This window comes from Acinetobacter sp. 797_lipA, from assembly GCF_058243025.1.
The window spans coordinates 230,685-288,355 of record NZ_JBZAYQ010000001.1 but is presented as its reverse complement, the minus strand read 5'-3'; the positions used below and the strand labels follow the sequence as shown (position 1 = coordinate 288,355).

Genomic DNA, 57,671 nt, shown 5'->3' with positions numbered 1-57,671 from the left:
CATCTTTATTTGGATCAAGTGGCGGCTCTTGTTCTAGGTAACCGATTTTGATACCCGGTTGCGCACGTGCTTCACCAGAGAAATCTTTGTCTACGCCCGCCATAATACGAAGCAAGGTCGATTTACCTGCACCGTTTAAACCAAGTACACCAATTTTTGCACCCGGGAAAAATGACAAAGAGATGTCTTTTAAGATTTCGCGCTTAGGCGGAACCATTTTAGACACTCGGTTCATCGTATAAATATATTGGGCCACGTAGGACTCCTCAATAGAAAAACCAAAAAATCGCAAGAAGCGAAAAAATATTTGCGGGCATTATACGATGAATACGTTGAAAAAATAAGGCATGAAACCGATCTTCAATGCAATGTTACAACTTTCAGTGCGGTTGTTTTTTAAACACCCTCTTTATCTCACTTTTCCGCAGCCAAGTAGCTGATCGCAGCTCATCTTTATGAATTTTTTAGATAAATATTCATTATTTTCACACTTTCACTCATATTCATTGATGGTAGACTGTGCAATATTTAACTCACGCAGATGAAGTCCCATGACCTATAAAGATGAAACTTTGGCTATCCATGCTGGTTATAGCCCCGAAGCCACCACCAAAGCAGTGGCCGTACCGATTTATCAAACCACGTCTTATGCCTTTGATAATACGCAACATGGTGCGGATTTATTTGACCTTAAAGTCCAAGGCAATATTTATACCCGAATTATGAACCCGACCACTGCGGTGCTAGAACAACGTTTGGCTGCACTCGAAGGAGGCATTGGTGCGTTAGCCTTAGCCTCTGGCATGGCAGCCATTACTTATGCCATTCAAACCATTACCGAAGCAGGCGACAACATTGCTTCTGTTTCGACCTTGTACGGTGGCACCTATAACCTGTTTGCCCATACTCTACCGAAACAAGGCATTGAAGTCCGTTTCTTTGATTATCAAGATCCAGAAGCTCTCCGTGGTTTAATTGATGAAAAAACCAAGTTGGTTTTTGTTGAATCGATTGGCAATCCACTTGGCAATATTATCGACCTAGAAGCGATCGCCAAAATCGCACATGAATATGGTGTGCCTGTGGTGGTCGATAATACCGTTGCAACTCCTGTACTGCTGAAACCCTTTGAATATGGGGCGGATATTGTGGTGCATTCCCTGACCAAATATATTGGCGGGCATGGTAACTCAATTGGCGGTGCCATTGTCGATAGCGGTAAATTCCCTTGGGGCAAATATCCTGAACGTTTTAAAGTGCTGAATACGCCAGACCCAAGCTATCACGGCGTGAACTATGTCGACGCTCTAGGCGAAGCAGCTTATATCGCGCGTGCCCGCGTGGTACCACTACGTAATACCGGCGCTGCGATTAGCCCTTTAAGCGTGTTCTTGATTCTACAAGGCTTAGAAACGCTAAACCTACGTATGGAACGTCATACTGAAAATGCGCAGAAAGTCGCAGAATATTTACAAGCCCACCCCAAAGTGAAATGGGTCAACTATGCCAGCCTGAAAGATCACCCTCAGCATGGCTTGGCACAAAAATATGTCAAAGGAAAACCTTCGGCAATTTTATCCTTTGGGGTACAAGATGGCCGTGAAGGTGGCACCCGCTTTATTGATGCTTTGCAACTCTTCACTCGCTTGGTCAATATTGGCGATGCCAAAAGTCTGGCGTGCCACCCCGCCACCACCACACATCGCCAACTGAATGAAGCGGAATTAAAGTCTGCTGGAGTGAGTATTGATATGGTACGTTTATCTGTAGGCATTGAACATATTGATGATTTGATTGCAGATTTAGAGCAGGCCTTGGCTCAAGTCTAAAATACAGAGTGCTAAACTTAAAACCTCAATCACATGATTGAGGTTTTTTATACGCTTGTCTTTTATATTTATAGCCCTTTCACTTTGATTGAATTCATGTTAAAAACAATTAATTAGAACCAATAAAATAGAGCTTTTACTCTAATTTTATTTATTATTTCAATAACTTATGCAGTGATATTTTTAAGCAGTTTAGGTATTATACCGTGAAGGAAAGCCGCTACATTTCTCAGAAAATGTAGCCTTAATAATCGAATATAAAAATAGCCATAACCCTCAAATATTTGACTTAGATCAGGAATGATAACGTGAATTCAAGAATGGATAGACTTTTTAAAGAACGTGTAAATGGAAAAACCGTCTTAATTACAGGCGCTTCAAGTGGTATTGGTTTAACCGTTGCACACAAACTGGCTGATGCAGGAGCACACGTCCTTTTAGTTTCGCGCACCAAAGAAACACTAGAAGAAGTTAAAGCAGAAATCGAAGCCAAAGGTGGTTCAGCCTCTGTTTTTCCATGTGACCTAAATGATTTAGACTCGATTGATGAAGTCTCTAAGCAAATTTTAGCTTCAGTCGATCATATTGATATTTTAATTAATAACGCAGGTCGTTCGATCCGCCGTGCTGTACATGAGTCAGCCGAACGCTTCCACGACTTTGAACGCACCATGCAGCTCAACTACTTTGGTGCGGTACGTTTAGTCATGAACATCCTGCCACAAATGATGATTCGTCGTGATGGGCATATTATTAACATTAGCTCGATTGGTGTATTGGCAAATGCCACTCGTTTCTCGGCTTATGTGGCGTCTAAAGCCGCATTAGATGCATTCAGTCGCTGTCTTTCTGCTGAAGTGCATTCACATAAAATTGCGATTACTTCGGTGTATATGCCTTTGGTACGTACGCCAATGATTGCGCCGACGAAAATTTATAAATACGTTCCGACTCTTTCGCCTGAACAAGCAGCAGATCTGGTTGCTTATGCGATTGTGAAACGCCCGAAGAAAGTGGCAACTAACTTAGGTCGTTTGGCATCAATCACTTATTCAATTGCACCAGACATCAACAATAAGCTCATGTCGATTGGTTATAACTTATTCCCAAGTTCTACCGCGTCTGTAGGCGAACAGCAAAAACTCAACTGGGTACAAAAAGCGTATGCTCGCTTATTCCCAGGTGAACACTGGTAAGTTTTCTTACAATTCACCCAACCTTTGATCAAAGGTTGGGTAGCTAAATTTTTCGAAACTCTTTTATAGTTCTTAATATTCGCTTAAGAAAAAAAGCTCATCATAAAAGCAATTATAAAAGGGGAAAAGAAATGCAGGCACTTTATTTATTCAAGCTTTTTTGCTTCATCTTTGCTGCAATCACCGCTTTTAATCTATATACAGAACTCACCCTCTCTCATATTTCAATTTGGCAAGTGCTGATTCATGGCGGTTTGCTGATGATCTTGCTCGAATTTGGCTTTAAGAGCCAACGCGCACCACAACAGACTACCCCACTAACGAGTGAAATACGCTCACTAGAAACAGAAACTGGGCCAACTTCACAACCCCCAAGCATGTATAGCAATATTTTTTCAAAAATAGGTTTAGTCTCCATTTTTTCCAGCCTGATTGGACAAAGCCTAATCAGTTAAGGCACATAGCTTTTTTTGTGGACAAAAGATAAAGACGACGCGACCCTTTTGCTTTTTGTGTTATAAACAGCCGTCTTTTTTTATTTTGTGAATTTATGCGCGCTTTTACTTTCGTACTGCAATATGTGTGTATCGCTTTTGCGATTTATCTCTGCTACCGAGTAGGCAGTAGCCTGTATTTACAAGATTATGTGATGATGGATATCGTGGCCAATGTCGGGACGATTCTAATCTGTATCGACCTTGCTGTTTTCCTGTGGCATAGCCGCAGCACCCAAGCCATAAGCCTCAAAGATTATGCCACTCGACTGGAACAACCCGCTCCAACTTTTGTCAAAGTTTGCCGAAAGCTTGGGCACTTTGGCATTATGCTGATTATCACCAGTTGGATCGTGCCCATCATCAACGGATAAAAGTAACCATAAAAAAAACCTCCCACTTGGGAGGTTTTTTTATTCAAATCTTAAAGATTATTTCGAACCTTTAATCCCTGCTTGAAGTAACAATGCACCTAAACCACCAATTTTATTTTCTTGAGGTTTAGCCGTTTGCGGCTTCTTATTTGTTTGAGCACGCTCGCCTTGAGGACGTGTTTGTTGTGGACGTTTACCTTGTGGTTTACGTTCACTACGCTCTGTATTTTCACGACGTGGTTGACGCGGAGCTTTAGCCGCTTCAGCACCTTCCGGACGCATCGACAAATTCACACGATTACGCTCAGCATCTACAGTGAGTACACGTACTTGCACAATTTGCCCCGGCTTCACCACTTTATGCGGATCTGCAACGAATTCATTGGCCAACTCTGAAATATGAACTAAACCATCTTGGTGTACACCCACATCCACAAAAGCACCGAAGTTCGTCACATTGGTCACGACACCTTCAAGCTGCATGCCTTCAGTCAGTTGCGCAACTTCCGTAATGTCTTCACGGAATTTTGCTGTACGGAACTCTGGACGCGGATCACGACCTGGTTTTTCCAGTTCAGACAGTACATCTTGAATAGTTGGTAAACCAAATTTCTCATCTGCAAATTCTTCAGCATTCACTTGGCGAATGATTTCAGAGTTACCAATGATATCTTTCACCGTCGTCGCTTTCGCTTCAACAATTTTACCGACCAGCGCATAAGACTCTGGGTGAACAGCAGAAGCATCCAGTGGCTCTGAACCATCTTGAATACGTAAGAAACCTGCCGCTTGTTCAAAAGTACGCTCGCCTAACCGCGGTACTTTTTTCAAATCTTGGCGGTTGTCGAAACGGCCATTTTCTTTACGAAAATCGACAATTTGCTGCGCAATCGACTTATTCAAACCTGCGATATAGCCCAAGATAGCAGATGATGCAGTATTAACATCCACACCCACCGAGTTCACACAGTCTTCAACGACCGCTTCAAGGGTTTTCGCTAAGCCCGTTTGGTTGACATCATGCTGGTACTGACCTACACCAATCGATTTTGGATCGATTTTCACCAGTTCAGCCAATGGGTCTTGTAAACGACGTGCAATCGACACTGCACCACGAATCGACACATCTAACTCTGGTAACTCCGCAGATGCCAATTCAGACGCTGAATAAACCGATGCCCCCGCTTCTGATACAGAAACACGTGTCAGTTTTAAATCACTGTTTGCCGCCATCATTTCAGCCACAACGCTTTCTGTTTCACGGCTTGCTGTACCATTGCCAATGGCAATCAGGTCAACATTGAACTCGCGGCATAAACGGGCAAGTTCTGCAATTGAACCCGCTTTATCATCTTTGGGTGCAAATGGATAAATCGTGCTATGTGCAAGTACATCACCTGATGCATTCACCACAGCCAATTTCACCCCTGTGCGGATGCCAGGGTCCACACCTAAGGTTGTACGTGCGCCCGCAGGTGCAGACAACAACAAATGACGTAAGTTTTCAGCGAAAACATCCATTGCTTCAGATTCGGCTGCAAGACGTTTTTCGGTGAGCAACGAATGTTCGATACTTAGACGAACCTTGCCTAACCAGAACAATTTAGCCGTTTGTTTTAAATAGTCTTGACGTGCTTGTGGCTGTGCAGTTTCAAGGCTGTATTCTGTTTCAATACGCGCCAACGGTGCATCATCTTCGCCATCAACTTTTAAACCTAAAACGTTTTCTTGACGACCACGTAACATAGCCAATAAACGGTGTGATGGGACTTTATTTAAATTTTCAGAAAAGTCGAAGTAATCGCGGAATTTTTTGCCAACTTCTTTTTTCTCATCACTTGCCACTAAACTTTTTAAAGTGGCTGTTTTTGCAAACGTGGCCTTAAGTTCAGTTGTCAGTGCAATGTTCTGCGCCCAGTCATCAATTAAAATATGTTGAATCGCATCCAACTGACTTTCTAGATCTGGATAATCTTCATGGCTAAAGCCTGCCAATGCTTCAGCTGGATCAACCGCTTCTGCAAAGATTTTCTCTGCAATCGGGCCCAAGCCTGCTTCTTTGGCTTTAAATGATTTACTGGTCCGTTTTGGACGGTACGGTGCGTAAATTTCTTCTAAGGCATTTTTAGTTTCAGCAGCATTTACACGTGCCAATAAATCATCAGACAATTTGTCTTGTTCTTTTAATGATTCAATTACCTTGTCGCGACGTTCAAATAAGTCACGTAAATAAGCCAAACGTGTATCGAGCTGACGTAACTGCGCATCATCTAAGCCTTGCGTGACTTCTTTACGGTAACGCGCAATAAATGGAACGCTAGCACCCTCATCAATCAACTTGATGGCAGCCTCGATTTGATTTGGACGTACGGCAATTTCTTTTGCCAACTGCTGAACTAAGTCAGTCATCGTATGTGATCCCACAAGGATATGTACTAAAAGCCATGATTATAAAGACCAAGACTATAAAATCCACAACTGTTTTTATTAATTTAATGGCTTAAATGTGACATATTTCAGGCAAATTTCATAAATCCATCTCATTTTCAGTGTTAAATCTTATTTTTAGGTATTCTTTGCCATTTTTTTCTATGGGCTAAGATGTATACATTTGGTATCTATGTCTTGATTTTACCTGCAATATTTGTTGCTTTAGAGCATAGTAAAGACATACAAATGAGTCGTATACTCAAGACTATCCCGACTTTTGTTTACGATGACAATAAAGAATAAAGGAGCACTTCAATGAGTTTAGTTGTACCTGCTGAAAAAACAGATGCTGTACATAGCGATGCAGATCGCGTTGAACGCATTTTAGTGGTAGATGACGATGTGCGTTTGCGTACGCTACTTCAACGCTTTTTAGAAGATAAAGGCTTTGTGGTGAAAACAGCGCATGACGCAACTCAAATGGATCGTCTCTTACAGCGCGAACTGTTTTCACTGATTGTGCTCGACTTCATGCTCCCTGTTGAAGATGGTTTAAGTATCTGCCGTCGTCTACGCCAATCCAATATTGATACGCCTATTATTATGCTCACCGCACGTGGTAGTGATTCAGACCGTATTGCAGGTCTAGAAGCGGGTGCAGATGACTATTTACCGAAACCATTTAATCCAAATGAGTTGTTAGCACGTATTCGCGCCGTACTGCGCCGCCAAGTCCGTGAAGTTCCAGGTGCACCAAGCCAACAAATGGAAGTGGTCAGCTTTGGGCCATGGTCACTTGATTTATCAACACGCACTCTAACGCGTGAAGGTCAAGTTGTAACCCTAACTACAGGTGAGTTTGCGGTACTGAAAGCCTTGGTACAACACCCACGTGAGCCTTTAACTCGTGACAAATTGATGAACCTTGCGCGTGGCCGTGAATGGGGCGCAATGGAACGTTCGATTGATGTTCAAGTATCGCGCCTCCGTCGCCTTGTGGAAGAAAACCCTGCGCGTGCACGCTATATTCAAACGGTTTGGGGTGTAGGTTATGTGTTCGTTCCAGATGGCGCGGAATAATAAGCTCCAATAATGTAAACGTTCACCGAACTTATTGTCCCTAAAAGCCATTCGCTGCTGTTTGAGCCAATTTTACTTTCAAGGCTCGCCAACTTTATTGCGAGTTCAGCGAATGGCAAAAGTTTTGGTTACTTTTTAAAAAGTAACAGAATGAGCTCCTTCTATTACTGATAAAAACGGTAAGACTCTGCTGTATCTTTCAGTAATATTGATAAAAAATAGTCCACAGGAAGCTGGCGTGAAACTCGAACCCATCGACCCTCAAAAATTTACAGATTACGAAGCGTATTCAGAACGGAAACGCACGCGTTGGGAACGCTTTTTAGATAAAATCAAGCCGCGTTCTGCTGCCATGCGTACCACCGTACTGGTACTCTTCATTGTATTTTTTAGTTTATTTATGTCCTTGTGGTTCTTTTGGCGAACCTTATATCTTCCAGAAATCCAACAACATGCTCGTTATCTTGCTGTTGAAATAGAAATTCTCAACAACCCCGATTTACGGATTTATCATCAAAATACTGAAGTCGATGTCGATGACTGGCTAAGAAGCCGCGTCGGGATTGAATACGTCACCGATCCCAAAGAATATCCCAATGTTAAAGATAAGGTGATTGCCGAGTTCTTTACCAACCAAATTGAAGCTAAGCTGGCCAAAGAATTAAAAGTCGAACATGCCACAGTATATTTCCAGTTTAAACCCAGCCCACGTATTTGGATTCAAACTCCTGAAATGAACGGCAACTGGGTACGGGAACCACTGAAAACTTATGCCAACTACAGCCCTGAGCTAATTTTCGGCTGGCTACTTGGCGTCCCCTTGATTGCAGCAGCCATTATTTTAACCTTGGTTCGTCAGCTCAATCGCCCACTGCGTCGTCTGCAAAATGCTGCCAACAGTTATAGTAAAACAGGCACAGCGCCTTATTTAGAGACTAATCACGGCCCTCAAGAAATTCGCGAGGTCAACCAAGCGTTTAATCACATGATCTATACCCTAGATCAGACTGAACGTGACCGTCGGATTATGTTGGCAGGGATTTCACATGACTTACGCACCCCTCTGACCCGTATTCGACTCAGTGCGGAAATGATGCCCGATGATGATTTTTTAAAAGAGGGACTGATTTATGACGTTGAAGATATGGACGCGATCTTAAATCAGTTCATTTCCTATATGCGTGACGGCTCGGATGAGGAAATCCAAGACACCGATTTAAATATGTTGTTACAAGAATTGGTGGTGCAATTCAAACCGCTAGATATTCGTTTTGAACCCGCTGAATTACCGATTATTCAGGCACGTAGTCTGTCTCTTAAACGCCTGATTGGTAACTTGATTAATAATTCAAAACGCTACGGTGCTGAGCCGATTGAACTTTCCGCAACAGTGGAAAATGAACATATTTTAATTAGCGTAGCAGACCATGGTGAAGGTATTCCTGACGATCAAATTGAAGAACTCATGCAACCTTTTGTTCGTGGGAATGAAGCCAGAACAGTTCAAGGCAGTGGTTTAGGACTCGCCATTGTGAAACGCATTGTCGACATCCACCAAGGTCAACTCAGCATTCATAATCGGGAACAAGGGGGACTTGAAGCAATTATTTCACTGCCTCTTCATCACAATCAAGATGTTGAAATTTCCAGCAACAACCCACTCGAAAAATTAAAGCAAACCTTGGTTGAGCATTTTTAAATTTTGTACAATAGTTGATCAAACGATTTTATTCAACTATTCAACAATTTAATTTTACCAAATATATTTCAAACACTTGCAAATCATCAGAATCCCTTATACCCACATTTTTTCAAAAAATTAGACCTTAGCCTAACAGGTATGCACAATGTCGTTCTTGATCGGTACAATCGGTGCCAGATTCAGAATATTAACGAGAGTAAACCATGTCTTTAGATCGTATCCGTTTAGCTTCACTTCACGATAAAGTCATCAGTGCAGAAGAAGCATCTGCTTTTATTGAAGATGGCATGACTGTAGGTATGAGTGGCTTCACTCGTGCTGGCGAAGCGAAAGCTGTACCTTTGGCATTGGTTAAACGTGCACACACAAATCCTTTAAAAATCACATTAATTACTGGTGCTTCTTTAGGTAATGACCTAGACAAGCAATTGACTGAAGCAGGTGTATTGGCACGTCGTTTACCGTTCCAAGTGGACAACACTTTACGTAAAGCCATCAACAATGGCGAAGTGATGTTCATTGACCAACACTTGTCTGAAACTGTTGAGCAAATGCGTAACCTTCAGTTGAAAAAACCTGATGTAGCAATCATTGAAGCGGTTGCGATCACTGAAGATGGCGGCATTATTCCAACAACATCTGTGGGCAACTCTGCAAGTTTTGCAATTTTCGCAGAAAAAGTGATTGTTGAAATCAATACTAACTTAAGCCCTGCATTTGAAGGCTTACACGATATTTACATCCCAACTTACCGTCCAACACGTCAACCGATTCCATTGACTCAAGTGGATGAGCGTATTGGTACGCACGCGATCAATATCGATCCTGCAAAAATCGTAGGTATCGTCATCAACAATGACTTGCACGACTCTCCATCAACAGTAACTGCACCAGATGATGAAACTCAAGGCATTGCAGACCACTTAATCGCATTCTTTGAAAAAGAAGTGGCTGAAGAGCGTCTACCTAAAAACTTAGGCCCATTACAAGCAGGGATTGGCTCAATTGCCAATGCTGTACTTACAGGCCTTAAAGATTCAAACTTCGAAGACCTCGTGATGTATTCAGAAGTACTTCAAGATTGTACGTTTGAATTGATTGATGCAGGTAAAATGAAGTTTGCTTCAGGTTCATCAATTACCCTTTCAGCTAAATACGGCGAAAAAGTATTTAATAACCTTGAAGCGTACAAAGATAAATTGGTTTTACGTCCGCAAGAAATTTCGAACCACCCTGAACTGGTTCGTCGTTTAGGTATTATCGGCATCAACACTGCACTTGAATTTGACATTTACGGTAACGTGAACTCAACTCACGTTTGCGGTACGAAAATGATGAATGGTATCGGTGGTTCAGGTGACTTCGCACGTAATGCACACTTGGCAATCTTCGTGACCAAATCAATTGCAAAAGGTGGCGACATTTCTTCAATCGTACCGTTTGCGTCGCACATCGACCATGCTGAACATGATGTTGACATCCTGGTAACAGAACAAGGTTTGGCAGATCTTCGCGGTCTAGCACCGCGTGAACGTGCTCGTGCGATTATCGACAACTGTGCACACCCACTTTACCGTGATGCATTAAATGACTACTTCGATCGCTCATGTGCAAAAGGTGGTCATACGCCTCACCTTCTTCGTGAAGCGTTGTCTTGGCATTCTAACTTTGAAGAAACAGGTCACATGCTTCCTGTTCAAGCAGAAGCGAAATCTGCTTAATTTAAAGTTTAAAAAAAAGCGCCCTCTTGGGCGTTTTTTTATGTCTGATGAAAAGTGTAATAAAACACTTATCAAAATAAAAAAACTCAATTAATCTAAAGGCATCCAAAAAATAAAAATGCCAAGCTCATGTTCATTATTCGCCCCTATCTCGAAACAGATTTAGAAGACGTCATTGCACTTTGGGAGTTATGCGACCTCACTCGCCCTTGGAATAACCCTGAAATTGATATTTTTAGAAAAACTGCGCAAAAAGATGGTTTATTTTTACTGGCTGTTAAAGATGAACAACTCATCGCCACATTGATGGGTGGTTATGATGGCCATCGCGGCTGGATTAATTATTTGGCAGTACATCCACACTTTCAACGCAATGGAGTCGCAACTGCACTCATACAGCAGCTCGAGAAGCGCCTGATTGCCTTAGGTTGCCCCAAACTACAACTGCTTGTACGTAAAGAAAACATCGACGTGCAAAGCTTCTATGAGCAGCTAGGCTATGAGGAAATCGAAGTCGTGTGCTTTGGTAAACGTCTTATTGCCGATTAAGCTCAGACACTCAATGCGCCGATACAGGTAGACGACCCAATCTTAAAAAAATCGGAAATTTAAGCTCAAAGAGTTGGTTCGCGTGATCACCCAACGTAAAGAATGCTTTGAACTCATATAAGGGGTCATCTGAATTTTTCGCTCGATAATGTTTCAGTGCAGACCATGTATTTAAATAATCCAACAATTGAGCAGCAGACCATTGGAACGACATCGACAATTCAGATGTCGTTATTTTCTCAAAGGGAAAAGGAATGGTTTGATAGGCCTCGTCGATATAACGTCGTTCGGCATCCCAATAACCTTTCAAAGTCTTAAAATAAAGTCTTTCAATACAGCCCTGTAACTCAGGTTGCTGTAGCTGAATTAAACCATAGCCAATGACCGCCAAAATGCCTTCAGGTCGTAAAGTCCGCCGCACTTCTGCATAAAAACCATCAAAATCAAACCAATGAATGGCTTGAGCCACCGTGATTAAATCAAAACTCTGCTCAGCAAAACTGGTGTGCTCTGCAGACTGAACTTGATAACTGACATTTTCAAAATAAGGTGCATGTTGTAACTGATGAGCACTGATATCTGTCGCCACCACGGCATCAAAATGCGGCGCCAACAATTGAGTCAATTGCCCCGATCCTGCACCACAGTCCCACGCAAATTGAGGAGTTACTACATGCTTGAGTATTTCTTGAATCAAACTCACTGGATAACTCGGACGTGCGAGTTGATAAAGCTGACTTCCCGATGAAAAGCGGTCTTTCATAAGCCATTCTCAGTCTTATTTTTGACTCAAAATTAGCACATTTTCCATTAACTAAAGCATGATGTTGTCCAACACCTTATACAATCCAACTTTTCATAAGACAAAAAAAAGCCCCAAACAGTGTTTGAGGCTTTTTTGAATATGGTGGCGAGACCCAGGATCGAACTGGGGACACACGGATTTTCAATCCGTTGCTCTACCTACTGAGCTATCACGCCGATGCCGTGTATTAAGCCGTATCTCGGATGAATAGTCAATAAAAATCATCACTTTTTTATTTGATCGGATAAATTTCAGGCAAAAAAAATCCCTGATGGGATCAGGGATTGAAATCTTTAAATAAGATTTTGAATATGGTGGCGAGACCCAGGATCGAACTGGGGACACACGGATTTTCAATCCGTTGCTCTACCTACTGAGCTATCACGCCGATGTCGCGTATTAAACAGTTTAAGCGAAGCAGCGTCAAGTGCGTTTTCAAAAAAATCAGTTGAGTGTTTACTTTTACAGCAACCCCAGCACCCTTCGTACATTTTTTGAGTCATTATTTGCACTTAAAGCGCGTCACCATCACTATTCATGAAAAAAGCAGCCCAAAGACTGCTTTAAAAAAGCTTAAATTTTACCAATGTGCTCTAAGCAACGGTGAATCGCACCACAGCCCGGCTCAAACACTTTGACACCTTTGGCTTCTTCCATACGACAAACTTCTTCAACCAGCCGCTCCGCAACCCCTCGTCCACGGTTTGCAGGATGTACTACGATGTATTCTAAGGTTTTATTTTCACCCTGCCCACTACACCAAATGGCGCCAATGACTTTAGTATTAAATTCTGCAGTGTAAAGTAAGGTATACTGAGCTAGATTTTGCTCAAGTTGTTCTACGGCATCATGCCCATCGCCAAATTCAGGACTGGTGTCGTACAGTCGCTCTAGCTGGCTGCGCAACTCTTCTTTTTCCAGTGAAGTATAAGCGTGTACGGTAATAGGCATTGATAAACCCTCCTGAGCAATCTAATATGCGGTGACTTCGTTACGGCGAAACATTTTACATCAATTATTTGACGTCTTTGAGGAACGTGTCTATGACAGAACGTATCAGTGAAGTGGTAAGAAATACCAACGAAACCAAAATTCGAGTTCGTGTAAACCTCGATGGTACGGGTCAAGGCACGCTCAACACAGGTATTCCCTTTTTAGATCATATGATTGATCAAATCAAGCGACACGGCTTATTTGATATTGATATTGAATGTGATGGCGACTTAGATATTGATGATCACCACACGGTTGAAGACTGTGGTATCACGCTTGGACAGGCTTTTGCCAAAGCTTTAGGTGACAAAAAAGGTTTACGTCGTTATGGTCATTTTTATGCACCGTTAGATGAATCTTTAAGCCGTGCTGTGGTGGACTTATCAGGCCGTCCGGGTTTGTTTATGGATATTCCATTTACCCGCGCCATGATTGGTCGTTTTGATGTGGATCTCTTCTCGGAGTTTTTCCAAGGCTTTGTGAACCATGCGCTCATGACGGTACACATTGATAACCTCAAAGGTAAAAATAGCCACCACCAAATTGAAAGTGTGTTCAAAGCGTTTGCGCGTGCACTTCGTATGGCCTGTGAAATTGACCCACGTGCAACCAACACCATTGCTTCAACCAAAGGTAGTTTGTAATGACCCGTATTGCCCTTCTTGACTATGGTATGGGTAACCTACACTCAGCCGCAAAAGCGCTTGAGCATGTTGGTGCAACAGTCGATGTAACCAATGATCCCAAGTTAGTGGCTCAAGCTGATAAAATTGTGTTCCCCGGCGTAGGCGCTATGCGTGACTGTATGCAAGGCATGCATGAAGCAGGGATTGATGAAGTCGTTCGTCATGCGGCATTTAATAAGCCCGTATTAGCGATTTGTGTGGGTATGCAAGCGCTGATGCAACGCTCTGAAGAAAATGGCGGAGTCGATGCTCTCGGTATTTTTGAAGGCAGTGTGAAACGCTTTCCTGATGTAGACGGCTTGAAAGTACCCCATATGGGTTGGAACCAAGTTCATCAAGCCGATCCGAGTCATCCAATGTGGAAAGACATTGAGCAAGATGCACGTTTTTACTTCGTGCACAGCTTTTATGTTGAACCGAAGAACTCTGGCATTGTGGCGGCGACCTGTGACTACGGTTTAGAGTTCTGCACAGCCATTCATCAAGAAAATTTGTTTGCGACCCAGTTCCACCCTGAAAAAAGTCATACCGCAGGTTTACAACTGCTGAAAAACTTTGTGGAATGGAAAATTTAATTTATTCCAGCCTCTGTTTGATTGAAAAAGCTCAACTTCGGTTGAGCTTTTGTTTATCCAAAATTGATGCACCTAGACTCAAAATAAATCATAAACAGCTTAAATAAATGAGGCGTGTGCCTCACTCCTATACATCTGAAGATATAAAATCTTTGCTTTACAGCAAACTAGTGTACTCAAGATGACTACGATGCCTTTTCATTGGCACCAAATTTGATTATGATTTGCCTGCTTTTTAGACATTTTTATTTATAAAAAACTTAATTTACAACGATAAGGTAAGTCACTATGACTCAATATGCACAAGAATCTGCGCTGAATGCCGCAGGTCGTTTCGGACGTTTTTCATACCTAGCATGGAACTGTCTACTTGCCATTGTAGCGTCAATTATTCTTGGTATTTTCATCGCCATCTTTCCTAATACATTTGTGAACTTGGAAACAGGCAACTTCGGTGGCGGCATGATTTTTATCGTCCTGATCTATGTTGCGCTGATGTACTTCACGTTTGTATTTACTATTCGTCGCCTACATGACCGCAACCATACGGGATGGTTATCACTGTTGATGCTGGTGCCTCTTGCCAACGTGATCCTAATGCTTTACCTGATTTTCGCACCAGGCGATGATCGTAGCAACAGCTATGGCTCACCACGCCCAACGGCAGGCTGGGAAGCCGTTTTGGCATGGATTTACATCGTGATTTTCGTTTTAGCGATTATCGGCGGCATTGCGGCTGGTTTTATGTCCTAAAATCACCTGTGCAAAACAGCCTACCTAGGTCGGCTGTTTTGCTAAATCAACACAAAAGCTTTAGGCTTAGGCAACAATGGCATAGTCAAAGCATGATGGATTCTTCTTTTCAACACATCCTTCCCAGTAAAGTCGAAATTCAAAAATTTCCTCGTTTTCAAAATTTACCAAAACAAGCAATTCATATCATTCAAAACTTAGAACAGTGTGAAGCAATCCGTGCTGAACTGGAACAGATTGCCATCTTCGGTTTTGACAGCGAGTCCAAACCGACCTTTCAAGTAGGAGAAGTTTCCACGGGCCCGCATTTAATTCAACTGGCCAGCGTCGAGCATGCTTATTTGTTTCAAATGAATCCACCCATTTGGAACTTCCTTACGCCATTTTTAGCGAATCCAGACCAGCTCAAAGTGGGTTTTGGTTTAAAAAATGATGCCCATCTGTTCCGCAAAAAAGGTTTTGAGCTCAAGGGCGTGGTTGAGCTGTCAAAATGCTTTGCCAGCTTTGGTTTAACTAACCCTGTTGGCATTAAAAATGCCATCGCCCTGCTGTTTCAACTCAACTTCCCCAAAAGCAAAAAAGTCAGCACTTCAAATTGGGCGAGGAAAATACTCACGCCTGAACAAGTTGACTATGCCGCTGCCGATGCCTATGCCGCGCTGTTGGTTTTTGAAGAATTGCGGCGTTTAGAGCGACTCCCAAAAGATATTTCCAAAGAATTAGAGAAAACAACAAAACCTTGTCGTCATGAAAAGCTGTAACAGATGCTTAGAAAATTGCCAATACTTTGCTAAGATGACGGACATTGATTTTATTTAAGATTTGGCTAGGAGCGAAAGCATGCTGATCATCCCTGCAATTGACCTGAAAGATGGCAAATGTGTTCGTTTAAAACAAGGTCGTATGGAAGACGATACGGTTTTTTCTGATGATCCTGTTGCAACTGCACAGCACTGGGTAAATGAAGGCGCGCGTCGCTTACATTTGGTCGATTTAAATGGTGCTTTCGCTGGTACGCCAATTCATAAACCTGTGGTTGAAGCCATTGCTCGCGCACAACCTGAACTGCCAATTCAAATTGGCGGCGGTATTCGTTCACTAGAAACCATTGAACACTACTTAGAAGCGGGTGTGTCTTTTGTCATTATTGGCACCAAAGCTGTTCAAGATCCTGAGTTTGTAGAAGAAGCATGTAAGAAATTTGCAGGTCATATCATTGTCGGCATTGATGCCATGAATGGCATGGTGGCCACCGATGGCTGGGCCAATGTGACCGATGTGAAAGCAACCGATTTGGCCAAACGTTTTGCCGATGCGGGCGTATCGAGCATTGTCTATACTGACATTGCACGTGACGGGATGATGCAGGGTGTGAACGTTGAGCAAACTGTTCAACTGGCACAATACTCTGGCTTACCTGTAATTGCATCAGGTGGTGTGACCAACCTTGATGACGTGCGTAACCTCAAAGGCCAACCTGGTATTTTGGGCGCAATTACTGGTCGTGCGATTTACGAAGGCAGTTTAAACCTACGTGAAGCACAATTGCTGTTAGATGAACAATCGCTCTAATTGTAGAATTTAAAAAAGAGGTCTATTGACCTCTTTTTTATTCATTAAATGTTGGCGTATAAAATCTGCTGCTTAATAAATCACATTACGAATAAATTTTAACGGTACAGTTCCACGGTTGATGTATTGGTATTCGATGACACTGGAAAAAACAATCGACTCTCCTACCCCCAAGACTTTTATGTCACCTGCCAAATCCAAAGTTAACTCCCCCTCCATCACATAGAGCATCTCACGCCAACCGACTGGGTCAGGTTCTGCACTATAGTGCTCATTTGGGGCAAGCACCCATGTCCACAATTCAACTTTTTGTGTTGCTGCCGCCGAGGCCAATAATTTTGCTTCACTGTGTGCTTGTGTACCCTGCCAAGCCAGAACGTTGACGACCGCTTGACCTTGCTGTTCAGGTGCAGCAATCATCTGTACAAAATCGACCTCAAGCACATCGGCAATCAAGCTGAGTTTTGCCAAACTAATATTGTCCTGCCCTGATTCAACCCCAGCCACCATACGTCGGCTTAAACCAGCCAAATCCGCTAGTTGTTGCTGGCTCAGGCCTTTTAAGCTTCGATAATGACGCACATTTTGACTGACGTGTTGTAGTACCGCAGGAGACTTCATAAAGTTCAATCAAAAAAATATTGAGCAATATATTGCACACAAAAACAAAGCAGGACAAGCTATGTGCAATATATTGCACACCAGTTCTTTTATGTTGAATACTCAGCTCGGTTCTAAAGCGCCTGTCATTGCACTGATTCTAATTACCTTTATTTGGGGTGGTACCTTCTTGGCCGTGAAATATGCCTTAAATTTCAGCTCCCCCATGTTCTTTGTGGGCTGTCGTTTCGCCTGCGCCGCGACAATTATTGGCTTATTTTCCTATCAACATTTAAAACACATTACCCGACAAGACCTGTGGGCAGGTGCATTGATTGGCTGTATGGTCACTATTGGCTATGGCACACAAACAGTCGGACTACAAACGGTCAGTAGCAGTGAATCTGCCTTTTTAACTGCACTATATGTGCCTTTGGTACCTGTATTGTTGTGGCTGATCTTTCGTAAAGTGCCCCATTTTATGATTTGGATCGGTGCGCTCTGTGCGTTTATGGGCTTAGTCTTACTCACAGGCAATAGTCTGAATTCAATTTCACTGAATTTTGGCCAGACCTTAACCCTACTCGGTGCAATCGCTATAGCGATGGAAATTATCCTGATTGGCTATTTTGCTCCAACAGTCGATATTGGTCGAGTGACGGTGATTCAACTGGCAGTTGCCTCTGTGCTCGCCTTTGCAGCCATGCCATTGGCAGGTGAACACCACATTCCAGACTTTTCATGGCCTTTACTGAGTATCGCACTCGGCTTGGGTCTTGCCAGTGCCGTGATTCAATATGTAATGAATTGGGCACAGCGCTCAGTCAATCCATCTCAAGCAGCGATTATTTACGCAGGAGAGCCAGTATGGGCAGCACTATTTGGGCGCCTTGCAGGAGAACGTTTGGCACCACTAGCTTTGTTGGGCGGACTTTTGGTGGTGTTTGGCATTATGATCAGTGAATGGAAACCGAAACTGCTGAAGTCGAAAAAGAACCTCGAACAACTTTAGCCTATCTCCGAAACGAAAAAACTGCTGAATCGAGTGATCAATGGGGCTTTGCTAGACAAACACCTAAAACTATGATTTTATTATATTTATTTTTATTAAAATTTCTAGAACGTCTTAAAAATCAGTATCTTGAAAAATATTTATGCAGCGAAGCCATATAAAAAAGTAAAGATTGAAATTCAATTTTGTAAGGTGCTTTTTAAAAGCCTACACAAAAACAGAGACACTGCTGCATCAGCTTGGTTCATCTCGGTGCATAAACCTTGTTATAAAAAAATCATAAAAAAAAGGGCACACTGCCCTTTTTAAATCTCACCACTTGTTATTGATACATCGGTTGATTGTCATTTAAACGAATAATGCCTTTAATGGCACGATATACAATCCACACCCATGACAACCCAATCACAGATACGCAGAATGTTGAAGCACCGAGTGCGACACCTGCGAAAGCGGTGACATTTTCACCCGTAAAGAATAAGAAAATAAATGGCACAAAGGCTATCACGTTCCAAATCAAATACCACCAAAAGGTGCGAATCTGCCAAGTAAAATGGCTCTCAAAAATGGAACCACGCACAGAGCCACGCTTCACATAATTAATCACTAAAGCAATGATGGCTAAAATCCCTGCGGAAAAAATCGCAACGATATACAAAATATAAAGAATAAAAGTCAGACTACGATTCGGATCTTGATCGACTGAATAATTCATATTGTCCCTCATGAAGTGGGCTTGAACTTTAAATAGGCAAACTATTGAAAGGAGAAATAAGCCATAAAATTAAAAGAATATTGAATAGAATTGTACAAAAGTAAATCTTTCTAAACGGTTGTTTTTGTGTTTTATGTCGTAGCTTTTGCTGCGCTAACCATGCTGCAGGCCAACCACCCAAAAATGAAAGGAGATGCAGTGTATTTTCAGGTACACGGCGCTGTCCATTTTTCGCAGCTTCTTTATCTTGCGCATAGAACCAATAACTGGCCGCATTCATCACACTAATCAACAGCAGCACCAATCCACTCAAACGCCCCAGCAATACCAATAGTGCCAAAAACACGATGTATGCCACCGACGCAATTTGCATTGGACTCCAGCGTTGACCCTGTTCGGTCTTTTTCGGGGAGACTTTTTGGGTACGGATCTTTTGGGTTTGGGATGCCTTTAAATAACTAACTTGCTGTGCACGATAACGTCCTTGCGCATCCACAATCACGTTGTATTCCAACGCACAGCCTAAAATAGGACGAGGACCTTGCCGAGCAAAGTCCTTGATATGTAAAAACACGCGATCTTTGCTGTCATCGTTGGGCTGAATAAAGCCATAGCCTTTTTCATCAAACCATTCAACGAGTCGTCCTTGGTCACGCATTTTTCTTTCCTATTTAAGCAGTTACAAATTTTAGGCGGTCAATCACCATATTACGCATTTCGGCAGGATTTTTCTGCAAAATGTCATCCCCCGTACGGCCTTGTTCAGCATTTTTTTGTGCCACTTGTAAACGCATCATCCAAAAACGTGCAGCAGCCATTGCCAGATACAGCCCTAGGCAAGATTTTTCATCAGTCGTCAAAGGACGAATACTTTCATAGGCGCTTAAGAATGCGATGGCCTTGTCTTCATTTAAGTGCACACTTGGATATTCGGTACAGAAGTCATTCAGCGTAATCGCAATATCAAACAAGAACTCATCTTTATTCAATTCATAAAAATCTAAAATGCCTTTGAGCTGATTGCCCTCAAACAAAGTGTTGTCACGGAATAAATCTGAGTGGATAAAGCCCTTTGGACGATTCGGATAAACCGCCGATAATGCGTCATATAACCCCAACAACTTATTGAGTAGTGCTTGATCCGCCTCACTTAATGTCGGTTTCATCTGTAATGCTACAGCGAGCCAGTAGTCATGGTCACGGTATTCTGCACGCTCCAGTGGAAAATCTTGCAGTGCGACATGCATTTGCGCTTGTGCAACCGCAATCGCTTCGGCTTGCTCAAGGGTCGCAGGCATGGGATGTCTGCCCATCATCCGTGGGGCAATTTGCGCAGGTTTATCTTTTAAACTATGAATGGCTTTGCCTGAGTGACTTAAAGGTACAGGAACCGCTAAACCAGCCTGACCTAAATGCTCAAGTACAGGAACTAACTCGCCTGCGCCCTGTTCATCCATTTCTTCAAATACAGTCAATACATACTGAACAGCATTTTCACACACAATAAAATAGTTCGTATTTTGAATACCGCCTTGAATTGGGATCAGATCGATTACCTCAAGTCCATAAGGTGCTGCAAACGCCTGAACTTCCTGTAAAGTCAAAGTGGTATAAACCGACATATAAAACCTGCAAAAAAACTTACATAAGTTTGATAGAATACCCGCTCCGACTATTAAGGTGTAGCATCTAAGTCGCGAAGTTTCATAATCGGCTGTTATTTTTGGAAAAAATTATGCTAGCTAAACGTATTATTCCTTGCCTCGACGTAGACAACGGTCGTGTAGTGAAAGGTGTTCAATTCCTTGATATTCGTGATGCAGGTGACCCAGTAGAAGTAGCACGTCGATATAACGAACAAGGTGCTGATGAAATTACCTTCTTAGACATTACTGCAACTTCGAATGGTCGCGACACGACTTATCGTACTGTTGAACGTATGGCTGAAACGGTTTTTGTTCCCTTAACCGTCGGTGGTGGCGTTCGCAAAGTTGAAGACATTCGCCTCTTACTCAATGCTGGCGCGGACAAAGTCAGCATTAACTCAGCAGCGGTGTTTAACCCAGAATTTGTACAAGAAGCATCGCAACGCTTTGGCGCACAGTGTATTGTGGTTGCCATTGACGCGAAAAAAACGGGCGAGAACAAATGGGAAATTTTTACCCATGGTGGCCGTAAACCAACCGGTATTGATGCGATTGAATGGTCCGTGAAAATGGCCGACTTTGGTGCAGGTGAACTGCTGATTACTTCGATGGATGCCGATGGTACCAAAGCAGGTTATGACCTTGAACTGATGCGTCAAATTAATGACCGCGTGACTATTCCAACCATTGCTTCGGGCGGTGTCGGAAACTTACAACACTTGGCCGATGGTATTTTAAAAGGTGGCGCAGACGCTGTACTGGCTGCTTCGATTTTCCACTTTGGACAACACACAATTCCTGAAGCGAAAAAATACCTTGCAGAGCAAGGCATCGAAATGCGTCTATAAACACACCATAGCCGTAAAACCTATGAAAAGAGTGCTTTCGAGTACTCTTTTTATCATTTTAAAGATGAGAAAAAATGTATCACTTAGAACTAATCTTATTTATTTGTGGTCTATTGATCTGTTTTGTTTTCATCCTTTTGATGAAGAAATATGCTGACCGCCCTTTCGGTATGCTGGCTGTATTGCTACTCCTCGGTTTATGCCTGTGTAGCTATATCAGCTTCTGCAAATATCAGTTTAAACAGTATTATGAAAAAGCGCTGATTGCACCTGATCAAATTCGGGCTTGTGGTATTTTTACACAATGGTCAGAGGTCACCCATTACCGACGGCACAATATCAGCACTGAAAAAGTGTTTTACTTTCAGAGTGATCAAGAAGCTTTTTTATTTAGCAATAGTCCGCGTGCCAGACAAAGCTTCCCTGATCTCAAAAGCTTAAACATCAACGAGCATGTTTGCTTTCAGTTTTCCCCGGACTATACCGATGAAATGGATCGCTATATTTTAACCGACTTTAAAAAGCAGGCGAATTAAAAGGCTCAGTTACGCTGTACTTCGGCACAGCTGAGCTAATGCTAAGTCGGACAGTACTATCGCCACTATTATGCAGCAGATGTTAAAGCTTAGAATGCTCGCTGGCTCTTGACCGCAATTATGCTCTCAATTTTTGAGATAAAAAAAGGGAGTCTTGCGACTCCCTATAAACCTAGAATAACTACAACATTGTCTTGTTAAACTGGAAAATGAAAAATGACGTACTAGTGCTCATGAGATGATTTCACCTCATCAACAGCTTTACTATAGAATGTTCAAATGACGAAATATTGACAATACATACCAATATTATTGACATATCACGACAAAAATACCTATTCAGTTATCCTGCAACCGTTTCCGTCGTCTGCGCTGAGTTCAGTGGAATCGCTTCAGGTGCCTTAACCCATTTTGCAGGGAAAACCTGATTGACCCACTGGGTGAGCTTATCCGACACCACTTGAGGTAAAGCAATACCCAACGGATTTTGCTCTTGCAAATCCAACGAGGAAATGACCCGCGTTCCTAAAATATAATCAAACCATGGCTTGGTCACACACCAGTTGGCATCCTGATTGGAGTTCATATGATGGTCATAATGCCAAGGAATCTTACGCATTGCCCAGTCTGGCTCTAAGTGCGCACGGCGGTGGATGTAGTAATAATTTCCTGCACTGTACAACACAGACAACGTCATGCCTTTGGAGACAGGATAAAATAAGGTCCCAAACACACCCGCCACGACTGCGAGTGATACGATTTCATTTTTGGTACGCCAGTTGCTCCAACCTTCAACATAACCATGATCGTGAAACGTGGTTTTCCGCACTTCTCGGTGATGCTCCCAATGCGATTTCATGCTGTCAGGCACAGGGCTATAACGTGGCTTTCCAGCACGGTGTGTTCCATGCAAAATATATTTATGTGCAACCCACTCAAACGCATTGGCAACCACTAGTCCTGCGACAAAACCCTTCCACATGGCAAATTCCTCCTATATTCAGATTGAATATAATGGGGAAACTATGCTAAATATTGACCCTAGCATTCAAATTCATTGACAAATTACGACAAGAACAATAGAGCCAATAAATGCAACATTTCAAAGATTACACAGGTTCTGTCTACGGTGGACTGGGACATTTACTCTATGCCTATTGCCAAGCCGTGGGCTATCCAATTTCTGAACAGCTTGAAAAAGCACAGAACTTAGAACGTTTTGATTATGCCCTGTGGTTAGAGTTACTGAATGATCTTGACAGCCATCTGCACATCCCTGCGCTCGGACTCGAGATTGCAAAGTATGTACAGCCCAAGCATTTAGGCATTTTAGGCTATATTGCGCTGTCCTGCGAAAATTTAGGCGAGGCGCTCACCCGTTATCATGACTTTCACCGCCTCATTTATGATGGCAGTTCACTATATGTTGCAATTGAAGGTGAAAATCTATGCTTTGGTTGGGTGGAGATGCCGATTGAACTCACTACACAACTCAGCAATGAAGTGGCAATGGCGCTGATCATTCAGTTTATGAAACACTTTGTCGCCCATGATGACATCCAGCTCAGCGAGGTTCATTTTACTCATCCTGCACCGAAAAATACGGCACTGTATGAGCAGTACTTTAATTGTAAAGTCCGCTTTTCCCAAAGCCGCCCGATGATGATGATTCCTCTCAGCGAATTATCCATGCCCTTTCAGCAAGGTGATCAAACCCTGCAAAAATTGCTCTTACAGCAAGCTGAAGCCTTACTGGAAAAACTTCCCAACTCTACTCACATCGACCAGCGCTTACAGCATGCGATTTTAACGGGGCTACAAAAAAACCAATATCAAATTGAACATATTGCTCGGCAGCTGAACTTTTCAGTCCGACAGCTGCAACGTTACTTACAACAACAAGGCACGACCTACCAACAGCGGATGCAAGAAGTTCGACGTATTTTGGCGGAGCAATACTTAAAAGATCCACACCTCAGCTTACAGGAAATTGCACTGTTGCTGAGTTACTCTGAACAAAGTGCTTTTCAACGTGCCTTTAAACACTGGACACAAGTCACACCTCAACAGTGGCGTATTCAGCATTTTCACTAAAATCTGACCTGTTTAATCCACGTCATCAGGATGTCATGCTTTTTTTGTTAAATTGATTGAAAAACGAGTATTTTCTCGTTAGATATAAAGTTCTATGCGAATAAAACATCAATAACTACAAAAAGCGCATTATGAATAAATATCTTGCTGAATTCATCGGAACGTTTTGGTTGGTCTTCGGAGGCTGTGGCAGTGCCATTTTTGCAGCAGCTTTTCCCGAGTTGCGCATCGGCTTTCTTGGCGTTGCACTTGCCTTTGATTTAACCGTTTTAACGGGTGCCTTTGCACTTAGACATATCTCTGGCGAGGATTAATTTTTTCTCTCCCCATTAATAACAAAGCCCATAATCTATGGGCTTTTCTTATTGTTCCACATGGAACATAGATAGGCTTATGTTATAAAAATGGATTGTCAATTTCACCCGACTGCGGATGTTCAATTTTCTCAGGAAGCTGAGCTTCACTTTCAAGCTGTTGCACAATGGCATTCAGATACGCCTGCAATGCTTTGGCCGCAGCTAGGCCAGCTTGGTCTTTGGTGAGTTGTAAATTGCCATAAATACTGACGCAGTCCGTGTCATTTTCAAGGGTCAAATCATGGATGGCATGGGACTCGTTACCTTGTACAAAAGGTTTAAACATTTTATTTTTACTCTTGTTTGTTTTTCAGGCATTGTACACTGCAGTCGAATGTCTATACATCCAACTGCATAGAACTTTAACGTAACAGCTGCAAAATATATTGCAATAAGGCGTCGACCAATTGTTTAACAATCGCATCTTGATCCGCCGCATCAATACCCGTGCCCTTTGTTACGGTGCTACCACTACTCGACTGAGTAGAGCCCGATTTAAAGTTTTTTTGTAAGGCTTTGAGCTGCTCGGATGAAACCTCTTCTGCACACTGACTTTCCGCATCCCAATGTGAGTATTGAATTGCACTATTGGCTTTTACCGCCGTTGCTGTCAACGGTAGTTTATAAGTATTACGTTTTTGCTCTTCTGTCAGTTGCGGAAATAAATTCACACCCAGCTGCTCTTCCAAATAGCAGACACTGACAATTCTTACCTGCTGTGAATTATCATTCGGTGCGTAATAAGCGCCGATTGCACCTGTTTTTGGCATATAGACCGCTTTATAAACCGCACTCGGAACAATCACTCCCTGACCAATGGTCTTGAGCTTTTTGCCCTGAAATATAGGCCCAGTTACCACAAAAACATCCAGCTTTTGCTTGGTCACAAGCGCCCGTGTGGCTTCTTCCAATTCACGCCACACTTGCTGATTATTTTTAGGGGCCTGTGGCACCATATTGGCCAAAGAAAAACTGTCGAATTGTGCGGCTTTGTTGGGCATATCAGCATTCGGTGCCATATGTCCACGGTCATAGCCTGAACCACGGTAGTCCGACAATGTCGCTCGATGTTCGGTTGCAACATTATTTTCTTCGTGAAAACTATCTTCACGTGGAATTTTTTGGCTCAGGCGCTGTGGCGTCAGGGCCTCTGCAACCCAGAGAGGTGTTTTCGAAACGCCCGAATACATCACATTAAAACCGTTAAAGCACAGTGCATAGCTGTGTTTACTTAAACTTTCTTTGAGTAAATAAGGTGGAATTTCCCGATAAAATTGTTCTAAACAGGCTGAATTTGAGCTTGGGCTTAAAGACACGTATTGCTGAATTTTTTCTTGACCAAAGGCAATCGCAAAACTTCCCGTTGCCACCAATCCTAAAATCACTTTCAGGCCATTTTGATTAAACATGTTAAAGACTGACTTACCTGAACTACTTTTCTTCTTCGCCATCACAACTACAATAAACATCGGTTTTTCACGAGCTTAACAATCAGCGTATACGAAGTATATCGCTCGAGTTCTATTCGCATAACAATTAAACAAAACGCCATATTTAGATGATTTTGCATGTAACAAAATGTCTTTTTTGTAGAGTTTTTCTACGGCAACGTGATGCGATTGCGTATCTTTGATTGCTGTCGTTTCAAAAAATATGCCAAGGTAAAAAAGAATCGAACGAAATAATACATGCAATTTACGGAGTTCTTATGCATTCTAAGATTTTAGCTTCTCTTGGTTTAATCGGCACAGTGATAAGTGCTTCAGCCTTCGCCGAGCCACCTATCCAACCGGGTGACACCTTAGAAAGTCTCTCTCAAGCCAAAGTCACGACTACTGTTAATGGCCAACCGGGTTCTATTCAAGAACTCGTAAGCTCAGGGCAAATTAAATTGCTTGATCCAAATGCAGCAGCTATCAGCCCAGCGGGCCAAGGTGTACCCAATGACCAAGCAGTGATGCCAACAGCACCACAGAGTGAAGCTCCTGTTCAACAGGCCGCACCTAATACCACAGCGCAACAACAAGTCGCTGCGACTCCAACAGAGCAACATCCGCTGGTACCAAATGCAGAACTCTCAGCACAACAAGCTGAAGCGGCGTTAAATGATGCTGTCGCACCCACGGCAAATGCAGACATGAATGCTGCCCCAGCTGCTGCACCTCAATTAGATTCATCAGCAGAGGCACCCGTCAATGCGGTTGAGCCTGATTCACTGCCATCACCTGATGCCTCTGCACAGGCACTTCCTGACGCTTCAGCAGAACAGCCTGTCCAAGCGATGCCTGAGGCACCTATAAATGACCCAATGAACTAAGACTTCACTGATTTATCCTCCAAAAAAAACCAGCATATATGCTGGTTTTTTTATTGATGTTTTAAATCTCGATCTGACTACCGAGCTCAACCACACGGTTAGGTGGAATCTGATAGAAGTCACTCACAGGACTGGTATTCCTTTGCATTGAGATAAAGAGCTTTTCACGCCACGGCGCCATACCATCACCCACGGTACTGATAATCCGTTCACGCGATACAAAGAAGCTGATCTGCATTAAGTTATATTCCAATTCAATCGCTTGATACACCGCTTCAAGCGCTTGAGGAATGTTCATTTCATCTTTAAAGCCATAGTACAATTCAAGACGATAGAAATGCTGATTCATGGTTTCGACATGGAAGCGGTTGGACTCTTCCACATAAGGAACATCTTGAATTTTAACAGTCAGAATAATGTTCTTTTGATGCAGTACTTTATTGTGCTTCATATTGTGCAACATGGCATGTGGCACAACGGTCGGCGTTCCTGTTAAAAAGACCGCCTCGCCTTCAACCCAATTGGCTTGATCACCAATACTTTGTACAAATAAATCGAGTGGTAGCGTATCTTGCTGAAGCTTGGCAAAGGTTAACTCGCGACCTTGTTTCCATGTCATTAATAACATGAATGCGATACCGCCAATCAGCAATGGAACCCAACCGCCCGATAATACTTTAAGTGAGGTCGCGCTCACCAAGACCAAATCTAAAACAAGGAATGGAATAATCAGCAGCACCAATTTTGGCATGCTCCATTTCCATGTATAACGAATAAATACCGCAATCAATAAGGTGTCACATAGCATGGTCATGGTGACCGCTAGACCATAGGCATGCGAAAGCTGTGAGCTGGTTTGGAAGATTAAAATTAAGACAATAATTGATGCCAACAATATCCAGTTCAGTAAAGGTACATAAATCTGCCCCTGTTCCGAGTCTGAAGTATGCTTCACATTTAAACGTGGTAAATAACCCAATTGAATGGCCTGACGCGCTAAAGAGAAGACCCCTGAAATTACGGCCTGTGAAGCAATAACGGCGGCCATAGTGGCCAAGAAGATCATTGGGTACAAGCCCCACTCTGGCACCAACAGGTAAAATGGATTTTCAATCGCAGTCGGATCACGCAAGAGCAATGCACCTTGCCCTGCATAATTAAGCAGTAAACACGGCAAAACCACAATAAACCAAGCCAAACGAATCGGCACAGGACCAAAATGGCCCATATCTGCGTACAGGGCTTCGCCACCTGTGACGGTCAACACTACCGCACCCATAATGAAAAAGGCCATTAAAGGGTTGGTCACGATAAACTGAAATGCCCAATGTGGGCTCAGCATGCCCAAAACCAAAGGCGTTTGAATAATGCTCGAGATCCCAAGAAGACCGAGAGAGAAGAACCACAATAAGGTCAGTGGGCCAAAGAACTTACCGACAAAGGCTGTCCCATACTTTTGCATGACAAATACAGCAGTGACGATGCTAATCGCAATTGGCACAATATAAGGATCCAGTGCATCGGTTGCGATGGATAAGCCTTCTACGGCAGACAAGACTGAAATGGCTGGGGTGATGATCCCATCCCCAAAAAATAGTGACGCCCCAATAAAGCCAATCGAAATTAACAGTAATTTTTTCCGATGGCTAAAATTGGTATTGCGCAAGTTCAGTGCAAGCAAAGCCATAATCCCACCTTCACCATTGTTATCTGCACGCATGACAATTGCAGAATATTTAATGGTAATGACCATGGTCATGGTCCAGAAGATAATGGACAAAATACCCAATACGTTTGCAGGGGTGATGCCCAAGCCATGTGCAGCGTGAAAGGATTCTTTCAATGCATAGAGTGGACTGGTTCCAATATCCCCAAACACGACCCCTAATGCTGCCAAGGTCATCGCAGGCAAGGCGGCTTTTTTTGCAGTACTTTGCATAAGCTTGTCTTCAATTATCGACACTATTTTTGCGAATCATATCATTGAGCTAAAACTTTTGCTCGAATTCAATTGTTTCACCTTGTCGATGGCTATGTTTTTCGATATTATCCTCCGCCATGGTGAAGTGTCCGAGTGGCTGAAGGAGCACGCCTGGAAAGTGTGTAAACGTTTATAGCGTTTCGAGGGTTCGAATCCCTCTTTCACCGCCAAATTTAACTCTTATGAAGTCCCATAAGGTCTAAAAAAGCTTAAATCTAAAGGGTTTAAGCTTTTTTTACGTCTTATACAATCTACTTGATCTATTGCAAGCTTGATGCAATTGGGGGTATAACTAGGGGTATAATATTTTACCCCTAAAATTATACCCCCAATTCTGCGGAATTATTGCCATGCTTACAGATGCTCAAGTCAGAAAAATAAAACCTTCAGAAAAGAAAACTAAATACTCTGATGAAAAAGGCATGTATCTAGAGGTCACTCCTTCTGGAGGAATGCATTGGCGAATGAAGTTTCGTTTGAATGGAAAAGAGAATATCTTCAGTATTGGTACATACCCTGAAACTACGCTTGCACAGGCTCGCCGTGCTAGAGATGAAGCACGATTAAAGCTTAAAGATGGGATTAATCCCAATAAAGAGAAAAAGCAAAAGAAACAACAAGCCGATGAAAGCATTCTTTTCAAAGCGCTTGCTATGGAGTGGATGGAGGATCGTAAAACTGTTATTAAAGAAGGTACATATTTACGTGACCTATCTGTATTTGAAAAAGACCTGTTCCCTGCTTTAGGTAATATACCTATTGATCAAATTAAAGGAAAAGATGTCCTTGCTTGTGCTAAGCAAATTGAAGCACGTGGTGCTCAGGAGATGGCTAAACGCTCTATTCCTTTAGCTGGGCGTATTTTTCGTTATGCGATCCGTAAAGGACTCATTGAGAACGACCCTACAACCCACCTTCAAGAAGCTCTCAAGCCACGTAAAGTAAAACATATGGCTCGCCTAGATATTTCTGAGTTTCCGCCTTTCTTAGAACGGATGGATCGTTATCACGGCAATATCTTGGTTAAGACAGCTTTACAGTTTATGACTCTAACATTTGTAAGAACTGCCGAGCTCATTAACATGGAATGGAATGAGATTGATTTTGATAATCATTTATGGAGAATTCCAGCTTATAAGATGAAAATGGCGTTACCACATATTGTTCCTTTATCTAGGCAGGCTATTGAATTACTCGAAGGGTTACAGCCCATTACTGGTAATAAGCAATTTGTTTTTTATAACTACAGTACAGCTAAGCCTTTGAGCAACAATGCTCTGTTAAGTGCGATTCGCACCATGGGATATACGGGAAGAATGACTGGTCATGGTTTCCGTGGACTTGCATCTACTACACTACATGAGCAAGGCTATATGCATGATGCAATTGAAATACAGTTAGCACATACTGTCGGAAATGCCGTCTCTCAAGCCTACAACCATGCACAACATTTAGAATATAGAACTAAGATGATGCAGGAATGGTCAGACTTTATTGATAGTTTGAGATAGAAAATTGTTCCTTCCTGTAAGAGGGAAATGTTGCAGGCTTAATTAAATAGCATATCGCTTAGTTTATGCAGCCAAATTAAACTAAATATTTTAAATAGCTATCTTATAGTTTTAATTATGTAATTCAGTTATCATTCTGGACTGCAAACATATATTTTTTATAAAATTAATTAAATTTATACTAAAAGTATTAAGAGGTCCCATGTCTGTAAAATCTTTTAACTTTAGAGCAAGGGCCCGGACAATTGAACATTTAGGAAAGGGGCAAATTGCAGACTGCCCTACTGCTGTCAGTGAACTTTGGAAAAATGCATACGATGCTTACGCAAGAGATGTTGCCTTATATACCGTAGATGCAAATTATCCTTGCGGCGTATTGATAGATAACGGCTGTGGTATGTCGCCCGAGCAAATTATTGATAATTGGCTGATCGTTGGCACGGAATCTAAAAGTAAGAAAAAAGCATTACGTGAAGAAGACAGATTTGGTATATCAATTCGCCAAACACAAGGAGAAAAAGGAATTGGTCGGCTCTCAGCAGCATTTCTAGCAAACGTTACTTTCCTTGTAACTAAAAAAATAAATGGTTCTTTTACTTCACTTCTAGTTGATTGGAGATTATTCGAAAACCCTTATCTTTCCTTTGAAGATATTAGTATTCCATTCTTAGAATTCGATACGATCGATGAAATCGCTATTGCTTTCGATTTATTGAAAGAAGAACTTATCAAAAATGTTCAATTTGAAGATAAAGACTCTATTAAACAAAGAGCATGGGGCCGTTTTTCTGAAGATGAACTAGAAGAAAATAATTCAAATAATGTTATTACCACACAAAATCAAATTCTCAATTTTTGTCTAAACTCAGTCTTGGATGAAAAAGCAATTATACCTTGGAAAGAAATACTTAATAAGGTTGCTGATAAAGATGGTGAGCAACATGGTACAGCTTTATTCCTACTAGATTTACGACGAGATTTGACATTACTTACCAATCAAGGCGACTTAGCGCGAGATAATCAAGAGCTTGATGCTCTTCAAACATTTCTTGTAGATACATTAAGAGCTTTTACCAATCCTTATGTCGAAAAGGATGAAAATTTTTCTTATGGTATCTATAGATTAAAAAGTCTTGAACAACCTAAAACTATATTAAGTGAATCCGATGTATTCAATATGCAAGATTTTGAAACACTTGAGCATAAAATAGTCGGAGAATTTGATAATAAAGGCTGGTTTAAAGGAAATGTTATTGCATTTGGTCAAGATAAAGGCGAAATATCAATACCGCCTAATATTGATATCAACTCTAGAACAGGTGTCGGTAGTTTTAAACTGCAAATGGGCTCTTTTGAGTATAGTACACAATTATCTTCTCTTGATATTAACGAAATTGATGTCCTCGATACAAAAGCACGAAAGTACTCTGGACTATTAATATTTAGAGATAATTTACGTGTACTACCTTATGGTCGAGTAGATAATGATTTTTTCAGAATTGAAGAACGCAGATCCTTTCATGCAGGCAGATATTACTGGTCTAACCGTAGGATTTTCGGATATATCGGCATTTCTCATGAGAGGAATAAGGAATTAAAGGACAAATCGGGTCGTGAAGGATTCATTAGTAATTCAGCCTCTCGTGAATTAAAAACTTTAGTCACTGATGTATTAATTACATTGGCAGATCGCTATTTTGGTTCTAAATCTGAACAACGCCAAGAGTTACTTCAGGAAAAGAAAAATAAAGAGCTTAGAAAAGATGCTCAAACACAAGCTCGAAAGGCATCACAGAAGAGCTTTAAAGAGGCTTTAAAAGATCAAACACCAAAATTAGATAATTCTTTATCATTAGCTAAAAATCTTAAAAATAGTTTAGAAAATGTGGATAGACTAAGTGCCGATGAACTACAACATATTGATCAGCAACTCTCAAAACTTGAAGTTACCCGGACTGAAATTAAAACGCCTACTAAACCACCTAAATTAGGTATTTATGAAGAACGCTATAGAGAGTATAGAGATAAATATAATGAATTCTCAGCTTATGTTATTCAGTTAAAAACTGTTATTAACAAGATGGAATCTGAACTAAATAAACTGGCTCCACAACAAACAGCTAAGAAGCTGTTTGACAAAAATCAAGCTGTACTCAACTCCAAATTGAATAAATATCTATCTGCCATTGAAGATAAAATTGATGTAATTCATTCAATTTGGAAAAAAGATATTAGTGAAGATAGAAGCTCATACTACAGTCAAGCAATCAATATTGTTGAAAGTGTTGAGGACTCCTCTCATTTAGAAAATGCCTTAAACAATCTAGATATTGTTTATTTGGAATTAGTAGAAACTTATACCTTTAAGTATGATGCGATTTTAAAAACATTAGAAAAAATATCTGAAGGGATTAATTTAGATTCAGCATTCTCAATAGCTGAAGAAGAACGATCAGATATTGAAGAAAAGATGCGCACGATCAATGCAGTCGCACAGCTTGGAATAAGTGTAGAAATTTTATCTCATGAACTTGAAGAGATAGACTCGTTAGTAACTCGTGGACTAAATTCATTACCAAGTGAGGTCAAAGCACATCCTGGTTACCAATTAGCGTACAACTCTCATAAAGCACTCACAAGCCAAATTCGCTTCCTTTCCCCATTAAAAATTTCTGGCTATCAAGCTCGTCAGACTATTACAGGGAAAAATATCGAAGCCCATATTAATCAGTTCTATGGTGATCGTTTCGAAAGACAACGAATTAACTTTGAAGTAACTGAAGCTTTTAGATCGTTAAAAATTAGTGATCTTCCCTCACGTATCTATCCTGTATTCATTAATTTGATTAACAATGCGATGTATTGGGTTTCACTAGTTGAAAGCAGAAAAATTAAAATTGATTTAATTGATGATCTCGTTGTGATTGCAAATTCAGGGCCAAGAGTTGATGAAGATGATATTCAAAGGCTATTTGATCTTTTCTATACAAAACGAGCGAATGGACGTGGTGTGGGACTGTACTTATGTCGTGAGAACTTAGCTGTAGCACATCACAAAATTTGGTATGCCGAACAACTTAATGATGACCCTTTCATATTCGAAGAGGGCGCTAACTTTATTATTAAATTTAATGGATTGGAGAAATAATTGTGACTGTTGCAGTGGACTATAATAGCCTAGTTACTCAGACATTCTGCGACAATGCTATACGCAGTGTTATGATGATTGATGATGAGTTTTTATCATATCCCGCTTTACTTGAGAGGTTAAAGAATAATAATACTACATCTGATAAGATAATTGAAAACTCCTCAAGAGCTTCTGAATTAGAAAAATTTTTTCAATCAAAAAATATCTTGTGCGATATAGATAACTCAGCTGAACATGCACAATGGGATAAAATTCGGAAGTCTGATCTTATAATTATCGATTATCACCTTGAAAATGATAGTCCTAAAAAAACCTTAGAAATTCTAAATGATTTACAAACCTCACAGCATATGAATTTAGCTGTGGTCTACACAAATGAACCTTTAGAAACGGTTTGGAAACAGATTGCTTCATCTCTCGTGAAAAAATATAAAACATCCGACGTTCTATTAGAACTAGAAATAGATGAATTAGATGAGATTTGGGGAAAAATAATATTAGATGATACTTATAAGCTTTCAAACGATGAAATTTCCGAGTATTTAAATACCGAGCTCCCTCCTAAACGTATCTTGAATATAGTTAATGCGAACGAAGAACTACTCTCAATTTCCTCTACAATTCAAGAAAAATACGATAATCCAAACGATGATTACCATCTTTTAGATAATCTTTCGACTTTAATATGCAATTATCAACTCGAACAAATATCAAATGAATTCGGTATTAATCCTATAATCGAATCTGGTAAATTTATATCCAATAAAAATGGAAATAAATGGATTAAAATCAATAATATTTTTATCTGCTTAGTAAATAAAGTTGATAGTTGCACTAGAACAGAAACTTCCCCTCATAAAATTTGGGATACTCTGACCGAGTCTCTTATAGAATGGAAGCCTACGTATTACCAGTTAATGCAATCAGAAATCCAAAATTTTATTGAATCAAATGCTTTTGCTTTTAGTACTATTCATGATAATGAAATCCTTTCGCAGGCGGCCTGGTTAAATGAAATTTTAAAATCCAATGAGTCTACTCAACGTGAAAAAATATTGTCGGTATTTAGAAATCTATCTGAGGATCTTTTATTTAAATTTAAAAATGATAATAATTTAAATACATATATTAATAATATTATTCTATATTATAAAGAAAAAAATAGAGTGTTTTCTGGCCCCATACAAAATAAAAGTCTTATATTTTGTGCAGAAGAAATGAATTTAAAAAATGATCGAGATACATTTTTGAATATGTATCATGCTCTAAATATGCATGCATCATCAAAAAATTATGAGGAAAAATTTATCTCGACTGGAACTGTATTTTTAGATAAAACTCACAATAAATGGTATTTATGTGTATCTGCAGCTTGCGATATGGTTCCAAACCAAGGTAATGATCCTCATCATATCAGATTGACTCCACATAGAATTATTAAGGTACTCGAGCTTTTTAAAGTTACTAAAATAAAAGAAGCCTTAAAATATGCAACCACTTCTAATTATGTCTATATTTTAGATCAAAATGAGCCTCTATATTTATCAATATTAGATAGTCAAAATAATCGAAAATTACCTAGTCTTGATTACATTCTACTCAAAGATCATAAAGAGACAATTACAGACAGCCCAAATATTATCAGTGCTTAAGTATCAACTAAAAAGTAAACATGTATTCATTACCAAAACCCTTTGAAATCTGCCCAACCCAACGCTCTATTTGATCTGCCTTCATTACCTTAAAATCCCGCCAGTTATACTTCATCTGCTTCCAAACCATCTCAATTCTATTCAGCTCAGGACTATACGCAGGTAGAAAATACAAAGTCGTTGAATATTCTTGTACAAGAAGCTTGCGCCAATCTACCATCTGTTTGCTGCGATGAATCGAGGCATTGTCAACAATCAACACCAAAGGAACTTGATAGCTGCGTTTCACCTGTGCTGCTACACCCATCAAATAGGCATAAAACCAGCGACTGTTAACGGACTCCTGTAGGCAACTGGTGATCAGATGACCCGTTGACAGGAGACAACCCATCACATTAACTCGCTTTAGTCTTACAGCATCAACCGCATGAACATCGCCTATCTTTGTCCATGCATAACGGTTATCTGGCGTAGCCGAAAATCCTGTTTCGTCGACATAGCCCAATACAATTTCACCACGTGCCGCTTGCTCACGTAATGCTTCAATTTGCTGTTGCGCTTGTCCAAATGCGGTCGGGTCTCTTTTTTTTCAAGCTGTGGCGGGTGCGTTTGAAGACCATGCCTGAATCTCGCAAAAACTTGCGAATAGTTTCAACAGACACGGACACACCGTGTTTTTCATGCAGTTTGACTCGGATTTGTTCTGCATTGAGTGGGCTTGTGTTGACCCACTCTAAGATTTGAGCCTGATAGTTTGATGTCAGTGTATTGGGACGGCCTGAGCGATGACCTTCTTGAATCGATTCAAACTGATGTAGCTCCCAATGTCGGCGTTGTAGCCTTATGGTTTCTGGGATACGCTCTTGTAACGCAGCAACTTCGGCAACAGTTTTACCTTCGGAAAGCCAGAGAATAGTTTGGGCACGTTGTCTTTCACGCCAATGTGCTGCATGCTTGGTCAGGAGAATTAGTTGTGCACGCTGTTCTAAGCTGAGTGGGACGGTAACAATCCGTGGCATGTGCAAACATCGTTTAACCAAAAATGTCTTTTCGCATGTTTAGTTATTTTTGTCAACTTATTTAATTGATAAAGATTCGGACTCGTATACTCCTAATTTTAAAATAATTGAAATTAAAATCAAATCACAACTACGCTCAGGTTATGCAGAACGATTCCAAGCTGTGGCAGCACAGTATACTGCCAGAATAGGAGTAGATTATTTCAATGAAACAATTCTATAAGAACAATTTAGTCACTAATCCTTTTTAGTTTTCTTCATGTGTATGTAATGCTGTTGAATGGCTAAACCAAACTGTTTAGCCATTTCACATGGCACAGCATTTCCAATCTGTCTGGAAGCTTCAGCAATACTCCCTTTGAATTTAAAATGTATTGGAAATGTCTGTAATCTAGAAGCTTCTCTTACACTAATCGCTCGATGTTGATTCGTATCTGGATGCCCAAAACGACCATTAGAGTAACTATAACAACGTGTTGTTAAAGTTGGAGCTGGTTTATCCCAACTCATACGACCGTACACATCCATGTGTCCTGAGTGAGTCTTATGACAATTATTAATCAAATGCTCAGGCCAGTTACGTCGATCACCACCTTCAAGTGTATATTGAATCCTCTCTAAATTACGTTCACTCAGTGGTGGACATCTATGCCATGGATCATCAGGATGTGTTTCTCCAGCTTTTATTTTAGGAAAATCACCAATAAAATCACGAACTGTTGTTATAGGTAAAAGCCCTTTACCATGAGTTTTGGGTGGAATAGTTATTTCACCAATTTTGCTAGCCAAAAGAACAAAACGCTTTCTTCTCTGAGGAACACCGTACTCCTCAGACCTAGCTATAAATTCAACAAAGTTATAACCCTGATTATTCAAAAATTCTATAAAACGTTTATACGGCCCTTCTTTATCTTTATCAATCTTTTGCAGACCTGGAACGTTTTCCACAAAAATATAATCTGGCTTTAATTCAACAATAAAACGATGCGTTTCATCCAAAAGCGTTCTCCGGACATCATCTTCACTTTTCGCTTTATTTTGAGTTGAAAATGGCTGACAAGGAGCGCATGCCACAAGCACTAATGGATCATTTTTTTTATTTTTTACACTAAACGCGCTAGCTAATTCTTTTTCATCAAGTTTTCTTATATCCGTATTATAAAATAGCGCTTTGGGAAAGTTAGCTTGAAATGTTTCTGCAGCTTTGGCATCAAAATCTAAACCTATGGCAATATCAAATCCAGCTTGACGTAATCCTACACTAACCCCCCCACAACCAGAAAAAAAATCTATTACTTTCAAAACATTACCCAAAAATATTTTCTGATGCCCAATTTTTAAGTATAACAAAATTTAGGAATTTACGTAAGTAAAACCTGTTTTTTTACAGCATAGTCTTCATAAGAAAATCTTAAATTAACACACTGAATTAACTTTAAAGTTAACATAGAGGCTCGATTTTATAGAACTTATGGCATATGCCAAGTTTTAGGTCCATATCTGCTTATTTCTGTAATTCCATAAAACGATCATGATGTTGTTTTAACAAGTCCATGTCTATTCCAAATCTAATTGGAGGCGTAATTGCTTGCCCTTCTACTTCTAATAGCCCAATACTCAATCGAGTAGTTTCAGCAATTTTTCTAAGCTTTGGGGATAGTCGCACTTCTAATTGATCATTTAAAGTCAGTAAATGTCTATCAAATGCACGATCATACAGAGCTGAAAGACAAAGACCATTATGTGGACTTAATCGTTTATCAGGTGCTTGAACCCAACTTACAATATGACTAGCAATTAATAAGCGTGGCTCAGCCAATCCACTAATACAGCATCGCTCCTCAAAATTACTAAGTATGGTTGATCTAAAGAAATTTTGACGAATACGTTGACTTATTGTGACTTGACGCTCTTCTCCATAGTAGTTTTTGTTAGTCTCTGCTAATTCCAATTGGGGTAATATGATATCAAGTGACTCATCAACTCCCATTATTTGTTTCAAAATAACTTCTGCATCATTTGTTAAAAATTCTAGTTTATTATTGTAGAACTCCCAAATTTCTTTATCCCGAGCTGACGTATTTCCCATACCTTTACGGCCACTTGCAATTATTATAGGGTCAAGACTTGCAAAATTCACTAATTTCATTGCTAAAGCATTAGCATTTCGATTAATTATTTCTGACCATTTAATAATTAACGGATTCCTAGCATGTAGACGCCCAAACGGTAATTGATAATACCAAAATAGTGCTAATACCGTTTGCTCCCGACTCCACACTCCTTGTGAGGGTAAAAGTGTATTTTTATTCTGCAACAACATGAAAAATTCCAGCATAAATAGATTTAATAATTTTCTAAATATAACTTCAAAAAATAAGATGAGTGGTCATAACTCAAAACTAATTTCATCATTATAAATGAAAAAAAAGGGAGCTATCGCTCCCACACTTATCGATTTTGTATCTTAGTTTCAAGCCATTGATGAACTTCCAAAGCCACCCAGCCAATACGTGATTCACTTAAGCGAACTGGCTTAGGAAAAGTTGGATCATAGTACTTTGAATCCACTTTTATCATTTCATAAATTTTTGCTCGACTAATACTTGTAAACTCAATTACCTCACTAATATTAATAATTTGATTCATTTGAAAAGTTTGACCTGTGAACGCATTCATGATGTTGACTCCTGATCATTGATGCGAGCGGTGATTCGCTCAGATAATAAGGCAGTCCAATAAAATTTTACTGAGTCCAATCTCGTCCACTCCGATCTAATTCACAGCCCGTACATTCTGCTGTAAGCCTTGCTGAATATCCTGCACAAAACCCTCACACTGATTCGGCTTAGGCTTTGCTCTAGCTCTAGCTTTGGTTTCAGCTTGAACTTGTTCAACTTCAGTCTCTTGATTTTCATCACTATAAAACTCCTCCACCAAATCCAAACCCTCTTCTGAATTCACTTCAAACCTTGCATTACCATAACCCTGCCGCGCCATTTGATCTAAAGCATGTTGATTAAATCCTGAAGCTTTGCTTTGTTGGTCAATGTCTTTTGCTGTTTGAATGGCTTGTTGAAGGTTGATGCCATCTCTGAGCGTTAAATCGACGTAATACACAGGTGTACGATAGCTTTGCGTCGTGGACTTGCCTCTCAAGGTCAATTGCATTGGTAGGCATGAAAGTAAACCATTTGATGCTGCATGGTAATAAGACAATCGTGCAGCCAAAGTTCTGATACTGTTAAAGCCCGTGGTTCTAAAGATGAATGTGCCCAGTTCATCCGACTCATCCAAATTGACATGCAAGCGTCCATAAGGTTTACAGTGACCACCTTGTGCCAAAGGACAGAGATCAGGTGAAAGACATGGGTGTTGTTCAATCCCTTGATTGGTCATTCGCTGACATGTTTCTCCATTACCTACACAGATCGGTCGTCCCGTTTGACGATCAAATAAATTGTACTCTGCGCGTAAATTCAGTTCAGGATCATTGAAGATCATCCGCACTGGTATGGTTCTAAGTTTTTGGTTTTGCGCTTTGGCTCGAAGTTGCTCATCCAATGGATGTTTAATCCAGCCTTCTTTACCTTGAATTTGACTGGTAATGGTGAACTGGTCATCCTTTTCGGGCAATCGTTTACCATTCTTTTCTACCACTTTACCGATACTGATTCGCCCTAGAATAGGCGGTGTGATTGCTAGACCTTTGATCATCATGATTTCCTCTTCTGTTAAATGAGTTTCTGTATTTGCTTAAAATGAAATTGGTATAAAAAATCCCATGCGTTGAGGCATAGGATTTGGGTTTATGGTGGTTGGATATTTTGCTTAGGCTAAATTAACTTCAATCATCATTGGTATAGATGTTGAAACGTCGTGAACCTTGTTTGCTTTGTGGAAATTGACTCAGATATTCAGGGTGCTGTTTCAGTAAAGCCTTACTGTCTAAGCTGATCGAGTCTTTAGCCTTTTTCCACGTCACTGAACCTGTCGTAAACACAGCCCGTTCGGCATCTTGCATCTTGGCTTGTAGCTGATGTTTGAGGAGATCGAACTTCTCTTGATGCTTGTCAATTTGACTTCGAGCTTGAAGCAATTGCTCAAACTGTTGACTGGCTTGTTCGTCTTCAGATAAATCTGTGGTGCTGAGTGGTACATGTTCAGGATATAAAAGTTGCAGGGCTTTGGCTGCCGATTCACTGGCATCGGCTTCAGGCGGGGTATCATTCTCTACGCATTCCCAGAAGTAACGCTCCGCATCGATGATGTGTTGAATCACTGATTCTGAACGGGTCACTTTAAAGATGCGGGTTTCATGTCCACAGATCAATACGCAGATATGCGCAGCTTTCTTACCTGTCACTGCCAATTGATGTTGCACCTGACACAGCACGTATAAAGGCACACCATCTCGCCAGAGGTTGGCACCATATTCCCCTGCTGTTTTACATTCAAGAATTTGGACATCGGCATCACCCACCACCGAATAATCCAAGTTGGCCAACATGAAATGCTTATCAGGTTCAGGGTGTTGTAATACGGCATTGACCCGTCGGACTTTGTAGTTGGTGTGCATGCTGTAGTATTCAGCGACTAAGGGTTCAAGCTGCTTACCCCAGTACAAAGGTGCATGTCCCTCGCTTTCATCTTCAATGTTTTGTTGAATCCGTCCTGTTTTAATCATCCACAGTTCCAGCATCGACATATAGGGATTGAGTCCACAGGCTGCGGCACAGTCACTACTACCTATACCTTGCCGACGTACTTCTAACCACTCGGCTTGGCTAAGTTTCTTGGTATCCACAAAGCGTTTGGCAGTAAACAATTTGGGACGATTGGCATGGATATGAACCATTGGATTCGGTGTTACGTTCAGCGGGGTGTTCAGTGCTGTATTCATGATGATTTCCTATTTTGTAAATTTCGGGCATAAAAAAGCCACATCCGAAGATGTGGCTGTGAGGTATCTAAAGTTGTATTGGTTAATTGGTTGTTGAATTGGTTAGCTTAAGCATTTGAACTCAGGCAATCATCCTTAAAGCCTGTTCTAGTCCGCGTTGCTTTAAGCCTGCTCCTGCACCAAACCAAGCAGAATCGAGTCGATGATCCTGACTCATGGCACGACGTTCATGGTCAGCAAATTCTGTGATCGAGCACAGTAAGCCATAGGCGGTGTCTTTGGCTGAGCTGAGTTCAGCACCTCTTCCATGCCCATTAAACATGGTCATGACTTTAGACATGGCTCGTCCATTCGGTTCGGTTTTTGTGGAATCTGCTTGGCTGGCAACATTACGATAAAACTGAATAATGCTGTCATCCTGATCCGCAATACTCAGACTGGTATTGTTAAACACAGCATCGAAATAAGCAGCCGCTTCTTGCTGTGTGACTTTACGTTGACTGAGTTGTTTCATTTCATACATGTGATCTTCCCATGCACGGACGGATATACCGAGTTGCTGTTTAATTTTCTCGGCATCAAACTTGGTACTGTGTGGTACTTTGACCACGCCTGCACTTGAACTTTGTCCTTTCAGGGCGATGGCTAGGGTGTTGTTACACACCACTCTAATACTGGTGAATTGTGCTGTAGTCGCTAAAGTTCCATCACATGCAGTGGCTAAGAGAATATAGCCATTGCTGACATCGTTGCCTTTTAAGGCAGAGGTCTGCCCAGTTTTGGCTAATGCCCAGAACTTCTTCCCACCTTTCAGAACTCCTGCGGTTTCTAATTCAAAGCCTGATTGTTCGGTCAGGTCTTTGTAGAAATGTAGAATCTCTTTAGGTTGCACTTCCTGATAGCGCTGACTGACCACAGATAAAGGTGCATGCGTATCGGAACGATATAAAACACGCTGTTCTTCATAGGGCATGATGATACTTTGTCCTCGTTCATTTTGTGCCATATAACTAACATTGGAGGATTCAATGCGCCAGTCCATGCCTGCCTGCTGTGCCCAGACTTCAATCGGTTGATTTTGCGTGAGTTGGTTGCCTAAACCATGCCAAGGGGTTGCACCGACATAAGCCATTTGTTCGAGTTGATGTGCCATGCGTTTTGTCCTTATAAACAAAAAGGCTGCTGAACCCCATCCCTTGATTGGAATGAAGTCCAGCAGCCTGATTCGGATTTGTCTTGTGAATTTGCTTATTAAGCCTTATGTAATTGACTCAAAAAACTCATTCAGTGTATTGATTCATCTTTATGTTATATAAGTGAAATTTCTTTCAATCCACGCAAAAGCCTCAAACATCTAGCCCGTGGCCCATGCACCTGAAGATATAGTCTTCACCTTATTGCGCTGTCATCACAATTTCACGCCCATCCTTCAATACCGCGACCACCTCTCTGACATTCCGCGGATCGCAATTTAGGAAGAAGCGCATAGTTTTACCGTACAGAATGGGATTGGCACCATCACGATAATCTGCTTTACAGTTACCACGGTTCACCACTACTCGATCCAGAGTAATGCTGTCAGAGAGCGAGATTAAATGTAGATAGGCTGTTTCCACCACGTTGTTCGGTCCAAAGACCTGATTCTTGATTTCAATACGGTATTGCATCGAAGCACCGCCTTGATCGGATGGCGCTTGTTGTTCATCCTTCTCGGCTTCTTGTCTATTCAAGGTTTCCCATTCATCCCAGCCTTTGGCAATAAACTCTCGTATTTCATCAACAGGCGTCACTTCCAAATTACTTAAGTAAAAGCCTGCTGTAGCTGCTGTTTCTTCACTCGGTGATTTTTCTAAAGCTTCTAAATCCTGTATTTCTTTTTCCGTCAGTTTTTCAGCTTTGACAGCAGCTTTCGTTTCTTCAGTTTTAGCAACTGGATTTTGTGCTTGTGCGGCTTCTGGCTACTTTTCACAACCGACTGTTAACATGGCAATGGTTGCCAGCATCATGATCTTTTTCATCTTTCCCCTTCTCCCCTCTATGCTTAGGCATTCACATCAATGTGCTGGTCTATCCATGCATTGTTGGTAGTATTTATCTTTAAAGACTTGTTTGGCTTTTTCGAAAGTCGCTGTACCGCCTCGACCATATTCAAAGGCATCATGAATAATCGGTCTGAGTTGTTCTCTCAGCTCATCGTTATCGCCTGCAAGCATATAAGTCGCTTCGGCAAAGCCACCATAGGTCAAGCGAGCCTGCATCACGGTTTCAGCCACATTCGCTTCTTCCTGACAAGCTTTCTCTTGTTTGGAGGTACATCCTGCAAGCAAAGCAACGGCAGTGATGAAAAGTAATTTTTTATTTAGCATGTTCCTATCCTCTGCATTTGCCTACGGTATAGCCTCTGGCAAAGTCCAAACGACGTCTGTCTTCATCATTGGTGATCGGGACTGTAAAGAATGGCTTGCCGTATTGTTCACGAATGCTGTCATAGCGACAGCTACAGGCTTCTTCACTTTCCACTGCGGTTTTAATGGCAGCATTTGGATACATGCATTGTTCGATATAGGCTTTACGGTCTTTGCTATCCGTAGATGAACAGGCAGATAAAATAGGTAAAAGGAATACAGCAAACATGCAGAATGTTTGAATTTTCATAAAGTTCCCCTCTGGTATTGTTCTGTATTGAAATCAAAATTTAAGACACAACGACGCATGCTCCCTAGCGAGGAGATGTGCGGATATGAATAAAATGAGACGAATAAATCCCATCAACTGCTTGATGAAAAGTCAGCTGTTTGAAATAGAATTCAGTACAGTAAAGGGATGATTTGAATGACCATGATGGACTCCTATATGCATTAGAAGTTCTACCAAATCACTGTCAATTGATTATGGTGGCAGAACGAAAAGGGGTTGACAGACTGGGCATATAGAACCAGCACGCGCGAACGCGTCCCCCTCCCGTTCTACCGCAAAGGGGGACGAGAAGGTTTCGCACAAGACTTATACTCAGGAAGAATACAAGTACCTGATACGCTATACGCTTGGTCTGTCAAAACCAACTGACAATGTAGGTCAGCATGCTAAGAATAATAGTGGGGGGGATTGAAGTCAATTCAGATGGTTATGGATATGGCTTATTTTGTATTTCTATATTTTTATAAGTCACTTACAAGACCATACAATTCCATTTCTAACTTTAAGCCCTGCTCTCAAAATTTTAGAAAATTATTTAAATAATAGGAGTAGAACGTGACTAAGCATAAAAAGCCATTCTAGAGTTGAACACCCTAGAATAGCTTTAATTAAGTTAAGATATAGCTATTAATCTTCGGTAGTCGAGTGGAACAAAATCATTCTTTTTTAATATTGTTCACCAATATAAAGTTTAAGAGCAAGGATAGCTTTTTCTTCTGATTCATTAATTAACTTTTCAGCATAATAACTCGTCATTTTATATCCAATCCCTGCGGCAATCGCCTGCCCCACTAAAGGCACCCACGAACTAAAACTTTTAGAAGCCTGTGCTACAGCCAATTTAGGCAAGATCTGTTTAATTCCAGCCTCCGTAGCATATTGAGCTAACCATTTACTAATTCCCTGAATCGTTCCATGAAGTTTACCGCTCTCTTCACTTTTTTTAATATAGTCAGCAATACTTGAATCAACTAGGCCATAACTTTTTAGAACTGTTTGAGTTAACTTAACCAAAAGACCGACATCAAATGCAACATTGACACCCAGCACTGGGTTTAAGCCATTCGCTGCCGATAGATACGCATATCTTTTAGCAACTTCAGTTATCGTTTCTCGCTTCGCTTTAATGGCTTCCTCGCTATATGCTGCGGACTCACTAATAAATTTTCCCTTTTTTATATTGGGTAAATTTTCAGAAATGTCTTTTATTAATCGAGCAGTATCAAAATGTGTAATCTGTTTAGGCTTAGATGACACTAAATAAATTTTAGAGATATCAGAAACATTCGTATTATGAATCATATCGTTTAATACCATTTCTATAACTTCATCTCTAGAAAGGTCATTATCTTCAGCGCCATCTCGTAAAGCATCATCCATCTTTGTACGTACTAAAAAAATAGGCTTTTTAAGTTCATTCGTAACGTAATTAAAGAGCTTAATATCAGCTTCATAAAAACGGTTTGCTGTCACTAAAACAATGGCATCAAATTCAGATAATTTCATGTCATCGACGTAAGATTCAAAAGGAAAGTTAGCTGTACCACAACCTGGCAAATCAACTAAAATAATTCCATTCTCTGTCTTATATTCTTTTGGCTCCATTGTTGTTTCAACAAAGCCTACAGGAGCGATTTTCGATCCTGCGATTGCATTGATTAAAGAGGATTTACCTGATCCACTTTGACCTGTAACAGCAATTTTGACTTCTGTATTTTCCCACAAATCTACTTGAGCTTTAATATTATTAAGTACATCCTCAATAGAGCTTTCTTTTGCCGAAGAATTATTAAACATCTTATCGTTAATAACGTCTTGTAAAGTTTCAAAAATACCCACTTAAAATTCCTCTATTTATGAGTTATAAAGTCATGTGATTATCAATTAATCAAACTAGAAAAAGAAGATCGTACGAATACTTAACGACATATTTTGTCGTACAAATTATCTTCATTAAACTCAATAAATCTTACAAAAAATTCTTTTACAAATAACAGCCATATGCTGCCTTTAGGAATTGGGGCAAGCATTCCCCCCAATTCATCAGAATACAAAAAATAGCCTTTTGACTCATAATGTATAAGTCAATAATTTTAACTTAATCTACTTTTAATCCCTCTACGCTTGGTATTTTCAAACTCTCCATGCCCAAAAGTTTGCATATCTTTTATGGCTTTTACTCGAAGACGTTGTATGTCCTTTTCAGGCAAGGTCAAGTAATTAATCACCGAGACTAAACGCTCCCAATCACCCTCTTTATCCCTTGTAACCATCCCTAGACCAATTTCACAACCTGCCATCCGTAACTTATGAATGTACTCCTTACTATGAGGATTAAAATAGCAACCATGTCCTTGAGTAATCTCTTGCCATTTCTGCCCTATACGCTGCGCATAATAAGAGCCTCTCTGTACTTTCGTACCATCATAAATGAGTAGCAGATGGGCATGATACCCACCATTATTTTCCGTTGATTGTTCCAACGCCCAAGCATACCCATGCATATCTTGAAAACAGGTATCTTTATTCGATAACCGATTCCGCATTTTTTCAAAATGCTTATAGAATTGCTCAATATTGATCTGACTCTTTGAATCATTTTTATACGCGAGATCTACTCTGACTATCAGCAACTTAGAGTAATGATGGAAAAGCTTACCAATATAATCGTTTAAGCTCTCTGTGTTGTTTTTTTCTTGCTGAGCAAATTGGTTCAACTCATCATGGATTCGACGCTTAGATGCAATAATTTGTTTTTCAAATTCCTTCAACTGTTCTAGTTTAAGCTGAAGCACAAAATCATAATTATCTGCATTAGGGTTACAAAAAGGGTCGTAAGGCATTGAATCTATTTCTAGCTTTAATGCCACAAAAACAGCGTTGTAATCACTATAGTGATGATCCACATCATAGATATGTTCAAACTGCTCTAATAGCGCCTTCAAGACGGGTTTAAATGATTCTTCAAAACCGTTTACCAGAATATCAGCAATAAAGTTCTCTGCTGCAATAAGAGTCGCTGGTTCAGAAAGATGATTAAATGAAGGGATGGATGTCATGGTGTCTCCAAAAAGTATTTTTCACCATGTCATCAGTCAGTTGAGTATTTATTTACAAGTACATATGTACTCTTTCCTGAGTACTCTCACAGTCTCCTGTACAGTATTCACTGTAAATGATCTGTGAGAAGTAGCATCATGAAAGAAAGATTGTAGCGATTGATTGAATTCTTTTTGTAGTCAGTATCTTATGAATAGAAAGGTTAGGATGTTTTAATAATATAAGTTACCAACTAAGTGCCCATTCTTACTATTCCTAGACTCCCTACAAGATTGGGGATTTCTTTCAGAAAAACTCGCCCAATTGAGGGAGCTTTATTGTTTATAGCTAAGCTAAAGTTAGTCTTTTACCAATTAAAATAGTTTTTCCCAAAAAACGCATTTCAATATTTTTTTCCGAAGCCAACCTGTGTCAATTGCCTTGTCTTCGGCAAAGTACTTTCAACAGGAAGAAATATAGCCTGACTAATAAAATATGGAATTAGTACATCTACAGCAGCTTCAATTTTTGTTTTATCTCTCGTTCCAATATATAGATATTCGGAATTAAAAAATGTTTCACTCTTCATTAATTGCTTAACTTTTGCATCTGTTTCAGCATAATGAGTCAATATTTTCCCATCCTTTGACTGATGTTCATTTAATGTATAGGAGCTCGCTCTGACCCAATCATCTTGGATACGATGTATGACCTCCTCCATTGAATTAAATTTCTCATTAGGTTCAATAAAAAAAAGTACATCTAGATATTTTTTCGAAAATTTTTCATTAGTGAATTTAATATACTTGATATCTCCCGATAATCGATAGTCACCTTCAAGCCTCTTCATGAGGTCAGAAAAAGTCTTAGAAAGTAACCGTACATCATGATGCATTTTAAAAGTTGTCAACTCAAATCGAAGAATCCAGCGATCTTTTATAAAAATCTTTTGAAAAGTTTTTTCATTTACGTAATTAATATTTTCAAAATTTTTAGAGTATTTACCTTTATAGGCAATCAATTTTTTTCTAAAATCTAACATGAATTTATTTAATTCCAAGGCTTGTTGATTTGGGAAAAAGTTCATTTTCCAAAACATAAAAGTGTCTTTAACAACATCAAAAACGCTTAAAAAATTAAAAAATTCGTTTAAATCTGAAAAATTATTTTTTTGTAGAATGTTGCAACTATGGTAAGTGTTCAATAAGTCAAAGTACCGTTGACCAATCAATGTGAGACTTTCTTTACTGACAGAAGCATCCGCATCCATATTTTTAACCCATACGGCCTTTGCACTTTTTCCTTCAATTATCCCCTCAATAAAAATAACAAATTTAACTATAAATATTCTCAACTCCTCACCCAGCCCATACTCTCTAAAATATAGATTGGCTAATTTTTCAACTCTCTTCTCATGCTGATTATACTTCCAAATATTCTCATTATCGGAAGCATAATTCATGAGATCCTGAACAGTACAATGAGGTGTCGATAATGGTCTTGCTGGTGCAGCACCACTTACATCAGGCCATCGTGATACTTCTTTCTTTTTAAAACCTGTTCGCTTCTTAACAAGTTCCGTTTCCTGTTTGGGATTAAATGATTCACTTGATGCTTGTTCTATTGTTTCGTTCGCCAAGATATCAGATGCACGTATATAAGATATGAATGGTCTTATCTCCCCTACAACTTTCCCTCTTGCCCTAGTATCATTAGGCAATTTATATACTTTACTCATCAATAAATACATATAACTATTTGTTTTATTATAGACTTAAATAAAAATAAAAACATAATTACCACATATAAAAAAGTTAAAAAAAACATATTATTATTAAAATAAATACAATATTGAGAAAAAATTAAGACAAAAAAAATCCTATCAGACACACTGACGATAGGAGGTTAATATTACTGTTAAATATAAAATTAATTCTGTATCTAGCTATGTTTCCAAAAGTGGAATAAAGCATACGTAGTAATCTACTAAGTATTTATTAAGATAATACTGTACCAATAGGATCAACGAAATGAGAAACTTACCAACCATCTTTTAACTGATTCCTCATGCCGTTACATACTTTTCACAAGCTCATCCAAATCCCGTGCTAAGTTGTACGCAGAACATTTCATTTCAACTAAAGTAGATTCATCTGATATAAAATCTTTACTATTTCAGCAATACAAAATTCAATGCTTAACAGCTCGCTAGTGCAATACAAAAAATTAAACGGTTAATATATAATCCGTTGATCTATTCCTAGGCTGAAATAGCTCTACCAATATTTAAGTGGGGGTAAAACTGGGGGTAAAAACAAAAATATGCTATATAGACATATATTAATTTCAATAAGTTAAATTAATAATGTGATTCCCTCTTTCGCCAAAATTTTAAAGACCTTAATCGAAAGATTAAGGTCTTTTTTTATGCTGAACATTCTTATTTTGACTTGGCACAAAGTCTGCTTCATAAAAACGACTCTTCACCCAATAGGATAATTCGCACCACAAAGTGAAATATTTATTCAAAAATAAACGCTTGAACATGATTCAAACTTGAGCTAAAACAATTTCTAAGGGAGGTTAAAATAAATCATCAATGATCATCTAGATGCAATGTTTATGAAGCACAATTCATTTGCGGTATATAACTAGCGAAACACAAAATTGACCAATAAAACTGCTATTCGGGAGTCAGAATGAATAACAGCACCAATTATGTCAAACAAATTAAAAACGCTAAACGAGGCGGTTATACCCCAACCCTTGCAAAGGATGTCAACAAACATAAAATTCAAAAAGCAATTCGTCTGATTGAACAATGGAGAACGCTGGCCAATGAACTCAAACCTCAAATGCAACTCGACATGGCTTTTACGTTGGAAGAATGTGCCCAAGACCTCGATCAAATTTTAAGGAGCAAATAAGTTCCATGTTTTCACTTAACCCTATTTAAAAACAGTTTCATCACAGCCCCCGAATTTTATTCTTAGCTTTCACCCACCCTTTGGTGGGTGAAGTTTGCACAAACAACCATGTGCATTTCAATCGCTCACTTTTTGGCTTGCGTTTTCAAGAAAATCCGCTATTATTCTCACCACGTTGCCGGCATAGCTCAGTTGGTAGAGCAACTGACTTGTAATCAGTAGGTCCACAGTTCGAATCCGTGTGCCGGCACCATTTTATACTTAGCCTCGCTTTTTAGTGAGGCTTTGTTGTTTCTGACCTTTGGTTTTTTATTTCACTTTAAATGTCTTTCATTGCCGTAATTTGAACATAGCGCACGATGCCTTGTTCAAATAATTTTTGGCAGAGTTTTGCCGTCATTTTAATTTTGAAATGATCCAAATTTTGAGCGGCCTGCTGGGCTAAATGTGCATGATAATAACGAGAAAACCCAGCCAAAACTGCATCTGATAAATCTTCAATAACAATCTGCTGATAGCCTTGTTCTTCTATCGAATGCTTCAAATTCGCTTCTAACTGAAGATGTTCCAAATGAACATCGGCTGCTTTTAACAGCATTTTCAATTGAAGTTTCTCAAAACGATTTAAATTCAAAAATGCATTACTCAACATTAGATAGTGAAAACCAATCCGCCCTTTTGAATTTAAAACAGAATGGGTTGATCTCAAAAATGAATTTAAATCACTGTGATAAGCGGCATCAAGGCACAACACCACATCAAAAGGTGCTGAAAATAGCTTTGAATTTAAATTTAAAAATGACGTTTGAATGATGTGTATCTTTGAATTTAACGTGTGTTGTATGCGCTGGACACATTCGGCTTGTAACTCAACCGCACAAAGTTGCTGAACATGGTAATGCTGCTGCCACAGTAATAGACTCGCACCCTGTCCACAACCCAAGTCTAAAACACGGTCATTTGATTTTAGCTGTAATCGATCAGCAAGATGCGTTGCCAGTGTTTGGCAAGCCTCAGGATAGGAAGATTGGCTATTTTCCCAATAGCCAAGATTGCTCCAAGCCAATACAGCGTGATCTCCCAATTGTTTTGCATCAATTGCATATTTATGTTTGGGCAGATGTCGCTGTAAGGTTTGGAGCCATTTCATGCTTTAGTAGCCGAGTTGTGGGGCAACCTCAACTTTAGGTTTTAATCCAACAAACGGCAATGGTGCATCGAAAATTTCTGCAATATGCATTGCTGAAGTGACGGCAGACTCTAAAATAGGCAGACCATCGCACGACCATGAACCACAGAAGAAGACTTTTCGGTTGGCACTCTTATGGCGTTGTTGTAACTCTTTATTCAAAGCCACCGTTTGCGAGTCCACCACCGCACGGGTCAAAGTTACAGTTGAAATTACTTTTTTCGGGTCAATCTCGGTCACAGGCTGCCACGTTTGGAACACGGCATTTTTACCAACCAGACTCGGTTCGACTGAATTGAGCCAAACCGTGAACTGTTGACGGGTAAACTTACGGTCCATCATATAGCTCAGCACCGACCAGTCTTTACGCTTAGGCGGCATCACGGAAGGATCAGTATGGATCACCAGCTGACCTTGCTCAAAACGGAACTGCTTTAACAGCGCAATATCATCTGCAAATTGAACAGGATCTAAAAACTCTTCAATTTTTGTGGTTGGCGTTGCGACCACCACACGGTCAAACAATTGCTGTTCGCCCTTATTATTTTCAACCAAAACTTTGTCACCTTGTTCAGTGACTTTGCTAATAGCAGATCCGCTTTGGATATTGATGTTTTCAATCAATTTATCGACCAAGGCAGGTGTTCCCCCTTGTATACGCAATAAAGCATCGCCATCCGTCAACTGACGTAAAAAGATCAGCAGCGGTTTCGCTGGCCATTCGCCAATGGTTTTTGGATTGCAGGTACAGATGGTGTAGAGCACAGGCATGACTGCACCATGCCAAAACACTTCTTCAATGTCATGCTGGTTGATAAATTCAGCCAAGGTAATGTCTTGATCTTTAGATTTGAAGAATTTAGCAATCGCGGTTTTAAGCTGCAACATACCTTTAACCAAGCGCCATCCATACTGCTGTAGGCCTTTGCGGTTATTGATAATCGGGAAATTGCCAATGCGACTACGCGTAGTGGTTAGCCATGTTTCTGTACGGTCTTCAAACAGCCAACTACATGCCATGTAGGTGCGTACTGGATACGTTTTGATGCCTAAATAAGTCGCAAGACTTAAGGTGTTTTTCCATAAGTGTGGGTTCATGACACGTAACGGAGCATCAATCAGACCACCTTCAAACTCTGTACTGTGGCTATCCATCCCTCGCCCAGTCAGTGCTTCGAAAATAGTAATATTATGCCCAGCATCCTTTAGAATTCTTGCGGTAGCAAGACCGGCCATGCCGCTACCAATAACTGCAATATCCAAAATTATGATCCGTCAGTCTGACTTATATTGACTGAAATTATGACCCAATGTCGAAAAAATAGGGCTATTAAAAAATACCAGAATCACATTTTTTCATGTGCCGCACTGGTAGGACGACATTTGCTTAAATTACATTTCATTACACTAAAAAGCCACTTAAATAAACACAGGTTTTTTATGCATTTTATTTTAAATAAAAATATAAACCCTTTAAAAACAAAGTATATAAATTAACTATTTTTATAACATCTGTTTTACAAACCAGCGAAAAAGCGCTAATATGCGCCCCGCATAAAAAAGATAATTACATCACATAATAATTCATGACCAACTATGCAAAACAAGAAGACTACAGCGCCTAAAAAATCCCTACCCTTGACCGAGTAGGGATTTCTTCTTTTTAGCGCCAAGATTTTAGTCCACCACAGCAACAGAGATTTCACCAAACTTGCCACGATTAAAATCGTCAAAAGCTTGCACAATTTCCGCTTTGCTATTCATCACAAATGGACCATAACCTTGAATTGGCTCATTCAGTGGTTCACCGGTCAACACCAAGAATTTAGTGTCTTGCAGCGCTTGTAGTTGAATTGCAGCTTCGCCATCTTGAGCAAACATCACAATGGAACTATCCACCACTTTTTGCGTGCCATTAATCAGCACTTCACCACTGAGCACCACCACAATCGTGTTATGCGTGACGGGCACATGGATAAAAGTTTCATACTCTGCTTTTAACTCACCATCCCAAACATTGATGGGACTATACGTTTGAGCAGGGCCATGATGACCACCAAACTCGCCCGCAATCACGCGTATGTGTCCAGCATTATCATCCATTTCGATGCGCGGGATATCTGCCACGGTCAAGGCTTGATAACGGGGTGTGGTCATTTTTTCTTTGGCTGGCAAATTCACCCAAAGTTGTACCATTTCAAACAGACCACCATGCTCAGCAAAGGCTGGAGAATGAAACTCTTCATGCACCACACCTGAACCCGCAGTCATCCACTGTACATCGCCAGTATTGATGGTACCACCGCCGCCGCTAGAGTCTTTGTGTGTCACTTCACCGCTATAGGCGATGGTGACTGTTTCAAAGCCACGATGCGGGTGTGAACCCACACCACGTTGCGATGTGGTTGGATCAAATTTGTAAGGTGCAGCATAGTCCAAAAGTAGAAACGGACTAATCGCTTGTCCTAAGCGGTCATATGAAAAGAGGTTTTTGACAGGAAAACCATCTCCAACCCAATGCATGTCTTGATTACGATAAACACCGATTACTTTTTTCATCTTGGAACTCCTATCTCGATAGGATGAATATGCAATCTATACTACCCCTTTCCTCATCCGTCTTATAGCACTGCGCTAGTACACACAATCACACGAATAGGACAATCCAATTAAAATCATCTCACCTGCATAAAAATCAATTTAAAAACAAAGCCATTCCTTATTTTTATGGCATATTTTTGCTCAAATTTTCCTATTTTTAAGATTAAGCATCTCATTTGGCTTATTTTATTGTCTCATTTTCCTACCTATGATGATGTTCAAGCTCAAGGCCATAACCTTCTTACTGATTGCCTTGAGACTCGACTGATAATCACAACGAGGACAGAAAAATGGCGAAACCTTATATTCGTTTAGACAAAGATAATGCAGCGGTTCTTTTGGTTGACCACCAAGCGGGTCTCCTTTCATTGGTCCGTGACATTGACCCAGACAAATTTAAAAACAATGTGCTGGCACTGGCTGCTGCCGCGAAATATTTTAATCTTCCCACCATTCTGACCACTAGTTTTGAAGAGGGTCCAAACGGTCCTTTGGTCCCTGAGTTGGTCGAAATGTTCCCCGATGCACCCTATATTGCACGCCCAGGGCAAATCAATGCATGGGACAATGAAGACTTTGTTCAAGCCGTAAAAGCCACAGGTAAAAAACAATTGATTATTGCGGGTGTAGTAACTGAAGTCTGTGTGGCCTTCCCTGCACTGTCGGCACTGGAAGAAGAGTTTGATGTCTTTGTGATTACTGATGCATCGGGAACCTTTAACCCCATCACCCGTGATGCAGCATGGGATCGCATGTCTCAGGCAGGCGCACAGCTAATGTCATGGTTTGGTGCAGCTTGCGAATTACACCGCGACTGGCGTAATGATATTGAAGGCCTCGGTTCACTCTTTGCAGCGCATATTCCAGACTATAAAAACCTGATTCAAAGCTATAGCAAAAATACAGCGCAGAAATAATTCAACCTGAGCAAAAGCGATCTTCGGATCGCTTTTTTGTCGTGCGCAATCGTTAGCGATGATACAGTATCAGATCATCCATCGCAGACTGCCTTCGGTCACAAATCAATACAGGCTTGAACCCATCATGCATTCATTTGACGACTATTATTATTTTTATCTTGTGGTCAAGCACGGCGGTTTCAGTGCTGCAAGCGATGCCTCGAACATCACCAAGTCTAAGCTTAGTCGCCGTATTTTAGACCTTGAAGCCAAGTACAACATAACCCTGATTCAGCGTTCAACGCGACATTTTAAAGTCACCCCCTTGGGACAAGAGCTGTTTGAAGAATGTCGTCAAATCATTCAGCAAGTCGAAAGTGCACACAATGTTTTACTGAAACAGAAAAGTGAACCGCAAGGTTTAATCAAAATCAGTTGCCCTTCTGTGATGATGCGCTATCAAGTGCGAAGCTTACTCAATCATTTTTTAAAACAATATCCCAAAGTCCAAGTGGAAATGGAGCTAACCAGCCGTCGTGTCGATGTCTTGCATGATGACATTGATCTTGCCATTCGAACCAATTTTAGCGCCAATGAAGACTCAAGCATTGTGGTCCGTGATGTGGTCAAAACCACGCATTGTTTGGTGGCCAGTCCTGATCTGCTACAGGGCCGTGAAATTCAGTTTGCCACCGAGCTGAATGATTTTCCAACACTCACACTGGGAGTACAAAAGTCTGATTATCAATGGTTATTGCATCATACCCAGAGTGATGAACAGATCGTGATTCCTTTAGAACCACGGGTCAAAAGTAATGATGTCGCAGGCGTGTATTACTCGGCTCTGGATGGACTTGGCATTGCCAACCTACCTTACTTAACGGTAGAGGCAGATATTGCTTCAGGTCGCCTGATTCACATTTTGCCCGACTGGTGTTCCAATATTGGAACCGTACAGTTGGTCTATGCTTCACGTAAAGGACAACGTTTGGTCATGGAAAAACTGATTGAGTATTTGATTCAGGGTTTAAGAGACTTTGCCAGCACCAGCAAGGGTTACCATCTGTAAAAGCTAAAAGAACCCTGCATAAAAAAATCAGCCACTTGGGCTGATTTTTTACAGGTATCATGCTCGTGACTCAGCACGATGCAACTATCGAGGTCAGCTTAGATTTTACCAACCAAGTCGATTGACGGCGCAAGCGTTGCTTCACCTTCTTTCCATTTTGCTGGACATACTTCACCTGGGTGTGCATGCACATATTGTGCTGCTTTCACTTTGCGTAAGAGTTCAGATGCATCGCGACCAATACCGCCAGCATTAATTTCAATAATTTGGATTTTACCTTCAGGATCAATCACAAAAGTACCACGGTCTGCTAGACCTTCTGTTTCAATCAGCACGTCAAAGTTTTTAGACAACGTCCAAGTTGGATCACCAATCAATGGATACTGAATTTTACCAATCACATCTGAAGTGTCGTGCCATGCTTTATGGGTAAAGTGGGTATCGGTCGATACGCCGTAAATTTCCACACCGAGTTTTTTAAACTCAGCATAGTGATCGGCTAAGTCGCCCAATTCTGTTGGACACACAAAGGTGAAATCAGCAGGATAGAAAAATACGACAGACCATGTGCCTTTCAAGTTTTGCTCAGACAACTCAATGAATTCACCATTTTGGTAAGCAGTTGCATTAAACGCCTTAACTTCAGTATTGATTAAACTCATGTATTCGTCCTCAAAAGATTTGTGAGAGTGCTTAAGTGATACAGCGAGAATACGCACAAATCTAAAATAGGTAAAACAGTAAGTTTTTATTATTTTTATCGAATTTTTAGATTAAATATTTCCCCCTCACGCTGTTGCCCGATTTTCACCATCTTGTGACCTAAATGAAAACCTTTCGATTATCCAAATGAGCTCAATACAGTCAAATCCAGAGTCAAGCCGAGAAAAATCTATGATTTGGGAGGGCATTTCCAAGCGTTGATGTTCAATAAAAAGTGAATTTAAGCCGTTTCGGTCTGCCCCACCTGATGATAAGCACGATTAAAATACACTAAACTTTGCTCATACTGGCTTTGTTGAATCGCGACAATACGGCACATAAAAACCGAATGTGTTCCCACTTCTTGAATATCATCAATTTCACAATCAAAATTGACCAAAGCATCCTTTAAAACAGGTGCGCCCGTTTCTAGCTCTGTCCACACACCATGTTTGAAACGCTCTTCAGACGTCATTTTAGATGCAAAGACATTCGAAATATGCTGATGTTGTGCACCTAACACATTCACCGATAAAATTTTATTATCGACAAAATGTGCATGTGAACGCGATGCTTTATTCATACAGACCAATAATGTCGGTGGTGTATCCGTCACACTGCATACGGCAGATGCTGTGAATCCATGACGATCAGCCATGCCTGCCGTAGTTACGACACTCACGGCACTGGTTAACAAAGACATTGCATCTCTAAAGTCTGTTGCTTCAATCATCATTTTATTCCTCAGTAGAACGGACACATGCTTTTAAATGGAATACGAGCTACCCATTTCTGATCAAATAGATAGCCCGTTCACATCACGCGCTTGCTGCGTATGAAGCCGAAAGTTCTTTACGAATAATTTCTGCACCTGCGCTTAACGCATTCAGCTTACCACGTGCCACTTCACGTGCTAAAGGTGCCATGCCACAGTTGGTCGAAGGATAGAGTTTATCTGCATCGACAAACTGAAGCGCCTTACGTAGTGTATTCGCAACTTCTTCAGGTGTTTCAACGGTATTGGTTGCCACATCAATCGCACCGACCATGACTTTTTTACCGCGAATCAGTTCAATCAGATCCATTGGTACACGCGAGTTTTGACATTCAAGTGAGATGATATCAACTTTAGATTGTTGCAGTTTAGGGAATGCTTCTTCGTATTGACGCCACTCTGAACCCAAGGTCTTTTTCCAATCGGTATTGGCTTTGATGCCATAGCCATAGCAAATATGAACCGCAGTTTCACATTTCAGACCTTCAAGTGCTCGTTCAAGCGTTGCAACACCCCAGTCATTCACTTCATCAAAGAACACATTAAATGCAGGTTCATCGAACTGGATAATATCCACACCCGCAGCTTCTAACTCACGTGCTTCTTGATTCAGGATCTTAGCAAATTCCCAAGCCAGTTTTTCACGGCTTTTATAGTGACCATCATACAGCGT

At 40.5% G+C, this 57,671-nt stretch carries 56 protein-coding genes, 4 tRNA genes and 2 pseudogenes (2 of these 62 cut by a window edge); 28 read left to right on the top strand and 34 right to left on the bottom strand.

The window, feature by feature from the left end:
* On the bottom strand, positions 1–256 hold the 5' portion of the coding sequence (gene ettA / locus AC4CU2_RS01310) for an energy-dependent translational throttle protein EttA (protein ID WP_004691537.1). Its footprint begins 1,406 nt before the window's first position; only the first 256 of its 1,662 coding nucleotides appear in the window; it begins with the start codon at positions 254–256; its stop codon lies beyond the left edge, outside the window.
* Positions 257–551: 295 nt separating this feature from the next.
* Between ettA and AC4CU2_RS01305 the strand changes: the two genes are divergently transcribed.
* From AC4CU2_RS01305 to AC4CU2_RS01290, 4 genes are all read left to right on the top strand, one after another.
* On the top strand, positions 552–1,829 hold the full coding sequence (locus AC4CU2_RS01305; protein ID WP_438330944.1) for an O-acetylhomoserine aminocarboxypropyltransferase/cysteine synthase family protein: 1,278 nt from the start codon (positions 552–554) through the stop codon (positions 1,827–1,829).
* A gap of 320 nt (positions 1,830–2,149) precedes the next feature.
* A complete protein-coding gene (locus tag AC4CU2_RS01300; protein ID WP_238893368.1) occupies positions 2,150–3,025 on the top strand; it encodes an SDR family NAD(P)-dependent oxidoreductase in 876 nt (291 codons plus the stop codon).
* 131 nt (positions 3,026–3,156) lie between these two features.
* Positions 3,157–3,480: a hypothetical protein gene (locus AC4CU2_RS01295; protein ID WP_125273606.1), complete on the top strand. Its 324-nt coding sequence runs from the start codon at positions 3,157–3,159 to the stop codon at positions 3,478–3,480.
* 95 nt (positions 3,481–3,575) lie between these two features.
* Complete coding sequence (locus tag AC4CU2_RS01290) at positions 3,576–3,893, top strand: hypothetical protein (RefSeq protein WP_004691542.1); 318 nt, start codon at positions 3,576–3,578, stop codon at positions 3,891–3,893.
* Positions 3,894–3,950: 57 nt separating this feature from the next.
* Here the strand turns inward: AC4CU2_RS01290 and AC4CU2_RS01285 are convergent, their stop codons facing one another.
* Positions 3,951–6,302, bottom strand: a complete 2,352-nt coding sequence (locus AC4CU2_RS01285; protein WP_078389535.1) for a Tex family protein — start codon at positions 6,300–6,302, stop codon at positions 3,951–3,953.
* Between the two features lie 336 nt (positions 6,303–6,638).
* On the opposite strand from AC4CU2_RS01285, the gene ompR reads away from it, so the two are divergent.
* The 4 genes from ompR to AC4CU2_RS01265 all read left to right on the top strand — a co-directional run bounded on the left by ompR (position 6,639) and on the right by AC4CU2_RS01265 (position 11,375).
* The gene (gene ompR / locus AC4CU2_RS01280; protein WP_004691545.1) at positions 6,639–7,403 is read left to right on the top strand and encodes an osmolarity response regulator transcription factor OmpR; all 765 of its coding nucleotides are present in this window, start codon (positions 6,639–6,641) and stop codon (positions 7,401–7,403) included.
* 238 nt (positions 7,404–7,641) lie between these two features.
* Entirely contained in the window at positions 7,642–9,102 is a 1,461-nt protein-coding gene (locus AC4CU2_RS01275) for an ATP-binding protein (protein ID WP_125273607.1), read from the top strand.
* A 206-nt stretch (positions 9,103–9,308) separates the two neighbouring features.
* A complete protein-coding gene (scpC, locus tag AC4CU2_RS01270; protein ID WP_004978127.1) occupies positions 9,309–10,826 on the top strand; it encodes a succinyl-CoA:acetate CoA-transferase ScpC in 1,518 nt (505 codons plus the stop codon).
* A gap of 129 nt (positions 10,827–10,955) precedes the next feature.
* Positions 10,956–11,375 carry a GNAT family acetyltransferase gene (locus AC4CU2_RS01265; protein ID WP_005401378.1) on the top strand — a complete coding sequence of 140 codons (420 nt, stop codon included), beginning with the start codon at positions 10,956–10,958 and terminating at the stop codon, positions 11,373–11,375.
* A 10-nt stretch (positions 11,376–11,385) separates the two neighbouring features.
* Here the strand turns inward: AC4CU2_RS01265 and AC4CU2_RS01260 are convergent, their stop codons facing one another.
* The 4 genes from AC4CU2_RS01260 to AC4CU2_RS01245 form a co-directional block, all read right to left on the bottom strand.
* The gene (locus AC4CU2_RS01260) at positions 11,386–12,138 is read right to left on the bottom strand and encodes a class I SAM-dependent methyltransferase (protein WP_005401379.1); all 753 of its coding nucleotides are present in this window, start codon (positions 12,136–12,138) and stop codon (positions 11,386–11,388) included.
* 142 nt (positions 12,139–12,280) lie between these two features.
* Positions 12,281–12,356, bottom strand: a tRNA-Phe gene (locus AC4CU2_RS01255).
* A 136-nt stretch (positions 12,357–12,492) separates the two neighbouring features.
* Positions 12,493–12,568 (bottom strand) — tRNA-Phe (locus tag AC4CU2_RS01250).
* Positions 12,569–12,753: 185 nt separating this feature from the next.
* Positions 12,754–13,131 carry a GNAT family N-acetyltransferase gene (locus AC4CU2_RS01245; RefSeq protein ID WP_004691552.1) on the bottom strand — a complete coding sequence of 126 codons (378 nt, stop codon included), beginning with the start codon at positions 13,129–13,131 and terminating at the stop codon, positions 12,754–12,756.
* A 92-nt stretch (positions 13,132–13,223) separates the two neighbouring features.
* Between AC4CU2_RS01245 and hisB the strand changes: the two genes are divergently transcribed.
* The 5 genes from hisB (at position 13,224) to hisA (ending at position 16,759) form a co-directional block, all read left to right on the top strand.
* The gene (hisB, locus tag AC4CU2_RS01240) at positions 13,224–13,817 is read left to right on the top strand and encodes an imidazoleglycerol-phosphate dehydratase HisB (protein WP_078389532.1); all 594 of its coding nucleotides are present in this window, start codon (positions 13,224–13,226) and stop codon (positions 13,815–13,817) included.
* Positions 13,817–14,434 carry an imidazole glycerol phosphate synthase subunit HisH gene (gene hisH, locus AC4CU2_RS01235; protein WP_004691555.1) on the top strand — a complete coding sequence of 206 codons (618 nt, stop codon included), beginning with the start codon at positions 13,817–13,819 and terminating at the stop codon, positions 14,432–14,434. The genes hisB and hisH overlap by 1 nt, the downstream gene beginning before the upstream one ends.
* Positions 14,435–14,722: 288 nt before the next feature.
* Positions 14,723–15,187: a DUF805 domain-containing protein gene (locus AC4CU2_RS01230; protein ID WP_078389530.1), complete on the top strand. Its 465-nt coding sequence runs from the start codon at positions 14,723–14,725 to the stop codon at positions 15,185–15,187.
* Positions 15,188–15,279: 92 nt separating this feature from the next.
* A complete protein-coding gene (locus AC4CU2_RS01225) occupies positions 15,280–15,948 on the top strand; it encodes a 3'-5' exonuclease (RefSeq protein ID WP_125273610.1) in 669 nt (222 codons plus the stop codon).
* A gap of 79 nt (positions 15,949–16,027) precedes the next feature.
* On the top strand, positions 16,028–16,759 hold the full coding sequence (hisA, locus tag AC4CU2_RS01220; protein ID WP_004691558.1) for a 1-(5-phosphoribosyl)-5-[(5-phosphoribosylamino)methylideneamino]imidazole-4-carboxamide isomerase: 732 nt from the start codon (positions 16,028–16,030) through the stop codon (positions 16,757–16,759).
* Between the two features lie 72 nt (positions 16,760–16,831).
* On the opposite strand, the gene AC4CU2_RS01215 is transcribed toward hisA, so the two are convergent.
* Positions 16,832–17,380, bottom strand: coding sequence for a helix-turn-helix domain-containing protein (locus AC4CU2_RS01215; RefSeq protein WP_125273611.1), 549 nt, complete (start codon positions 17,378–17,380; stop codon positions 16,832–16,834).
* 91 nt (positions 17,381–17,471) lie between these two features.
* On the opposite strand from AC4CU2_RS01215, the gene AC4CU2_RS01210 reads away from it, so the two are divergent.
* Positions 17,472–18,371 carry a DMT family transporter gene (locus tag AC4CU2_RS01210; protein WP_201701799.1) on the top strand — a complete coding sequence of 300 codons (900 nt, stop codon included), beginning with the start codon at positions 17,472–17,474 and terminating at the stop codon, positions 18,369–18,371.
* Positions 18,323–18,532, top strand: coding sequence for a hypothetical protein (locus AC4CU2_RS01205; protein WP_438330943.1), 210 nt, complete (start codon positions 18,323–18,325; stop codon positions 18,530–18,532). The genes AC4CU2_RS01210 and AC4CU2_RS01205 overlap by 49 nt, the downstream gene beginning before the upstream one ends.
* 161 nt (positions 18,533–18,693) lie before the next feature.
* On the opposite strand, the gene AC4CU2_RS01200 is transcribed toward AC4CU2_RS01205, so the two are convergent.
* The 3 genes from AC4CU2_RS01200 to AC4CU2_RS01190 are packed head-to-tail and all read right to left on the bottom strand — an operon-like array spanning position 18,694 to position 20,708.
* Positions 18,694–19,086 carry a DUF4870 family protein gene (locus AC4CU2_RS01200; RefSeq protein ID WP_078389526.1) on the bottom strand — a complete coding sequence of 131 codons (393 nt, stop codon included), beginning with the start codon at positions 19,084–19,086 and terminating at the stop codon, positions 18,694–18,696.
* Positions 19,087–19,114: 28 nt separating this feature from the next.
* Entirely contained in the window at positions 19,115–19,744 is a 630-nt protein-coding gene (locus AC4CU2_RS01195; protein ID WP_438330942.1) for a DUF1294 domain-containing protein, read from the bottom strand.
* A gap of 13 nt (positions 19,745–19,757) precedes the next feature.
* Entirely contained in the window at positions 19,758–20,708 is a 951-nt protein-coding gene (locus AC4CU2_RS01190; protein WP_438330941.1) for a homoserine kinase, read from the bottom strand.
* A 113-nt stretch (positions 20,709–20,821) separates the two neighbouring features.
* On the opposite strand from AC4CU2_RS01190, the gene hisF reads away from it, so the two are divergent.
* Together hisF and AC4CU2_RS01180 are read left to right on the top strand one after the other, a co-directional pair.
* On the top strand, positions 20,822–21,580 hold the full coding sequence (gene hisF, locus AC4CU2_RS01185) for an imidazole glycerol phosphate synthase subunit HisF (RefSeq protein WP_004691571.1): 759 nt from the start codon (positions 20,822–20,824) through the stop codon (positions 21,578–21,580).
* Positions 21,581–21,654: 74 nt separating this feature from the next.
* Complete coding sequence (locus AC4CU2_RS01180; protein WP_438330940.1) at positions 21,655–22,116, top strand: hypothetical protein; 462 nt, start codon at positions 21,655–21,657, stop codon at positions 22,114–22,116.
* Between the two features lie 343 nt (positions 22,117–22,459).
* Here the strand turns inward: AC4CU2_RS01180 and AC4CU2_RS01175 are convergent, their stop codons facing one another.
* Complete coding sequence (locus AC4CU2_RS01175; RefSeq protein WP_005401394.1) at positions 22,460–23,098, bottom strand: hypothetical protein; 639 nt, start codon at positions 23,096–23,098, stop codon at positions 22,460–22,462.
* A 110-nt stretch (positions 23,099–23,208) separates the two neighbouring features.
* Here AC4CU2_RS01175 and AC4CU2_RS01170 point away from each other — a divergent pair, with 110 nt between their 5' ends.
* Complete coding sequence (locus AC4CU2_RS01170; protein ID WP_218288604.1) at positions 23,209–24,210, top strand: AraC family transcriptional regulator; 1,002 nt, start codon at positions 23,209–23,211, stop codon at positions 24,208–24,210.
* A 131-nt stretch (positions 24,211–24,341) separates the two neighbouring features.
* Positions 24,342–24,515 (top strand): annotated as a pseudogene (locus tag AC4CU2_RS01165) (aquaporin); the annotation flags it as partial.
* A 91-nt stretch (positions 24,516–24,606) separates the two neighbouring features.
* On the opposite strand, the gene AC4CU2_RS01160 reads toward AC4CU2_RS01165, so the two are convergent.
* Positions 24,607–24,852, bottom strand: a complete 246-nt coding sequence (locus AC4CU2_RS01160) for a hypothetical protein (protein WP_005006328.1) — start codon at positions 24,850–24,852, stop codon at positions 24,607–24,609.
* Positions 24,853–24,928: 76 nt separating this feature from the next.
* Complete coding sequence (locus AC4CU2_RS01155) at positions 24,929–26,017, bottom strand: DNA/RNA non-specific endonuclease (RefSeq protein WP_490769194.1); 1,089 nt, start codon at positions 26,015–26,017, stop codon at positions 24,929–24,931.
* Positions 26,018–26,274: 257 nt separating this feature from the next.
* Here AC4CU2_RS01155 and AC4CU2_RS01150 point away from each other — a divergent pair, with 257 nt between their 5' ends.
* Positions 26,275–26,883 (top strand): hypothetical protein, encoded by a 609-nt coding sequence (locus tag AC4CU2_RS01150; RefSeq protein WP_438330938.1) that lies wholly within the window; start codon positions 26,275–26,277, stop codon positions 26,881–26,883.
* A 61-nt stretch (positions 26,884–26,944) separates the two neighbouring features.
* On the opposite strand, the gene AC4CU2_RS01145 is transcribed toward AC4CU2_RS01150, so the two are convergent.
* Positions 26,945–28,822, bottom strand: coding sequence for a potassium transporter Kup (locus AC4CU2_RS01145; RefSeq protein WP_176538388.1), 1,878 nt, complete (start codon positions 28,820–28,822; stop codon positions 26,945–26,947).
* Positions 28,823–28,943: 121 nt separating this feature from the next.
* Here AC4CU2_RS01145 and AC4CU2_RS01140 point away from each other — a divergent pair.
* The 4 genes from AC4CU2_RS01140 to AC4CU2_RS01125 all read left to right on the top strand — a co-directional run bounded on the left by AC4CU2_RS01140 (position 28,944) and on the right by AC4CU2_RS01125 (position 35,178).
* Positions 28,944–29,034: transfer RNA gene (locus AC4CU2_RS01140), tRNA-Ser, on the top strand.
* Positions 29,035–29,214: 180 nt separating this feature from the next.
* Positions 29,215–30,375 (top strand): tyrosine-type recombinase/integrase, encoded by a 1,161-nt coding sequence (locus AC4CU2_RS01135; protein WP_490768170.1) that lies wholly within the window; start codon positions 29,215–29,217, stop codon positions 30,373–30,375.
* A gap of 202 nt (positions 30,376–30,577) precedes the next feature.
* Positions 30,578–33,523, top strand: a complete 2,946-nt coding sequence (locus AC4CU2_RS01130; protein ID WP_490768169.1) for an ATP-binding protein — start codon at positions 30,578–30,580, stop codon at positions 33,521–33,523.
* A 2-nt stretch (positions 33,524–33,525) separates the two neighbouring features.
* Positions 33,526–35,178: a response regulator receiver domain gene (locus AC4CU2_RS01125; protein ID WP_490768168.1), complete on the top strand. Its 1,653-nt coding sequence runs from the start codon at positions 33,526–33,528 to the stop codon at positions 35,176–35,178.
* A 7-nt stretch (positions 35,179–35,185) separates the two neighbouring features.
* Here AC4CU2_RS01125 and AC4CU2_RS01120 read toward each other — a convergent pair whose 3' ends face one another.
* From AC4CU2_RS01120 to AC4CU2_RS01055, 14 genes and pseudogenes are all read right to left on the bottom strand, one after another.
* Positions 35,186–35,725 (bottom strand): IS630 family transposase, encoded by a 540-nt coding sequence (locus AC4CU2_RS01120; RefSeq protein WP_126038012.1) that lies wholly within the window; start codon positions 35,723–35,725, stop codon positions 35,186–35,188.
* Positions 35,721–36,197, bottom strand: coding sequence for a helix-turn-helix domain-containing protein (locus AC4CU2_RS01115; RefSeq protein ID WP_005262470.1), 477 nt, complete (start codon positions 36,195–36,197; stop codon positions 35,721–35,723). The genes AC4CU2_RS01120 and AC4CU2_RS01115 overlap by 5 nt, the downstream gene beginning before the upstream one ends.
* A gap of 237 nt (positions 36,198–36,434) precedes the next feature.
* Positions 36,435–37,499, bottom strand: a complete 1,065-nt coding sequence (locus AC4CU2_RS01110; RefSeq protein WP_490768167.1) for a DNA cytosine methyltransferase — start codon at positions 37,497–37,499, stop codon at positions 36,435–36,437.
* 202 nt (positions 37,500–37,701) lie between these two features.
* Positions 37,702–38,520, bottom strand: a complete 819-nt coding sequence (locus AC4CU2_RS01105; protein WP_490768166.1) for an HNH endonuclease — start codon at positions 38,518–38,520, stop codon at positions 37,702–37,704.
* Positions 38,521–38,648: 128 nt separating this feature from the next.
* A complete protein-coding gene (locus tag AC4CU2_RS01100; protein WP_490768165.1) occupies positions 38,649–38,876 on the bottom strand; it encodes a helix-turn-helix transcriptional regulator in 228 nt (75 codons plus the stop codon).
* Positions 38,877–38,972: 96 nt separating this feature from the next.
* On the bottom strand, positions 38,973–39,914 hold the full coding sequence (locus AC4CU2_RS01095) for a recombination directionality factor (RefSeq protein ID WP_490769192.1): 942 nt from the start codon (positions 39,912–39,914) through the stop codon (positions 38,973–38,975).
* A 130-nt stretch (positions 39,915–40,044) separates the two neighbouring features.
* Complete coding sequence (locus tag AC4CU2_RS01090; protein ID WP_490768164.1) at positions 40,045–41,100, bottom strand: YqaJ viral recombinase family nuclease; 1,056 nt, start codon at positions 41,098–41,100, stop codon at positions 40,045–40,047.
* A 121-nt stretch (positions 41,101–41,221) separates the two neighbouring features.
* A complete protein-coding gene (locus AC4CU2_RS01085) occupies positions 41,222–42,253 on the bottom strand; it encodes a DUF932 domain-containing protein (RefSeq protein WP_490768163.1) in 1,032 nt (343 codons plus the stop codon).
* A gap of 241 nt (positions 42,254–42,494) precedes the next feature.
* Positions 42,495–43,118 (bottom strand): annotated as a pseudogene (locus AC4CU2_RS01080) (hypothetical protein).
* Between the two features lie 36 nt (positions 43,119–43,154).
* Positions 43,155–43,466, bottom strand: a complete 312-nt coding sequence (locus AC4CU2_RS01075; protein ID WP_490768162.1) for a hypothetical protein — start codon at positions 43,464–43,466, stop codon at positions 43,155–43,157.
* Positions 43,467–43,470: 4 nt separating this feature from the next.
* Positions 43,471–43,755, bottom strand: a complete 285-nt coding sequence (locus AC4CU2_RS01070) for a hypothetical protein (RefSeq protein WP_490768161.1) — start codon at positions 43,753–43,755, stop codon at positions 43,471–43,473.
* 708 nt (positions 43,756–44,463) lie between these two features.
* On the bottom strand, positions 44,464–45,636 hold the full coding sequence (locus AC4CU2_RS01065; RefSeq protein WP_490768160.1) for a GTPase: 1,173 nt from the start codon (positions 45,634–45,636) through the stop codon (positions 44,464–44,466).
* 254 nt (positions 45,637–45,890) lie between these two features.
* Entirely contained in the window at positions 45,891–46,856 is a 966-nt protein-coding gene (locus AC4CU2_RS01060; protein WP_490768159.1) for a YagK/YfjJ domain-containing protein, read from the bottom strand.
* Positions 46,857–47,239: 383 nt separating this feature from the next.
* On the bottom strand, positions 47,240–48,574 hold the full coding sequence (locus AC4CU2_RS01055) for a hypothetical protein (protein WP_332453179.1): 1,335 nt from the start codon (positions 48,572–48,574) through the stop codon (positions 47,240–47,242).
* Between the two features lie 961 nt (positions 48,575–49,535).
* Here AC4CU2_RS01055 and AC4CU2_RS01050 point away from each other — a divergent pair.
* Together AC4CU2_RS01050 and AC4CU2_RS01045 are read left to right on the top strand one after the other, a co-directional pair.
* Positions 49,536–49,763, top strand: a complete 228-nt coding sequence (locus AC4CU2_RS01050) for a hypothetical protein (protein ID WP_004691623.1) — start codon at positions 49,536–49,538, stop codon at positions 49,761–49,763.
* Between the two features lie 177 nt (positions 49,764–49,940).
* Positions 49,941–50,016 (top strand) — tRNA-Thr (locus AC4CU2_RS01045).
* A gap of 66 nt (positions 50,017–50,082) precedes the next feature.
* On the opposite strand, the gene AC4CU2_RS01040 is transcribed toward AC4CU2_RS01045, so the two are convergent.
* The 3 genes from AC4CU2_RS01040 to AC4CU2_RS01030 all read right to left on the bottom strand — a co-directional run bounded on the left by AC4CU2_RS01040 (position 50,083) and on the right by AC4CU2_RS01030 (position 53,511).
* Positions 50,083–50,913: an SAM-dependent methyltransferase gene (locus AC4CU2_RS01040; protein WP_438330929.1), complete on the bottom strand. Its 831-nt coding sequence runs from the start codon at positions 50,911–50,913 to the stop codon at positions 50,083–50,085.
* 3 nt (positions 50,914–50,916) lie between these two features.
* Positions 50,917–52,215, bottom strand: a complete 1,299-nt coding sequence (locus AC4CU2_RS01035; RefSeq protein WP_279734547.1) for an FAD-dependent oxidoreductase — start codon at positions 52,213–52,215, stop codon at positions 50,917–50,919.
* A 414-nt stretch (positions 52,216–52,629) separates the two neighbouring features.
* The gene (locus tag AC4CU2_RS01030; RefSeq protein ID WP_438330928.1) at positions 52,630–53,511 is read right to left on the bottom strand and encodes a pirin family protein; all 882 of its coding nucleotides are present in this window, start codon (positions 53,509–53,511) and stop codon (positions 52,630–52,632) included.
* 332 nt (positions 53,512–53,843) lie between these two features.
* Here AC4CU2_RS01030 and ycaC point away from each other — a divergent pair, with 332 nt between their 5' ends.
* Both ycaC and AC4CU2_RS01020 read left to right on the top strand, forming a co-directional pair.
* Positions 53,844–54,470 carry an isochorismate family cysteine hydrolase YcaC gene (ycaC, locus tag AC4CU2_RS01025; protein ID WP_004691629.1) on the top strand — a complete coding sequence of 209 codons (627 nt, stop codon included), beginning with the start codon at positions 53,844–53,846 and terminating at the stop codon, positions 54,468–54,470.
* A gap of 127 nt (positions 54,471–54,597) precedes the next feature.
* Positions 54,598–55,521 (top strand): LysR substrate-binding domain-containing protein, encoded by a 924-nt coding sequence (locus AC4CU2_RS01020; protein WP_490768158.1) that lies wholly within the window; start codon positions 54,598–54,600, stop codon positions 55,519–55,521.
* A 98-nt stretch (positions 55,522–55,619) separates the two neighbouring features.
* Here AC4CU2_RS01020 and ahpC read toward each other — a convergent pair whose 3' ends face one another.
* From ahpC to AC4CU2_RS01005, 3 genes are all read right to left on the bottom strand, one after another.
* Entirely contained in the window at positions 55,620–56,183 is a 564-nt protein-coding gene (gene ahpC / locus AC4CU2_RS01015; RefSeq protein ID WP_004691631.1) for an alkyl hydroperoxide reductase subunit C, read from the bottom strand.
* A gap of 281 nt (positions 56,184–56,464) precedes the next feature.
* Positions 56,465–56,956 carry a flavin reductase gene (locus tag AC4CU2_RS01010; RefSeq protein WP_438331091.1) on the bottom strand — a complete coding sequence of 164 codons (492 nt, stop codon included), beginning with the start codon at positions 56,954–56,956 and terminating at the stop codon, positions 56,465–56,467.
* Between the two features lie 85 nt (positions 56,957–57,041).
* On the bottom strand, positions 57,042–57,671 hold the 3' portion of the coding sequence (locus tag AC4CU2_RS01005) for a methionine synthase (RefSeq protein WP_279741407.1). 417 nt of this gene lie beyond the right edge of the window; 630 of the gene's 1,047 nt are visible here — the last part of the coding sequence; its start codon lies off the right edge, out of view; the stop codon is at positions 57,042–57,044.

Coding starts and splice junctions, on each gene's coding strand:
- AC4CU2_RS01295 (WP_125273606.1), top strand. CDS start 3,157: ATGCAGGCACTTTATTTATTCAAGCTTTTTTGCTTCATCTTTGCTGCA.
- AC4CU2_RS01060 (WP_490768159.1), bottom strand. CDS start 46,856: ATGACATCCATCCCTTCATTTAATCATCTTTCTGAACCAGCGACTCTT.
- AC4CU2_RS01225 (WP_125273610.1), top strand. CDS start 15,280: ATGATGGATTCTTCTTTTCAACACATCCTTCCCAGTAAAGTCGAAATT.
- AC4CU2_RS01075 (WP_490768162.1), bottom strand. CDS start 43,466: ATGCTAAATAAAAAATTACTTTTCATCACTGCCGTTGCTTTGCTTGCA.
- AC4CU2_RS01230 (WP_078389530.1), top strand. CDS start 14,723: ATGACTCAATATGCACAAGAATCTGCGCTGAATGCCGCAGGTCGTTTC.
- AC4CU2_RS01290 (WP_004691542.1), top strand. CDS start 3,576: ATGCGCGCTTTTACTTTCGTACTGCAATATGTGTGTATCGCTTTTGCG.
- AC4CU2_RS01285 (WP_078389535.1), bottom strand. CDS start 6,302: ATGACTGACTTAGTTCAGCAGTTGGCAAAAGAAATTGCCGTACGTCCA.
- ycaC (WP_004691629.1), top strand. CDS start 53,844: ATGGCGAAACCTTATATTCGTTTAGACAAAGATAATGCAGCGGTTCTT.
- AC4CU2_RS01070 (WP_490768161.1), bottom strand. CDS start 43,755: ATGAAAATTCAAACATTCTGCATGTTTGCTGTATTCCTTTTACCTATT.
- AC4CU2_RS01175 (WP_005401394.1), bottom strand. CDS start 23,098: ATGTGGAAGGGTTTTGTCGCAGGACTAGTGGTTGCCAATGCGTTTGAG.
- AC4CU2_RS01245 (WP_004691552.1), bottom strand. CDS start 13,131: ATGCCTATTACCGTACACGCTTATACTTCACTGGAAAAAGAAGAGTTG.
- AC4CU2_RS01215 (WP_125273611.1), bottom strand. CDS start 17,380: ATGAAGTCTCCTGCGGTACTACAACACGTCAGTCAAAATGTGCGTCAT.
- AC4CU2_RS01305 (WP_438330944.1), top strand. CDS start 552: ATGACCTATAAAGATGAAACTTTGGCTATCCATGCTGGTTATAGCCCC.
- ahpC (WP_004691631.1), bottom strand. CDS start 56,183: ATGAGTTTAATCAATACTGAAGTTAAGGCGTTTAATGCAACTGCTTAC.
- AC4CU2_RS01010 (WP_438331091.1), bottom strand. CDS start 56,956: ATGATTGAAGCAACAGACTTTAGAGATGCAATGTCTTTGTTAACCAGT.
- AC4CU2_RS01155 (WP_490769194.1), bottom strand. CDS start 26,017: ATGGCGAAGAAGAAAAGTAGTTCAGGTAAGTCAGTCTTTAACATGTTT.
- AC4CU2_RS01130 (WP_490768169.1), top strand. CDS start 30,578: ATGTCTGTAAAATCTTTTAACTTTAGAGCAAGGGCCCGGACAATTGAA.
- AC4CU2_RS01085 (WP_490768163.1), bottom strand. CDS start 42,253: ATGGCACATCAACTCGAACAAATGGCTTATGTCGGTGCAACCCCTTGG.
- hisB (WP_078389532.1), top strand. CDS start 13,224: ATGACAGAACGTATCAGTGAAGTGGTAAGAAATACCAACGAAACCAAA.
- AC4CU2_RS01055 (WP_332453179.1), bottom strand. CDS start 48,574: ATGAGTAAAGTATATAAATTGCCTAATGATACTAGGGCAAGAGGGAAA.
- AC4CU2_RS01150 (WP_438330938.1), top strand. CDS start 26,275: ATGCATTCTAAGATTTTAGCTTCTCTTGGTTTAATCGGCACAGTGATA.
- AC4CU2_RS01260 (WP_005401379.1), bottom strand. CDS start 12,138: ATGAAAGACCGCTTTTCATCGGGAAGTCAGCTTTATCAACTCGCACGT.
- AC4CU2_RS01180 (WP_438330940.1), top strand. CDS start 21,655: ATGTATCACTTAGAACTAATCTTATTTATTTGTGGTCTATTGATCTGT.
- hisA (WP_004691558.1), top strand. CDS start 16,028: ATGCTGATCATCCCTGCAATTGACCTGAAAGATGGCAAATGTGTTCGT.
- AC4CU2_RS01265 (WP_005401378.1), top strand. CDS start 10,956: ATGTTCATTATTCGCCCCTATCTCGAAACAGATTTAGAAGACGTCATT.
- AC4CU2_RS01300 (WP_238893368.1), top strand. CDS start 2,150: ATGGATAGACTTTTTAAAGAACGTGTAAATGGAAAAACCGTCTTAATT.
- AC4CU2_RS01145 (WP_176538388.1), bottom strand. CDS start 28,822: ATGCAAAGTACTGCAAAAAAAGCCGCCTTGCCTGCGATGACCTTGGCA.
- AC4CU2_RS01020 (WP_490768158.1), top strand. CDS start 54,598: ATGCATTCATTTGACGACTATTATTATTTTTATCTTGTGGTCAAGCAC.
- scpC (WP_004978127.1), top strand. CDS start 9,309: ATGTCTTTAGATCGTATCCGTTTAGCTTCACTTCACGATAAAGTCATC.
- ompR (WP_004691545.1), top strand. CDS start 6,639: ATGAGTTTAGTTGTACCTGCTGAAAAAACAGATGCTGTACATAGCGAT.
- AC4CU2_RS01095 (WP_490769192.1), bottom strand. CDS start 39,914: ATGATCAAAGGTCTAGCAATCACACCGCCTATTCTAGGGCGAATCAGT.
- AC4CU2_RS01160 (WP_005006328.1), bottom strand. CDS start 24,852: ATGTTTAAACCTTTTGTACAAGGTAACGAGTCCCATGCCATCCATGAT.
- AC4CU2_RS01190 (WP_438330941.1), bottom strand. CDS start 20,708: ATGTCGGTTTATACCACTTTGACTTTACAGGAAGTTCAGGCGTTTGCA.
- AC4CU2_RS01030 (WP_438330928.1), bottom strand. CDS start 53,511: ATGAAAAAAGTAATCGGTGTTTATCGTAATCAAGACATGCATTGGGTT.
- AC4CU2_RS01040 (WP_438330929.1), bottom strand. CDS start 50,913: ATGAAATGGCTCCAAACCTTACAGCGACATCTGCCCAAACATAAATAT.
- AC4CU2_RS01090 (WP_490768164.1), bottom strand. CDS start 41,100: ATGAATACAGCACTGAACACCCCGCTGAACGTAACACCGAATCCAATG.
- AC4CU2_RS01050 (WP_004691623.1), top strand. CDS start 49,536: ATGAATAACAGCACCAATTATGTCAAACAAATTAAAAACGCTAAACGA.
- AC4CU2_RS01115 (WP_005262470.1), bottom strand. CDS start 36,197: ATGCCACGGATTGTTACCGTCCCACTCAGCTTAGAACAGCGTGCACAA.
- AC4CU2_RS01170 (WP_218288604.1), top strand. CDS start 23,209: ATGCAACATTTCAAAGATTACACAGGTTCTGTCTACGGTGGACTGGGA.
- AC4CU2_RS01195 (WP_438330942.1), bottom strand. CDS start 19,744: ATGCGTGACCAAGGACGACTCGTTGAATGGTTTGATGAAAAAGGCTAT.
- AC4CU2_RS01210 (WP_201701799.1), top strand. CDS start 17,472: ATGTTGAATACTCAGCTCGGTTCTAAAGCGCCTGTCATTGCACTGATT.
- AC4CU2_RS01105 (WP_490768166.1), bottom strand. CDS start 38,520: ATGTTGTTGCAGAATAAAAATACACTTTTACCCTCACAAGGAGTGTGG.
- hisF (WP_004691571.1), top strand. CDS start 20,822: ATGCTAGCTAAACGTATTATTCCTTGCCTCGACGTAGACAACGGTCGT.
- AC4CU2_RS01100 (WP_490768165.1), bottom strand. CDS start 38,876: ATGAATGCGTTCACAGGTCAAACTTTTCAAATGAATCAAATTATTAAT.
- AC4CU2_RS01135 (WP_490768170.1), top strand. CDS start 29,215: ATGCTTACAGATGCTCAAGTCAGAAAAATAAAACCTTCAGAAAAGAAA.
- hisH (WP_004691555.1), top strand. CDS start 13,817: ATGACCCGTATTGCCCTTCTTGACTATGGTATGGGTAACCTACACTCA.
- AC4CU2_RS01200 (WP_078389526.1), bottom strand. CDS start 19,086: ATGAATTATTCAGTCGATCAAGATCCGAATCGTAGTCTGACTTTTATT.
- AC4CU2_RS01205 (WP_438330943.1), top strand. CDS start 18,323: ATGGAAACCGAAACTGCTGAAGTCGAAAAAGAACCTCGAACAACTTTA.